The 57,671-nt window shown below is 59.8% G+C and carries 48 protein-coding genes, 2 tRNA genes and 1 riboswitch (1 of these 51 only partly in view); of the genes, 24 read left to right on the plus strand and 26 right to left on the minus strand.

What is annotated here, in order from left to right; all coding sequences use genetic code 11:
• Positions 1-1,590: the 5' portion of a TonB-dependent receptor plug domain-containing protein gene (locus HKD28_RS04980; RefSeq protein ID WP_235993301.1), read on the minus strand. It extends 369 nt beyond the left edge of the window; 1,590 of the gene's 1,959 nt are visible here — the first part of the coding sequence; the start codon lies at positions 1,588-1,590; its stop codon lies beyond the left edge, outside the window.
• Positions 1,591-1,697: 107 nt separating this feature from the next.
• A riboswitch (cobalamin riboswitch) is annotated at positions 1,698-1,904 on the minus strand.
• A 158-nt stretch (positions 1,905-2,062) separates the two neighbouring features.
• Here HKD28_RS04980 and HKD28_RS04985 point away from each other — a divergent pair.
• The 6 genes from HKD28_RS04985 (at position 2,063) to HKD28_RS05010 (ending at position 12,032) form a co-directional block, all read left to right on the plus strand.
• Positions 2,063-2,830: a sulfotransferase family protein gene (locus tag HKD28_RS04985; RefSeq protein ID WP_235993302.1), complete on the plus strand. Its 768-nt coding sequence runs from the start codon at positions 2,063-2,065 to the stop codon at positions 2,828-2,830.
• A 225-nt stretch (positions 2,831-3,055) separates the two neighbouring features.
• Complete coding sequence (locus tag HKD28_RS04990; RefSeq protein WP_194267339.1) at positions 3,056-5,572, plus strand: TonB-dependent receptor; 2,517 nt, start codon at positions 3,056-3,058, stop codon at positions 5,570-5,572.
• Between the two features lie 202 nt (positions 5,573-5,774).
• Complete coding sequence (locus tag HKD28_RS04995; RefSeq protein WP_207728851.1) at positions 5,775-6,245, plus strand: DUF892 family protein; 471 nt, start codon at positions 5,775-5,777, stop codon at positions 6,243-6,245.
• Positions 6,246-6,294: 49 nt separating this feature from the next.
• Positions 6,295-7,545 carry a metallophosphoesterase family protein gene (locus tag HKD28_RS05000; protein ID WP_194267345.1) on the plus strand — a complete coding sequence of 417 codons (1,251 nt, stop codon included), beginning with the start codon at positions 6,295-6,297 and terminating at the stop codon, positions 7,543-7,545.
• Entirely contained in the window at positions 7,545-10,955 is a 3,411-nt protein-coding gene (locus HKD28_RS05005) for an AAA family ATPase (RefSeq protein ID WP_194267347.1), read from the plus strand. Before HKD28_RS05000 ends, HKD28_RS05005 begins: the two co-directional genes overlap by 1 nt.
• 210 nt (positions 10,956-11,165) lie before the next feature.
• The gene (locus HKD28_RS05010) at positions 11,166-12,032 is read left to right on the plus strand and encodes a helix-turn-helix domain-containing protein (protein ID WP_194261006.1); all 867 of its coding nucleotides are present in this window, start codon (positions 11,166-11,168) and stop codon (positions 12,030-12,032) included.
• Here HKD28_RS05010 and rfaE1 read toward each other — a convergent pair.
• From rfaE1 to flgE, 5 genes are all read right to left on the minus strand, one after another.
• Positions 12,018-13,457 (minus strand): D-glycero-beta-D-manno-heptose-7-phosphate kinase, encoded by a 1,440-nt coding sequence (gene rfaE1, locus HKD28_RS05015; RefSeq protein ID WP_194267350.1) that lies wholly within the window; start codon positions 13,455-13,457, stop codon positions 12,018-12,020. The genes HKD28_RS05010 and rfaE1 overlap by 15 nt on opposite strands.
• A gap of 129 nt (positions 13,458-13,586) precedes the next feature.
• Positions 13,587-15,458: a molecular chaperone HtpG gene (gene htpG, locus HKD28_RS05020; RefSeq protein ID WP_194267353.1), complete on the minus strand. Its 1,872-nt coding sequence runs from the start codon at positions 15,456-15,458 to the stop codon at positions 13,587-13,589.
• A 78-nt stretch (positions 15,459-15,536) separates the two neighbouring features.
• On the minus strand, positions 15,537-16,598 hold the full coding sequence (locus tag HKD28_RS05025) for a flagellin (RefSeq protein ID WP_194267356.1): 1,062 nt from the start codon (positions 16,596-16,598) through the stop codon (positions 15,537-15,539).
• Between the two features lie 2 nt (positions 16,599-16,600).
• Positions 16,601-18,133: a flagellar hook-associated protein FlgK gene (gene flgK, locus HKD28_RS05030; protein ID WP_194267358.1), complete on the minus strand. Its 1,533-nt coding sequence runs from the start codon at positions 18,131-18,133 to the stop codon at positions 16,601-16,603.
• Between the two features lie 25 nt (positions 18,134-18,158).
• A complete protein-coding gene (gene flgE, locus HKD28_RS05035) occupies positions 18,159-19,466 on the minus strand; it encodes a flagellar hook protein FlgE (protein WP_235993303.1) in 1,308 nt (435 codons plus the stop codon).
• 246 nt (positions 19,467-19,712) lie between these two features.
• On the opposite strand from flgE, the gene HKD28_RS05040 reads away from it, so the two are divergent.
• Entirely contained in the window at positions 19,713-21,011 is a 1,299-nt protein-coding gene (locus tag HKD28_RS05040) for an MATE family efflux transporter (RefSeq protein ID WP_194267480.1), read from the plus strand.
• 67 nt (positions 21,012-21,078) lie between these two features.
• Here the strand turns inward: HKD28_RS05040 and HKD28_RS05045 are convergent, their stop codons facing one another.
• On the minus strand, positions 21,079-22,044 hold the full coding sequence (locus tag HKD28_RS05045) for a DMT family transporter (protein WP_235993305.1): 966 nt from the start codon (positions 22,042-22,044) through the stop codon (positions 21,079-21,081).
• Between the two features lie 419 nt (positions 22,045-22,463).
• On the opposite strand from HKD28_RS05045, the gene HKD28_RS05050 reads away from it, so the two are divergent.
• Positions 22,464-22,811, plus strand: coding sequence for a hypothetical protein (locus tag HKD28_RS05050; RefSeq protein WP_099286101.1), 348 nt, complete (start codon positions 22,464-22,466; stop codon positions 22,809-22,811).
• A gap of 9 nt (positions 22,812-22,820) precedes the next feature.
• On the opposite strand, the gene HKD28_RS05055 is transcribed toward HKD28_RS05050, so the two are convergent.
• Positions 22,821-24,752, minus strand: a complete 1,932-nt coding sequence (locus HKD28_RS05055; RefSeq protein ID WP_194267360.1) for a dipeptidyl-peptidase 5 — start codon at positions 24,750-24,752, stop codon at positions 22,821-22,823.
• Between the two features lie 150 nt (positions 24,753-24,902).
• Here HKD28_RS05055 and HKD28_RS05060 point away from each other — a divergent pair, with 150 nt between their 5' ends.
• Positions 24,903-25,502, plus strand: a complete 600-nt coding sequence (locus tag HKD28_RS05060) for a DedA family protein (protein ID WP_194267482.1) — start codon at positions 24,903-24,905, stop codon at positions 25,500-25,502.
• A gap of 24 nt (positions 25,503-25,526) precedes the next feature.
• Positions 25,527-26,498 (plus strand): SDR family oxidoreductase, encoded by a 972-nt coding sequence (locus HKD28_RS05065; RefSeq protein WP_194267362.1) that lies wholly within the window; start codon positions 25,527-25,529, stop codon positions 26,496-26,498.
• 102 nt (positions 26,499-26,600) lie between these two features.
• On the opposite strand, the gene hemJ is transcribed toward HKD28_RS05065, so the two are convergent.
• Genes hemJ through hemE form a run of 3 tightly spaced genes read right to left on the minus strand, consistent with a single transcriptional unit; the run spans position 26,601 to position 28,806 of the window.
• Positions 26,601-27,047 carry a protoporphyrinogen oxidase HemJ gene (gene hemJ / locus HKD28_RS05070; RefSeq protein ID WP_194260998.1) on the minus strand — a complete coding sequence of 149 codons (447 nt, stop codon included), beginning with the start codon at positions 27,045-27,047 and terminating at the stop codon, positions 26,601-26,603.
• Positions 27,044-27,748 carry an HAD family hydrolase gene (locus HKD28_RS05075; protein WP_194267363.1) on the minus strand — a complete coding sequence of 235 codons (705 nt, stop codon included), beginning with the start codon at positions 27,746-27,748 and terminating at the stop codon, positions 27,044-27,046. The genes hemJ and HKD28_RS05075 overlap by 4 nt, the downstream gene beginning before the upstream one ends.
• Positions 27,745-28,806 (minus strand): uroporphyrinogen decarboxylase, encoded by a 1,062-nt coding sequence (gene hemE, locus HKD28_RS05080; protein ID WP_194260996.1) that lies wholly within the window; start codon positions 28,804-28,806, stop codon positions 27,745-27,747. Before hemE ends, HKD28_RS05075 begins: the two co-directional genes overlap by 4 nt.
• Positions 28,807-29,159: 353 nt before the next feature.
• On the opposite strand from hemE, the gene HKD28_RS05085 reads away from it, so the two are divergent.
• From HKD28_RS05085 to galE, 5 genes are all read left to right on the plus strand, one after another.
• Positions 29,160-29,771: a Maf family protein gene (locus HKD28_RS05085; protein ID WP_194267364.1), complete on the plus strand. Its 612-nt coding sequence runs from the start codon at positions 29,160-29,162 to the stop codon at positions 29,769-29,771.
• 103 nt (positions 29,772-29,874) lie between these two features.
• Positions 29,875-29,950: transfer RNA gene (locus HKD28_RS05090), tRNA-Ala, on the plus strand.
• A gap of 57 nt (positions 29,951-30,007) precedes the next feature.
• Complete coding sequence (locus HKD28_RS05095; RefSeq protein WP_235993306.1) at positions 30,008-31,222, plus strand: AGE family epimerase/isomerase; 1,215 nt, start codon at positions 30,008-30,010, stop codon at positions 31,220-31,222.
• A gap of 111 nt (positions 31,223-31,333) precedes the next feature.
• A complete protein-coding gene (locus tag HKD28_RS05100) occupies positions 31,334-31,771 on the plus strand; it encodes a DUF2501 domain-containing protein (RefSeq protein WP_194267365.1) in 438 nt (145 codons plus the stop codon).
• A gap of 88 nt (positions 31,772-31,859) precedes the next feature.
• Positions 31,860-32,849: a UDP-glucose 4-epimerase GalE gene (gene galE, locus HKD28_RS05105; RefSeq protein WP_062032730.1), complete on the plus strand. Its 990-nt coding sequence runs from the start codon at positions 31,860-31,862 to the stop codon at positions 32,847-32,849.
• 9 nt (positions 32,850-32,858) lie between these two features.
• Here galE and HKD28_RS05110 read toward each other — a convergent pair whose 3' ends face one another.
• Positions 32,859-33,335 (minus strand): YbaK/EbsC family protein, encoded by a 477-nt coding sequence (locus tag HKD28_RS05110; protein ID WP_194267366.1) that lies wholly within the window; start codon positions 33,333-33,335, stop codon positions 32,859-32,861.
• 106 nt (positions 33,336-33,441) lie between these two features.
• Here HKD28_RS05110 and HKD28_RS05115 point away from each other — a divergent pair, with 106 nt between their 5' ends.
• From HKD28_RS05115 to HKD28_RS05130, 4 genes are all read left to right on the plus strand, one after another.
• Positions 33,442-33,849 carry a lytic transglycosylase domain-containing protein gene (locus HKD28_RS05115; RefSeq protein ID WP_194260992.1) on the plus strand — a complete coding sequence of 136 codons (408 nt, stop codon included), beginning with the start codon at positions 33,442-33,444 and terminating at the stop codon, positions 33,847-33,849.
• Between the two features lie 75 nt (positions 33,850-33,924).
• Positions 33,925-34,800 carry a metal ABC transporter solute-binding protein, Zn/Mn family gene (locus tag HKD28_RS05120; protein WP_235993307.1) on the plus strand — a complete coding sequence of 292 codons (876 nt, stop codon included), beginning with the start codon at positions 33,925-33,927 and terminating at the stop codon, positions 34,798-34,800.
• Positions 34,787-35,476 (plus strand): ATP-binding cassette domain-containing protein, encoded by a 690-nt coding sequence (locus tag HKD28_RS05125; protein WP_194267367.1) that lies wholly within the window; start codon positions 34,787-34,789, stop codon positions 35,474-35,476. The genes HKD28_RS05120 and HKD28_RS05125 overlap by 14 nt, the downstream gene beginning before the upstream one ends.
• Positions 35,463-36,269, plus strand: a complete 807-nt coding sequence (locus HKD28_RS05130; RefSeq protein WP_194267368.1) for a metal ABC transporter permease — start codon at positions 35,463-35,465, stop codon at positions 36,267-36,269. The genes HKD28_RS05125 and HKD28_RS05130 overlap by 14 nt, the downstream gene beginning before the upstream one ends.
• Here the strand turns inward: HKD28_RS05130 and HKD28_RS15895 are convergent.
• Positions 36,256-36,384 carry a hypothetical protein gene (locus HKD28_RS15895; protein ID WP_264815894.1) on the minus strand — a complete coding sequence of 43 codons (129 nt, stop codon included), beginning with the start codon at positions 36,382-36,384 and terminating at the stop codon, positions 36,256-36,258. The two genes, HKD28_RS05130 and HKD28_RS15895, sit on opposite strands and share 14 nt — an antisense overlap.
• Before the next feature lie 120 nt (positions 36,385-36,504).
• Between HKD28_RS15895 and HKD28_RS05135 the strand changes: the two genes are divergently transcribed.
• The 3 genes from HKD28_RS05135 (at position 36,505) to HKD28_RS05145 (ending at position 40,264) form a co-directional block, all read left to right on the plus strand.
• Positions 36,505-37,989, plus strand: a complete 1,485-nt coding sequence (locus HKD28_RS05135) for a sugar porter family MFS transporter (protein ID WP_194267369.1) — start codon at positions 36,505-36,507, stop codon at positions 37,987-37,989.
• A 35-nt stretch (positions 37,990-38,024) separates the two neighbouring features.
• Positions 38,025-38,483 (plus strand): HIT family protein, encoded by a 459-nt coding sequence (locus HKD28_RS05140; RefSeq protein WP_194267370.1) that lies wholly within the window; start codon positions 38,025-38,027, stop codon positions 38,481-38,483.
• A 173-nt stretch (positions 38,484-38,656) separates the two neighbouring features.
• Positions 38,657-40,264: a hypothetical protein gene (locus tag HKD28_RS05145; RefSeq protein ID WP_194267371.1), complete on the plus strand. Its 1,608-nt coding sequence runs from the start codon at positions 38,657-38,659 to the stop codon at positions 40,262-40,264.
• 102 nt (positions 40,265-40,366) lie between these two features.
• Here the strand turns inward: HKD28_RS05145 and HKD28_RS05150 are convergent, their stop codons facing one another.
• From HKD28_RS05150 to rfbB, 5 genes are all read right to left on the minus strand, one after another.
• Complete coding sequence (locus tag HKD28_RS05150; protein WP_194267372.1) at positions 40,367-41,317, minus strand: glycosyltransferase family 2 protein; 951 nt, start codon at positions 41,315-41,317, stop codon at positions 40,367-40,369.
• 108 nt (positions 41,318-41,425) lie between these two features.
• Complete coding sequence (gene rfbD, locus HKD28_RS05155) at positions 41,426-42,316, minus strand: dTDP-4-dehydrorhamnose reductase (protein WP_194267373.1); 891 nt, start codon at positions 42,314-42,316, stop codon at positions 41,426-41,428.
• An 8-nt stretch (positions 42,317-42,324) separates the two neighbouring features.
• Positions 42,325-42,888, minus strand: coding sequence for a dTDP-4-dehydrorhamnose 3,5-epimerase (rfbC, locus tag HKD28_RS05160; protein ID WP_194260985.1), 564 nt, complete (start codon positions 42,886-42,888; stop codon positions 42,325-42,327).
• An 81-nt stretch (positions 42,889-42,969) separates the two neighbouring features.
• The gene (gene rfbA / locus HKD28_RS05165) at positions 42,970-43,836 is read right to left on the minus strand and encodes a glucose-1-phosphate thymidylyltransferase RfbA (protein WP_194267485.1); all 867 of its coding nucleotides are present in this window, start codon (positions 43,834-43,836) and stop codon (positions 42,970-42,972) included.
• A gap of 20 nt (positions 43,837-43,856) precedes the next feature.
• Positions 43,857-44,912, minus strand: a complete 1,056-nt coding sequence (rfbB, locus tag HKD28_RS05170; RefSeq protein ID WP_194260984.1) for a dTDP-glucose 4,6-dehydratase — start codon at positions 44,910-44,912, stop codon at positions 43,857-43,859.
• Between the two features lie 197 nt (positions 44,913-45,109).
• On the opposite strand from rfbB, the gene HKD28_RS05175 reads away from it, so the two are divergent.
• Together HKD28_RS05175 and HKD28_RS05180 are read left to right on the plus strand one after the other, a co-directional pair.
• Positions 45,110-47,158: a hypothetical protein gene (locus HKD28_RS05175; protein WP_194267374.1), complete on the plus strand. Its 2,049-nt coding sequence runs from the start codon at positions 45,110-45,112 to the stop codon at positions 47,156-47,158.
• Positions 47,155-47,841 carry a histidine phosphatase family protein gene (locus HKD28_RS05180; RefSeq protein WP_194267375.1) on the plus strand — a complete coding sequence of 229 codons (687 nt, stop codon included), beginning with the start codon at positions 47,155-47,157 and terminating at the stop codon, positions 47,839-47,841. Before HKD28_RS05175 ends, HKD28_RS05180 begins: the two co-directional genes overlap by 4 nt.
• Positions 47,842-47,951: 110 nt before the next feature.
• Here HKD28_RS05180 and HKD28_RS05185 read toward each other — a convergent pair.
• From HKD28_RS05185 to HKD28_RS05220, 8 genes are all read right to left on the minus strand, one after another.
• Positions 47,952-48,027 (minus strand) — tRNA-Lys (locus tag HKD28_RS05185).
• 119 nt (positions 48,028-48,146) lie between these two features.
• Positions 48,147-49,022 (minus strand): ParB/RepB/Spo0J family partition protein, encoded by an 876-nt coding sequence (locus HKD28_RS05190; RefSeq protein ID WP_194267376.1) that lies wholly within the window; start codon positions 49,020-49,022, stop codon positions 48,147-48,149.
• A gap of 6 nt (positions 49,023-49,028) precedes the next feature.
• Complete coding sequence (locus tag HKD28_RS05195; RefSeq protein WP_194262997.1) at positions 49,029-49,832, minus strand: AAA family ATPase; 804 nt, start codon at positions 49,830-49,832, stop codon at positions 49,029-49,031.
• The gene (gene rsmG, locus HKD28_RS05200) at positions 49,822-50,403 is read right to left on the minus strand and encodes a 16S rRNA (guanine(527)-N(7))-methyltransferase RsmG (RefSeq protein WP_194267377.1); all 582 of its coding nucleotides are present in this window, start codon (positions 50,401-50,403) and stop codon (positions 49,822-49,824) included. The genes HKD28_RS05195 and rsmG overlap by 11 nt, the downstream gene beginning before the upstream one ends.
• Positions 50,400-52,256, minus strand: a complete 1,857-nt coding sequence (mnmG, locus tag HKD28_RS05205; protein WP_194267378.1) for a tRNA uridine-5-carboxymethylaminomethyl(34) synthesis enzyme MnmG — start codon at positions 52,254-52,256, stop codon at positions 50,400-50,402. The genes rsmG and mnmG overlap by 4 nt, the downstream gene beginning before the upstream one ends.
• Before the next feature lie 3 nt (positions 52,257-52,259).
• Complete coding sequence (gene mnmE, locus HKD28_RS05210; RefSeq protein ID WP_194267379.1) at positions 52,260-53,564, minus strand: tRNA uridine-5-carboxymethylaminomethyl(34) synthesis GTPase MnmE; 1,305 nt, start codon at positions 53,562-53,564, stop codon at positions 52,260-52,262.
• Between the two features lie 132 nt (positions 53,565-53,696).
• Positions 53,697-55,133, minus strand: coding sequence for a cytochrome c (locus HKD28_RS05215; RefSeq protein WP_194267380.1), 1,437 nt, complete (start codon positions 55,131-55,133; stop codon positions 53,697-53,699).
• A gap of 34 nt (positions 55,134-55,167) precedes the next feature.
• Entirely contained in the window at positions 55,168-57,441 is a 2,274-nt protein-coding gene (locus tag HKD28_RS05220) for a PQQ-dependent dehydrogenase, methanol/ethanol family (protein WP_194262992.1), read from the minus strand.
• Positions 57,442-57,671: the final 230 nt, after the last annotated feature.

The following is a 57,671-nucleotide window of genomic DNA, read 5'->3' on the forward strand; positions in this document are numbered from 1 at the left end:
GATGCGATAATCGACGAATGCCTCAACACCATGCGTCTGGGCGCGGGCCACGTTGACATAGGTGTAGTTGTAGCCCGACAGCGCCGTATTGATGAGATTACGGACATGGTTGCCGTAATAGTCGGCCCCGAAGGTCAGCTTGCCGTTCAGAAGACGCTCTTCAAACCCGGCGTCAAAGCCCAGAAGGCGCTCGGCCCGCAGGTTCGGGTTCGCGAGAAAATAATAGGCCGGGTAGCTGACGAAAAGCTGGTTCAGCGACGGACCGTGGAAGCCCGAGCCACCGCTGGCCTTCAGCGTCAGACCCGTTCCGGGGATTTTTACAGCCGGGGCCACACGCCATGTCACATAGTTGCCGTAACGCGAATTGTTGTCGTAGCGGATATTGGCCGAGCCGAAGAGAATATCGTGCCAGTGCCCCTCAAGCTGCCCCCAGGCGGCGTTCGTCGTGGTCTGAGCGTCGATCGGCGTCAGGATGCGCTCGCGGATATAATCATATCCGACGAGGAATGAGCCGTTATGGCCGAGATGCGTCAGGCCCTGCCAGTCCACTTTCAACCGGTCACCACGATTGGACGCGATGTCTGATTCCCCAGCCGTAATGTCATGGCGGCGATAGGTGACGTAACCGACGCCCAGCGTCTGCTCGAACACGCCCTTGAAGGACTTCAGATGGGCCGTTCCACGCAGGATGGCCTGTTTGAGATCGCTCTCATTCTGCTGGGCTGAGGGCAGCGTCGGGTAGGAACTGTAATCGTCGGCGACGTATTCGTAATCCGCCTGCGTCAGATGGGCCGTGAAGCCGAGGTCGAAATTGTCCGTCACGTCGTAGCCGAGGCGCACATTGGCGGTGCGGTTGTCGTTGCGGTTGGACGCAACGTCATGGCCGTGAACCTGCGCGCGAATGTCTTTCGGCACGGCCTGATAATCGCCAACATGGTTGTGCGAGACTTCGACCATATAATGAAAACGATGGAGCGAGCCCGAGAACCCGGCCGTCTGGTTCTTGGTGGAATAGCTGCCGCCTTCGAGCCGGACGAAACCATGCAGCGGCCCCTGCCCCTGCTTGGTCGTCATGTCTATGACACCACCCATCGCATCCGCACCGTACAGGCCGCTCTGCGGGCCGCGCAGGATTTCCACGCGGGCCAGCCCGTCCGTCAGGAACTGCGCCGTATCGAACGCCCCGGCCGGAGTGGACGGATCGTTGATGTCCATTCCGTCCAGCCGCACCTTCACTTCATTGGCGTTGGTGCCGCGCATGAAGATCGACCCCGTACCCCCAGGACCACCCGTGCGCACCATGTTCAGACCCGGCTCACGAGACAGAAGGTCCGCGAGGTCACGCCGCTGGAGAAGTTCAATGTCACGCTGGGTCACAACCGTAACCTGCGAGCCGACCTTGCTCAGATCCTGCGGGATGCGGTTTGCCGTGACCGTAACAGTCTCGGGGACGGACGATGAAACGGCTTTCGGAGCCGGAGATGCCTTGGGCTTCAGCGGCGAAACCGGCTCCTGTGCCGGAACGGACGCCAGCGCCGGAACAGCGACGAGCATGCTTGTCGCAAGAAGAAGGCGGGAAATACGGGGCATGGTGATGGTGGTGTCTCGTCGTTCTGCGTTGCCCTCAAGAAGGAGGCAGACCCGCCGTCGCGCGGTCTGACCCGGCGTTCCGATGCACCCCGCCCGGACCGTCCTTCGGACAACTCATGCTGACGGCAGGTCTCCTGGCTCATGCTCCGTCTTCAGGCCCCTTCCCGGCCTGCGCCAGTGGGTTCATGTCCTGAAATCGCGCCACCGGCCTTGTGAGGCAGCAGCCAGCATTTACAGTTGCGGGGGCAGCCGCAGCTTCACACTGCATTCCCTTTTCACCCGCGCAAACGGGCGCCGTCAGCTGTCATGAAGCGCCCTGCACAGGGCAAGTCAAATACAAAAGACCTTTTGTGACAGATTTGACACAGTAAAGTCCGCAACATGGCTTTCATTCCGTTACAATCTACCCTTTGCCTCCGTTTCCTGCCGCCGCCAGTGTCCGTTTCAACAGAGACAGGATCAGGACACGGTCATGACGCCCCCTTCTGCCGTTCGAATGAGTGACGAGACCCATACCCTTCTCGCTGACCCCGTCGATCGCGGCCCAGAAGGCTCCGGCCTTCCGCAACGGATGTTGTGTCAGTTGTTCGGGGTGCATCAGTATCCCGATGTTCATGCCCGTGCCGCCGATCTGAGGCTACGGCTGCCGCTTGGTCGAAAGCGCCTTCAGCGGCTTGAACGTATCCGGGAAGCCGGCGCGCTGTTCATCCATGTTCCCAAAAATGGCGGAACGTCAGTCTGTGACCTACTCTATGGTGGGATCATGCTGCATGAGACATGGCGTTATTATCATCATGTGGCGCCAGAACTCTGTCGGACGCTACCCAGTTTTGCGATCTGGCGCGATCCTGTGAAGCGTTTCGTCTCCGCATGGTCTTTTGCACGGCGCGGCGGGACGGCGCGCGTTCGGATCCATCCTTCCTTCAACCAGTTCTACCGCTCGCTCCACACGCTGGATGATGCCATCGATCATGTGGAATCCTGCTCCTCCGTTTATGACATGGACCACGTGTTCCGGCCCCAGAGCCTGTATGTCTGTGATCGGAATGGTCGGCTTGCGGTGGATCAGCTTGTTCCGATGGAGCGGATCTCGTCCCTGCCCGATCTGGTACCTGCCCTGCGCGGCAGGATCGTGCCCCATCTGAACAGCAACAGCCACGATACCGTCGCCACGCCTGCACAGGCAAAGAGGATTCGACAGATCTACAGCGCAGATGAAGACCTGCGCCCCACAGGGTAGGATTTTGAAACGATCTTTCCTCAGAAAAACGGGACATGTCTTCCAAATGTCACAATCGGCGGGGAGTTTCCTGCCATTTATCGCCGTTCCGAAGGTGAAATGTGACTAAATTGCCATACCCCCCTCATGTCATAGTGTATCATGGCACATCTGATTGAAATGAAGTGTGCACTCATGCTTTTTCTCGGCCGAAAGTTCACCTGACCGAGAAAGACCGAAAACACAATGCGCCTTGCTCGCCTGCTTTCGACTTCGGCCCTGTTTGCGTTTGGTACAGTGTCGGCATTTGCCGCACCCGCAGACAGCACGGCTCCTTCGACAAAGAAGAGCCCTACGAAAGTCGCAGCTGCCGCTCCGTCCATGATGGGCAACACGGCTCCAACAGACGAACATGAAGAACATGTCTCAGTCAGCGGTCACCATTCCTATTTCGATGGCGTAACACGCCGCGATGTTGGTGGTGGTCTGATGCAGAAACAGGACGCGGCGAAGTCCGTTTCAGCCATCTCGCGCGACTACATCGAAAAGCAGGCGCCGGGTCAGGACCCGATGCAGCTGATCGCACTGCTTCCGGGTGCAAACGTCACATCCTCCGATCCGGCAGGTCTGACGGGCAGCCATATGAGCGCCCGCGGTCTCGACCAGTCGCAGATGGGTTTCACGCTTGAAGGTTTCCCAATCAACGATATCGGGTCCTTCGCGGTTTACTCCCAGGAAATCGTGGACTCCGAAAACCTGCGCAAAATCAGCCTCGCACAGGGTTCTGCTGACCTCGACAGCCCCCATCTGAGCGCCACCGGCGGCGTGGTCGACATGTATATGATCGACCCGAAGATGAAGAAGGGTGGCGCGTTCGACGTGTCCTATGGCTCCTACGCCTATACGCGCGGCTTCCTGCGTCTCGACACAGGCAAGATCGGCCAGACCAACCTGCGTGCCTATTTCTCCGGTTCCTATGCGACCGAAGATGCCATCCATTCGATGGCCACGAACCGCAAGCTGCATGCCGAAGCCAAGATCGTGAACGACTGGGGTGACGGAAACCGCGTCTCGCTCGCCATCGTCGGCAACCGTTTGTACAACTACCTGACACCCAGCGTGAACAAGGCGTCCTGGGACGCTTATGGCTTCGGCGTCAAGGACAAGTATGTGGCCTCCTGCTACAGCGGCAGCACCTGTACCCGTCCGGATGGTACGACGTTCAAGAACACCAGCAACGCTACGATCAACAACACGGTCTATAACGGCGCTTACAAGGCTGGCGACGCCAACTATTACAAATTCCACCAGAACCCGTTCACCAACATCTACGCAAGTGCTCCCTCGACTTTCAAGCTGACGGATCACCTTGTCCTGACCGAGACGCCATATTTCTGGTACGGCAGCGGCAGCGGTGGTGGAGCCTACACGGTTCCCACGAGCTGGGGCGCAACGTCCATGAGCGGCACACTGGATGGCAAGCCCGTCGCCAAAGGCTCGCTGCTTTATGAACCGTCCATCACCACGACCTATCGTCCGGGTGCCGTCACGAAGCTGACGCTTACCACCGGCGTCAACCGCCTTATGGTCGGTTACTGGTTCGAATACGCCAAGCAGTCCCAGACGGCTCCCGCCACGGGTATCGGCGCCGATGGTACGCCTTGGGATATCTGGGGTGGCGGACCGAACTATGTATTCAATGACGGCACCACCTATCAGTATCGCGCCAGCCTGACGCAGACGCGAACGCACACCATGTTCATCGGTGACAGCCTGTCGCTGCTGAACAACAAGCTCACCATTGATGCCGGTCTGAAATATGCGATCGTCACCCGTGACGGTCACAACATGCTGCCCGACACTTCAACGGGTCCGTATATCGACAAGACGTATTACGAGCCTCTGCCGACAGCATCGATCCGCTATCAGATCAATCCGGAAATGCAGGTTTTCGTCTCGGGTTCGACGAACTTCCGTATCCCGACGAACTACTCCCTGTATGACGCTGGCGCCTATTACAAGAACGGCGGTTACGGCACGCAGGCCAACAAGAACCAGCAGCCGGAAATCTCCATCTCGGAAGAGGCCGGCTGGCGTTACACAGGCCCGACCGTCATGGCCTCGGTCACGTATTTCCACTACAACTTCACGAACCGCCTGATCTCCCAGCAGGAATGCCTCGACAACGCGTGCCTCAACTACGCAACCACCAACATCAACGCGGGTGGCCAGAGCACGAACGGTGTGGATGCGGAGATCGGGACGCGCCCGATCTTCTATCACCTCCGTCCCTATGCCTCGTTCGAGTATGTGGACGCACGCACAACCAGCAACCTGCTGTCCAGCTCGGGCAACAAGGTTGACTACATGCGGACCAGCGGCAAATTCGCTCCTGACACTCCCAAGTATCAGGTCGGCTTCAACCTGGACTATGACGACGGCAACCTGTTCGGCGCCTACAGGCTGAAATACGTTGCCAAGCAGTACTCCACATTCATGAATGACGAACATATCCCAGGCTACGTCAAGATGGACGTCACAGTGGGTTACCGCTTCAAGAACCTCGGCTTCCTCCAAGCCCCGAACATCAAGTTCAACCTGACAAACATCACCAACAACCACTATCTGGGTTTCCCGACAGGCACCCGCGTCAATGCCACGACAAAGACAGGTATCTTCGGAAACTCCATCAAGGGAACGGCCCCGACCTACATGATCGCGGCACCGTTCGCTGCAACCGGTTCCATCAGCGCCGGTTTCTGATCCTTCAGATCCTGCTGTCCCTGAATGCCCCATGCCGGTCTCCGGCATGGGGTTTTTCATGACCATGTAAGGTATTCCAAAACGGAGTGCTGCGCTCTTGCACTCCATTGGACAATATGGCCATTTAAGTTCATACTCGCGACACACCAGAGACACATAAGGATCCACGGTGGGCAGAACGAAAACGACGGACAGGTCAGCTTTGGATATCTATCTGGGCGCTCTTCGGGATCATCTGTCCATTGAATCCAAGGCCATCGAGACCGCACTTTCGGAGCTTCCGGTGTGTGAGCGGTATCCGGGGCTGTGCCAGCGGATGGAGCAGGATCTGGCGATGGGCCGGAGCCATGCGCGGGAGATCACGATCCTTCTGTCCCGACACGGGCACCCTGCCCCGGTTCCGCATGAGACGGTTTCGTCCATTCTCAGCACCGTTTCGGGGCTGTTGCATGGCGGCGAAGCGCGGGACGTTCTGAAGAACGTGCTGGCGGCGAGTGGATACCGGGCGCATCAGATTACGTCACTTCAGATGCTGATCGTGCTGGCGCGGCAGCTTGGTTTTACGCAGGATGCCTCGGCGTTGGAATGTCTGAAGGACGAAGAGACGGCTTCGGCCGAGGCGCTTGAGCGCCTGATGCCGGATATCGTGTCGCAGTATCTGGCCGCCGCCTGATCCCGGCGGGGCTGCTTGCAAGACATCGTGGAGGGCGTAAACTTCGCGGATGTCCTCTTTCCGCTTTCTCCATGCTGCTGACATTCACCTCGACAGCCCCCTAAGGGGGCTGAGCCGTTACGAGGGGCTTCCCGAAGCGGAAATCCGCGGGTCCACGCGGCGCGCTCTGGACCAGCTTGTCGAGACGGCACTGAACGAAAAAGTCGATTTCGTTATTCTGGCGGGGGACCTGTATGATGGGACTTGGCAGGATGTCGGGACCGGGCTCTACATGCTCAAGGCCCTGAGCCGACTGGTTCAGGCGGGCATCCGGGTCGTGACGCTTTCGGGCAATCATGATGCGCAGTCGGTCATTGCGCGGGAACTGCCGCTGCCGGACGGGATCGAGCATTTCTCCTATGAGGCCCCGCAGACATTTCATTGGCCGGAACTGGGCGTGGCGCTGCATGGACAGAGTTTTCGCGACCGTCATGTCCCGCATGATATGACGCGGGCCTATCCCGCGCCCATCGCGGGGTGTTTCAATATTGGTGTGCTGCATACGTCGCTGTCGGGGTATGGCGAGCACGAGACCTACGCGCCCTGCTCCGTCGAAACGCTATCGGCGAAGGGATATGATTACTGGGCGCTGGGGCATGTCCATGCGCGCGAAATCGTCTGCGAGCATCCGTGGATCGTGTTTCCGGGCGTGCTTCAGGGGCGTCACGCGCGCGAGACCGGGGCCTGTGGCTGTGCGCTGGTGAGCGTTGAGGACGGGATCGTCCGCTCGGTCGACTTCGTGAATTGTGATGTCGTGCGCTGGTGTCGGCTGGAGTTGGATGTCAGCGACATGCAAAGCATGGATGGCGTTCTGGGAGCCGCGCGGCGGGAGATGGAACGCGCCCTTTCCCAAGCGGAAGGACGCACGGTGATTGCGCGGATCGTCCTGATGGGACGCAGCATTCTGCATGACCGGTTATGTGCGTCGCAGAGTTGGGAAGACGATCTGCGGGGCATTGCAGTGTCGATGGCGCAGGAGTCCGCCGACGGGACGGCACAGATTGCTCTGGAGAAAATTCGCAACGAGACATCTGCGCCCCTTCGACAGAGCGACGTGGCAGAGACGCGGGAACTTGATTTGGCGCTGGACGGACTCATGCAGGACGCGGCGTTTCTGGCGTCCCTACCCGACGATTTCGAAGGATTTTTCTCTGCCCTGCCCTCCTGCGTGGAGCGCGACAGCCTGATGCCGGAGGGTCAGTTCCCGCTTGAACAGGCGCGGGCGGCGTTGAGGGCACGGTTGTTGGGGGAGACGGAATAATGCGGTTCGAACGCCTCGATCTTCTGCGCTATGGCGGATTTCAGGAGACCACGCTGAATTTTCCGAAAGGGCGGCGCGACCTGCACGTCATTTATGGCGCGAATGAAGCCGGAAAATCGACGACTCTCTGTGCAATCCGGGATTTCCTGTTCGGGTTTCCGCATCATATCGCCGGGGATTGGATGACGGCGGCGTCGCTGCTGCGGGTCGGGGCCAGTCTGGAGCAGGATGGAACGGTTTTTGAGGGCGTGCGACGCCGGGGGCGGACCCAGACACTGTTTGCGGCCGATGACAGGACGCCATTGGAGGATCTGCCACTGCGGACCTGGCTCGGGGGGCTGGATTCGAAGGGGTTTGAGGCGGCCTGGGCGCTGGATCATACGCGGCTGCGCGACGGCGGCGAGGAAATGCGCCGCCTAAAAGACGATGCCGGACTTCAGATTCTGGCGGCCGGACTGGGACTTGAGGGTGTTGGAAAACTGAGTGCGCGACTGCAGGAAGATGTCGGTTCGGAATGGAAATCCGGACGCGCGCGTTCGGCGCTGCAACAGGCCAGACTGAAGTTGACGGCATTGCAGAGCACCCTGCGGAGCGACGTCGTAACCGTCAAGAAACTATCTGTTGCGAATAAGGAACTTTCTGAATCAGAAATAGAAAAACAGTCTTGCGATAGAGCAGCACAAGAACTTGGTGTGCGTCGCAGAACCAATTCCCGGCTGAAAATGACATCCGTTCCTTTTCAGAAACTCATGCAAATCGAAACGGAAATAGGGTCTTTTCCAAGCTGGGTTTTAACGATTGAAGACTGTGCTCGGTTTGAAAATATTCTTGAATCGTTAGAGCGCGAAGCACATGACATCTCGATCGCGCGGCAGCGGTTCGAAGCGTTATGCGGGCAAATTCAGGCATTTGGCGACGGCTCCCCAGTCCTTGCAGAACAAGATGCCATCCAAACGCTTCTGAAGCGCAGTGATCTGATCGCGCGCCTTGAAACAAAGGTCGACGAGCGGAAAACACGACTAACGCGGGATGCGATCTCGCTCGAACAGTTCTGGGCACGGCATGGCTGTGAGGCCGGTACGCTGCCCAGTCGGGAAGAACTGGACGATCTGGAGCAGAGGCTTCAGGCGCGGGCGTTGCTGCGGACACAGGAACAGGATCTGCGAGCGCGGCTTCAGGAAACGGAGCAGGCGCTGAATATTCTGCATCCCGAATCCGTTTCGGAAACGAACGAAAAAATCCACCCTGGAAATCTGCGCCGGTTCCGGCTGGAGCTGGATGAGGCCCGCAGTCTGGGCGCAGTGGATGACCGGATTGACAGTCTTGCCGCCGAAATCTTGCGGCAGGAAGACACTACAACTGCGGCTTATGGGGCGCTGATGCCATGGCGCGCCAGCACGGCCGATCGCAAGGGAGAACTGACGGCGCTTGGATTGCCGGACGGGACGGTTCTGGAAGAAGAAACGCGGCTCTGGGCAATGCTGGACGAGCAACGGCGCGTTGCACGGGACGAGGCGCAGGCGGAGGAAACGGGAGGGGCGCGTCTGGCGCAGCAGTGTCGGCGTCTGGAAGAAGACGGTCAGGCCGTGTCGTGGGAGCAGCTTTCCGAGGCACGACAGGAACGCGATCGGTTCTGGCAGGGCATGGAGGATCAGTTTCACTCCGGCGACTGTCCCGCTCCTGCGACGCGGGAGGCGTTCGGGGTTATGATCCAGAAGGCGGACGGTCTGGCGGACCGGCGTCATGCGCATGCCGAGCAGTCGGCGCAACTGGCGACCTTGTTGCGGCAGCGTGAGGATGTTGCGCTTCGGGCGGAGGAAGCCCATCGGCGGGCGATGCGGGCGCAGGACGAACTGGACCGCCGTCAGACCGCGTGGAGCGCTTTGCTGGAAACATTCGGGGCGCCGGTGCTGCCGCCTGCGTCTTTACAGGTCTGGGTGGTTCGGCGGCAGGAGGCTCTGACCGCGGAAGAGGCGTTGCAGAGCGCAAAAATGCAGCTTCAGTCCGCGACGGACAGTCGGGCCGATATGAGCCGACGGCTGCAGGCTTTTGGTGCGGAATCTGCGTCCGAACGACTGGCGGTTCAGATTCGGCAGGCGACGTCCTTGCTGGAGCAAGGAGAGGACGCGGCGCGGCAGGCGGATGCGCGGAAAAAGGACCGTCTTCAGCGGGAGGAGTCTTTGCTTAAAGACCGGGCAGCCCTGTCCGGCGTGGAGCAGAAGCTGGCGCTTTGGGAGGAAGACTGGGTCCGGGCATGTGGAGACTGCCGCTATCCGGGGCGGCCGGAGCAGGCTGATCTGCGGGATGTGGCAGAGGCGCTGACAATCCGGACGCGGCTGGACAGCGAGCAGAAAGAGCAGGACTCCGAAGCGCGCGATATCGCAGCGTTCCGTATGGAACTGGGCGCGTTTCTTCAGCGCTACGGGCAGGGATCTGCAGCAGAGCTTGAACGGTTCCTGACGCTGGAGCAGGAGCGCGAGCGGGAACGGAAATCCGTTCTGCAGCAGCGTGCGGCTCTTGCAGACGAGATCGCGCAGTCCAATCTGCGGATTGTGGAACTGGAACAGGGGCTGGACCCTGCGCGCCGTCTTCTGGGTCTTGGGGCAGAGGACAACCTGCGTCATGCGTTATCCCGGGCACGGGAGCGGGCAGGGCTTTGCGACAGGCGCGACGAGTTGCGGGAGCAGATTCTTCAGGCCGGGAATGGCCGCTCCCTTGAGGCGCTTCTGGACGAAGCGCGTATGACGGACCCGGAGCAGCTTGAGCGGGACTTCGAGGAGATCGAAGCTGAAACAATCGCACTGGATGCCCGCAAATCAGTAGTGACAGAACGGCTGCTGCGGGCGCGGAGCGCGCTGGCGGAACTGGAAAATGCCCGTGGCGTGCGTGAGGTCGCGGAAGATATTCAGGAGACGGAAGCAGAAATTACCGAGCGGGCCAGCCGGTATGTTTCGCTCAGGCTTCAACAGTTGATGCTGTCACGGCTGGTGGAGCAGGGCCGTCAGCAGGCGCATGGACCTCTTCTGTCGCGGGCGGGGGCCCTGTTCTCACGTCTGACGCTTGGGCGGTACGAGGGGCTTGTGACGGAAGAGAGCGGGTCGGACGGTCTGGTTCTGGCGGGGCAGCGCATGGCGAGCACGACGCCTGTTCCGGTTCACGCCATGAGCGAGGGCACACGCGATCAGCTTTATCTGGCGCTGCGTCTGGCATCAGTTGAGCAAGCTCTGGAGCGGGGCATTCGTCTGCCATTTCTGGCGGATGATCTGTTCGTGACGTTCGATGAAGAGCGGACGGGAGCGGGAATGGAGATACTCGCGGAGCTTTCAGAGAAAACGCAAGTTTTGTTTTTTACCCACCATGGGTATATTATAAATAATTCGAAAGAAATTCCATATTCTATAGAAATATAATTCTTTTTATAAAAAAATATTTACTTTGTTTGAGGGCTACGCTTCAGACATCCAGAGCACGTCCTTTGTCGACACAGTATGAAATACGAGACAACTATTTCCATTCTGGCTGATTTTCCCTATATCCAGCCCGTTATGGTTGTTTCAATTGGCTTTACTACTGAAAATGGTGTTTAACGGAATCTCAACATTCTTCTCCAGAGCATGGTCGTGACTGACATTCCTCACGGCAGCCTGAATGCCCAGCGCATCATTCCGCTGGCGACGCTTGCGGCCTCTCCCCGCGGGATGGACCCGTCTGTCGTTCGTCTTCGCACGGCGCTGTCACCGGCAATTGCCACTCTTCTGGATCAGGGTCGGACGGTTCTGGTGCTGTCTCGGCAGTCCACGGGCAAGTTGTATCTGGACCCGCACCAGTTCTCCACACTCGCCAAACCGCCCGGCATTGAGCCCACAGCCGATGTCTTTCTGCTCAGTGTGGCGCGTCAGGCATTGTTGCGACATCTTCCCATGCTTTCGGGCCTGCCACCGCTGTCGTTTGATCTGGCGCGGGGGCCAGGGGCTTTTCTGCTGGCCGAGGCTTCCATGCTTGAATCTGGCGTTCTGGACGATGCCATCCCCCAGACGCGTCAGCGCCTTTTGCAACATGTCACGGATCTGATGATCACGACAATTCTGGATTGTCTGGATCTGGAAGTCAGCGTGGCGGGACGCCGGCGACATCGGCAGAGGCATATCCGGCGTCATATTGAATCACGGCTGCACGAGCATGATCTGACCCCGCAGAGTATTGCAGAGGCTTCCGGGATTTCGACACGGGCGCTTTACCAGCTTTTCGACGGGGAAGAAGGCGCGGTCGCGGGCTGGATTCTGAACCGTCGGCTGGAGCGCATTCACTCGGATCTGACGAATCCGGCCCATGATGCGCTCCCAATTGCTCAAATCGCTCTAAACCACGGCTTTCGCAATGCCGCACATTTCTCCCGTCGTTTCAGGCAGAAATTCGGTGCATCTCCCCGTGAAATCCGGCAGCGGGCGGCCATGAGGCCGGGGACACGGGCCTCAGGCCGGGGTTGACTGCATTCCTTTGACGAGGCGTGTGGTAGATTGGCCGTCCACGAGGTCCACCAGCACCACCTTGCCGCCATATCCCTTCACCACATCGGCACCAACGACCTGATCTTCCGTATAATCCGCCCCTTTGACGAGAATATCGGGCTTCAGGGTGCGGATGACGTCGAGGGGGGTGTCGTCGTCGAACAGCACGACGAGATCGACCGCACGCAGGGCGCCGATCACCCTGGCCCGGGCGTCTTCCTTCTGAATCGGACGGGTTGGCCCTTTGAGACGGCTGACGGAACTGTCGGTATTGAGGGCCACGATGAGGCGATCTCCTTCGCGGGCTGCCGCCTGAAGCAGGCTGACATGTCCCGGATGGACCAGATCGAAGCACCCGTTGGTAAACACGACTTTTGCACCATGCCGCTGCCAGCTTTCCACGATACGGGCGGCCTGTTTGACCGGAACAAGCGCGCCTGTTTCAGGCATTTCCTGAAGAAGTTCGCGGGAGAGTTCTTCGCGCGAGACGGTGGCGGTGCCGAATTTGCTGACAGACAGGGCGGCCGCGGCTGTCGCGATGACAACGGCAGTTTCCAGCGTCTGATCGGCAGACAGCACTGCGGCGACCGTGGCGACGACGGTATCTCCGGCGCCGGAAACATCGAACACTTCGGATTTGCGGCTGGCGACATGCAGGGGGGGCGCGTCACGCTGCCACAGCGTCATGCCGTCTTCCGAACGGGTGACGAGAACGTCGCCGCCGAACTGCCGGGAGAGGATTTCAGCAACCTTCAGGACATCGTCATCCGTCCGGACAGACAGTCCGCTCGCCTGTTCCGCTTCGCTCCGGTTGGGCGTCACGAGTGTGGCACCGGCATAGGCATCCAGCGTACGTCTTTTAGGGTCGACAATAACAGGAATACCTTTGGCACGTCCCGCTGCAATGATGACCTTCAGGACCTCATCCGTCAGAACGCCTTTGGCATAGTCCGAGCAGACGAGCACGTCCGAAAGCTCAATCGCGCGGAGGGCTTCTTCCATGAGGCGCTTTTGAAGTGTGTCGGAAAGGGGGGTCAGTTTTTCGACGTCGATACGCACAATCTGCTGGCGACCACTGACGACGCGGGTCTTGGTAATGGTGGTCCAGTCCGGGGCGGAGACGATCCCGTCCGTCTGGATGGTGGGCCAGAGGTTCAGGCTGTCTTTCAGTCGCTGGGCCGACTCATCTTCGCCGACGAGACCGACAAGATGCACCTGCGCCCCCAGAGCGGCGGCATTGACCGCAACATTTGCGGCGCCGCCCGGCACGCAGCGCAGGCCATCATGCAGGACGACGGGGACGGGGGCTTCAGGAGAAATACGGCTGACATCTCCTGAAATATACTGATCCAGCAGCAGATCGCCGATGATCGTTATGCGGCCAAAGCGGAAATCGTCGATCACGGTCTGCTACTCCTTCAATCATGCACCTGTTCCATATCTCACCGGAACTTAGCAAAAAGAAAAGGCGAGGAATAAAATCCCTCGCCTTTGATGGATAGGAACGAAACGAATGCTGCGTTCAGATCCGCTTTATCCGACAGCCGGCCCCGCCAGCAGCGTGGCGAGCGAACGGCCGAAACCGGTCGGGTCAGGCAGGGGTTCGCCTTCCTGCACACGCGCCAGATCCAGCAGGACGCTGGCATAGGCGGTAATGCTCTCGCCCTTTGCAACCCGCTCGGCCAGAGCCTTGATGAGCGGGTGCTTCGGGTTGATTTCAAGGATCGGCGGCATGGCGGGCATGGCCTGACCCGAGCGACGCATCAGGCGCTGCATCGACAGGTCCGGGCCGCCATCGGATGTGATGACGACGGCACTTCCCGTTAGACGCACCGTGCTGCGAACGTCCTTGACCTGCTCGCCAAGGGCGTCCTTGAGGGCCGGAACCAGCTTTTCGACATCCGCGGCTTCGGTCGTGTCGGCATCCGTGGATTCAAATTTTTCCAGATCGCCATGGGAATGGGCGACGGAACGCAGCGGCTTGTCCTGATAGGAGGACAGGCGCTCCGGCCAGAAGCCATCAACCGGATCGGACAGCAGCAGGACTTCAAGACCCCGGGCGCGGAAGCCTTCAAGCTGGGCAGAGGATTTCAGTGCGTCAAGATTGTCGCCGGTCAGGTAATAGATGGCGTCCTGACCATCCTTCATGCGCGCAATATAGTCGTCCAGCGTGACGAGATCGTCGCCCTGGGTGGAATGGAAACGGGCGAAACCGGCGATTTCCGTCCGGTGTTCGGCGTCTTCCCACAAGCCTTCCTTGATGACCGCGCCGAAGTTTTCCCAGAACGTGTTGAAACCGCCCTCGGCGTCCTTCGCACGGTTGCGAATCTCGGTCAGGACACGCTTGGTGACCGCTTTACGGATGCGGGCCAGAACCGGGGTGGCCTGAAGCATTTCACGCGAAACGTTGAGCGGCAGGTCTTCCGTATCGACCACGCCCTGCACGAAGCGCATCCAGTTCGGAACCAGTTCCGCTTCGTCGGTGATGAACATCCGGCGGACATGGAGATGGATCCGGCTTTCGCGGGACTGTTCCATGAAGTCGAACGGGCGGGCGCTGGGCAGGAACAGCAGCGCCGTAAATTCGGTCACGCCTTCCGCGCGCCAGTGCAGCGTCGCATAGGGTTCGTCAAAAGCGTGGGCAATGTGCCGATAGAATTCGGCATACTGTTCCGGCGTAATTTCAGATTTCGGCTTGCTCCACAGAGCCGTGCCTTCATTGGCGGCCTGATCTTCCGTAGTACCGTCTTCCTTGGTTTCACGCAGGGTGATGGGCCAGGAGATATGGTCCGCCCATTTGCGGATGATGGATTTCAGGCGCCAGCTGTCGAGGAACTCGTCGGCATCGTCTTTCATGTGCAAGACGATATCGGTGCCCGGCGTGGAGCGGGACGCGGGGCTCAGCGTGAAGGCGCCCTTGCCGTCCGAAGACCAGGTCCAGGCCTGATCGGAACCGGCCTTGCGGGAGGTAACCTCCACACGGTCCGCGACCATGAAGGCTGCGTAGAACCCGACGCCGAACTGACCGATCAGGTTCGGGCGGTCTTCAGGCTTTGCCGAATTCAGCTTTTCTCCGAAAGCGCGCGTGCCGGAGCGGGCGATCGTGCCAAGGTTCTGGGCCAGTTCGTCATGGGTCATGCCCACGCCGTCATCGGAGATTGTCAGCTCTTTCTGGCTTTTGTCCGGATTGATGCGAATGGACGCATTCTCGGGAAGCGCCACAGCACTGTCGGTCAGGGCTTCGAAACGGCGCTTGTCCGTCGCGTCCGCCGCATTGGCGACGAGTTCGCGCAGAAAGATTTCACGATCCGAGTAAAGGGCATGGACCACAAGGTCCAGCAGCCGTCCAACCTCTGCACTGAATTCATGCTTTTCGGCGGCCTGCTGGTTGTTCGTTTCACTCATTTCATCAATCTCCGTTCAGGAAAGTGATCTTGATATGCGATGTCACAAACGGTTTTTCAACCGGGATCAGAGGCCTGATCAGAGGTAAGAAGCCAGCGTCATGCCTTTCATATCTGCGATCAGGGAATAGGACGCCTGAAGCTGGTTGTTGGTATCCGTCACCTGCGTGGAAACCTGCGCAAGATCAGCGTCTTTCACCTGACCGAGCTGGGTCGTCAAAGCCGAGGACATCTGGGTCAGCATGGCGGTCTGGTTGGTCAGGCTATTCTGCTGAACCCCCAACAGGCCACTCATGGTGCCAAGGCCGCTCGTAACCGTGCTCATGGAACTCTGAAGGCCGGAAATCAGGCTGGCGTAGTCGGTGGTGCTGGTGGACGACGAGCCGAGGGAGGCGACCACCATCAGATTGCGCATGAGATCGCGGATCGGGGAAGTGGTGGACGTGGATGTCGCGCCCTGTGTGGCGACCATCCCGACGGACACTGTTTCAGACTGTCCGACGACGATGCGCGTGTTCTGCTGCTGTGCCTGATCGGGCGATGTGGACAGCGTGGCCGAGAAAGGCTGACCGACAGAAGTATTGGCGGCCAGATTTTCCGTTGTGCTGAGCACATCCGCTGCGTTGGTCGAGCCGAGCTGGCTGACTGTTTTGGCAATCTGGGTCGCGAGGTCCGACGTGCCCAGATCCGTGCTGACGGGGGCGGTCGTGTTCTGCTGCCCGGCGAAAACGTAGCTGTCGCCCTGCCGGGTGTTGAGCAGGTTGCTCAGAGAAGTCAGCGCCGACTGGGCGGCAGAGGCAGCCGTCGTGACGGTTGAGTAAGAGAGTGTGCTGCCGAGAGTGGAAAGCGAACTCGTCAGGTCCTGGGCGATGGTGGAAATCTGGGACAGAGCGCTTTGTGTTGTCGTCAGCGTCGTCTGGGCGTTCGTGACGTTGCTTTTCCAAGCGGAAACCTGCGTGATGGCGGGCTGAAGCGCGAGGGCCTGTGTCCGCGAAGACCCGAGATCGGCATAGCTGCTGGCGAGAACGCCGGTGCTGGCCTGAAGCTGAAGGGCGTCTTTCGCCTGAGACAGATTCTGGACGCCGAGCAGGAGCTGGCTGGAGATTCCGCCAAAGCCGAAGCTGGAGATGGTTCCGGTCATGATCAGGTTCCGATTGCGCTCAGCAGGGCGCTGAACATTGTCTGGACGGTCGAAACAACCTTGGCGTTGGCAGCGTAGGCGTTCTGGAGCGTGACGATATTCGCCATTTCCGTGTCGATGGAGACGGTGGACGTTCCGGACAGATTGGACGTCAGGCTGGTCTGCGTTGTCTGCGACAGGGCAAGGCCGCTGCTTGCATCGCTGGCCGTGGCGGCCTGATTGGCGGTCAGGGATGTCGCAAGGGAAATAATTTTCTGGTTGCCCGTGTATCCGGTGGACAGGGTTCCGGTCATTCCAAGATTGCTGCTGGGTGCGGCCGTCTGGGCGGTTCCGGAAGAGTCGGAAGTTGTGCCGAACGTGTAGCTCAGGACGTTTTGGATGGTCTGCGTGCCGGACGTCGTGCTGTCGAGCAGTTTGGATGGGTCGCTGGAATAGGTGCTGGACACGCTGATATCCTGCGAGAAGCCGACGCTGCCGGTGGGAATAAGGTCTGTCTGGGAGGTTCCCGGGACAACGCCGTTTGTGCCCGATGTCGTGAACAGGGACATGCCCTGAGCCTGAAAACGGGTGGCGACCGTCGAAGACAGGGAGTCCAGCTGCGCCTGCATGGTGGGGAGTGTTGAATCGCGCAGGGTGATGTTTGCGCCCAGCGTCCCGCCCGTCAGATGCGTGGTGACATCGCGGCCGTTCAGGGTGATGGCGGGAATGGTGTTGCTGGACGATGTGCCGGGATAGGTCGTGCTGACCGAAATCTGAGCGGACGACGTGGTGAGCGGCCATGTGGACGAGACGGTCGCGCCACTGGAGCTGCTGGTGTCACGCGTGGGCAGGGTGACGCCGTCGGCCGTGGCGATGGTCATGTCGCCGTTTGCGGACTCGGACCATGAGACGGAAAGCTCGGAGGACAGGGAGGACAGGGCCGTATAGCGCTGGTTTTCCAGCGCGGCCGTGTCCTGACCGGTGCTTTTGAGGTTCATGATCTTGGTGGACAGGGTGCCGATCGTGGTGAGGTCGGTATTGATGTCCGAGACCGAGGAAACGACGGCATCCTGCGCTGTCTGACGCTGGGTCTGATAGGCCGAAGCCAGCGTGTTGACGGACTGGGCGAAGGTGGATGCCGCGGAGACGACCGTACTCTGGGCCGAGGCGCTATCAGGCGTAGAAGTCAGGGACGTCAGGGCCGATTGGAGGTTACCCAGTTCATCTGAAAGCGTTCCACTGCTGCCGGATGTGGCGCTGGTGGAGCCCTGAAGCGCTGTGATGTTGGACAGGGAATTGCTGGTGGCCGTGTAGGCCGCCACGTCCGCGTTCTGGGCGTAAAGCGCCTTCTGGACCTGCTGGTTGGTCGCGAGTGTGGTGGCAGCAGTGCGGACACCGTTGCCTGTATTGCCAGCCACGCTCGACTGGACGTTGGCGCTTTCCTTGATGTAGCCGCTTGTCCCTGCATTGGAGACGTTGTTGGAGGCAACGGCCATGGCATTCTGAACGACATTCAGGCCGGAAGTTGCAATCGAGAGTGCGCTGTTCAGTCCCATGGAGCCGATGTCCCTTCAGTTATGCTTACTGGATCATCGCCAGGGTTGTCTGAAGAAGCTGGTCGGCCGTGGAGACGACTTTCGTGTTCGCGCCATAGGCCTGCTGGGCCACGATCAGCTTGCTGAGGTCGCCGGTCAGATCGGTTGTGGAGTCTTCGACCGAAGCCGTGCTCAGGGTGCCGGCGCCATTGGTATTGACGGCGTTGATCTGCGGGGTGCCGGACTGGGACGTAGCGGTATAGGCCTGTCCGTTCTGGGGAGACAGGTTGTTCGGACTGGCGAAGGTTGTCAGCGGGATCTTGGCGACGAGCTGGGAGTAGCCGTTGTCAAACGTTGCCATAACCGAGCCGTCCGTCTGCATGGAAATGCCGGAGAACGTGCCGGTGGTCACGCTGTCGGATACCGCCGTAACGCCGGTCGGGGTGGAGCCGTCCGTTGCGAGGCTGACGCCGCTCGTGCCGCCGATGGTTCCGAGGCTGACGGTCATGTCCTGGGGTGAGCCATCATATTCGAAGCTGGCGGTGGAGCCGGTGGCCTGGCTTTGTCCGTTGACGGAGGCAATCGCACCGGTGGAGGAATCGAATTTCACGGTCGCGCTGTTGGTCGCGTCACTGGCGTTGCTGACGGTCCAGGTGGTGGCGTCGACCTGCGTCCAGTTCAGGGAGACGGTCTGGGCGTTGCCTTTGCTGTCATAGGCCGTGGCCGACGTGGTGGCGCTGCCGCCGCTGGATGTCGCGGTGCTACCGATCTGCCCGGTCAGGGTCAGCTTCGTGCTTTCCGTCGGCTGGAATTTGACGGTAGAGGGCACCTGAATGGGGCTGAGGGCTGTGCTCAGGGTGCCTGTCGAGGCGTTGACATTGTAACCTTCGAGGTAATAGCCCGACGTGTTGACCAGATAGCCGTTCTTGTCCTGCGAGAAGTCACCATTGCGGGTGTAATACTGCTGTGTGCCGAGGACAGGGGTGCTGTCGTTGCTCTGGCCGGTGGCCTGCACGACGTTGAAGAAGCCGTTTCCGGAAATGGCGAGAGCCGTGCTGTTGGTCGAGGTCGTTACCATGCCCTGGTTGTCGTTGTGCTGGCGGGTGGTAGCGACGACGCTGTCGCTCAGCGCCTGGCCATCACTGGCCAGTTCGTTGTTGGTGACATAGTCCTCGAAGCTGGTGGTGCTGGCCTTGTAACCGGTGGTCTGGCTGTTGGCGATGTTGTTGGACAGGTCGCTGAAGGCGTGTGACTGCGAGTTCAGGCCGCTGACGGCAGTGTGAACTGCATTGATGATCGAGGACATGGCATACTCCCGGACATGGAACAGGCTGCGGGTCGTATGCCCGAGCATCGCTGCCGAAGATTCCACACCGGATATTAAAGAAGTCCTTACAAGCGCAAAAAGGGCGGATTCGCCTACTGTTACGAACAGAGACAGAGTAAAGACCGGGGCGAAAAAACACTCCCGACCTCTGGTTCTCCTTCCCTGAAACGGGCATGATACAGTGACATGCCAGAGCCAGATGACGACCCCAAAAAGCCCTGTATTCCTGACGACTCCCCGGTAAGACCGGCCAGATTCGTTCATGGCAGCATCATGCGTCATGTCGTGACGATGGCCGGGACCGGGGCGATCGGGCTGATGGCCGTGTTTGCCGTGGATCTGCTCAATTACGGTTATATTTCGCATCTGCATGACAAGACGCTCACGGCGGCGATCGCGTTTGCGACGGCGGTCAGCTACGTGCAGGTGTCGGTTTCCATCGGGATGACGATCGGGCTTGGGGCCTGCACGGGGCGGCTGATCGGGGCGTGTCAGCATGCCGAGGCGCGTCGGATGGCCTCGGCGTTTCTGGTGGTCATGGTGGCGATTGCGGCCGTTCTGGGCCTGTTGACGGCGACCTTTGCCATGCCTCTGCTGGGGCTTCTGGGCGCGCATGGCGAGGCGCAGGAACATGCCGCCACATTCCTGCACATCGTGTCGCCGGCGTTGCCGCTTGTGTGTCTGGGGATGGCGCTTTCATCGCTTTTGCGGGCGGTGGGGGATGCCAAGCGCTCGATGCGGGTGACGCTGACGGGGGCAGCTGTGTCCGCGTGTCTGGACCCGATCATGATTTTCGGGCTGCATCTAGGGCTTGAGGGCGCTGCGATCAGCACGGTTCTGGCGCGGCTGGCCATTACGGCAAGCGGATTTCTGAATCTTCGGGGCCATGCCATGCTGGAATGGCCACAGCGTTCCGCTTTCGGGCCGTCCACGCGGCTGATTGGCGGGATTGCGGTTCCGGCGATTGCGACCAATCTGGCGACCCCGACGGGCGCGCTGTTCGTGACGCATGCGATGGCGCGGTTCGGGCTTAATGCCGTTTCGGGACAGGCGACCATTGACCGGATCGTACCGGTAGCATTTTCGCTGGTTTTCGCACTGACGGGGTCGGTCGGGCCGATCATGGCGCAGAACCTCGGCGCGCGGCAAATCCATCGTGTTCAGGAGGCGCTTCTGGCGGCGCTAAAACTGACGGCGCTGTGTGTGGGCGTGACCTGGCTGGTTCTGGCGGGGGCGCACACTTATATCATCCAGCTTTTTGAGCTTCAGGGTGTGGGCGTGGACATCGTGCGGCTGTTCTGCTGCTGGCTGGTGCTGAGTTACATGTTCGTCGGATTGCTGTTTGTGGCCAATACGGCCTTCAACAATCTGGGGCACCCGTTCTATTCCACGGGTTTCAACTGGGGGCGGGCGACGCTGGGGACCATTCCGTTCGTCTGGATCGGGTCGGCTTATGGGCCGGTCGGGATACTGGTCGGGCAGTCGCTGGGCGTGGTGCTGTTTGGCAGTCTCGCGGTCGTGACGGCATTCCGGGTGATCCGGAAGCTGGAGCCGGGGATTATAGAGCCATAATCAGGCGTGCCGCCGCGTCTCTGAAAGTCAGCACTCTGACCGGAATGCGCAGCGGCGGAACGCGTGTTTAGCGAGTGGAGAGAGCGCTCTGTTTGGCGGCTTTGAGGTTTCCCTTGGCGACTTTACGTGCCTTGAGGCGTTCGAGACGCTCTTTCATCGCCATTTTCTCGTAGCGGATGCGCTGACGGATCCAGTTCAGCATACCTGATGCTGTCAGGACCGCGATGCCGACGAAAGTCCAGCGATCGAGCGGCTGTTTGAAGAGGAAGTAGCTCAGCGCGACACCCCAGGCCATCTGGCTGTATTGCGGCAGGGCGACGCGGTTTGCCGGTGCTCTGGCGGTTGCGAGCATCATGCAGAGCTGTCCGAGGGCGGCCAGGGAGCCGTAGCCGAACAGGTAGAACCAGATCTTTGTGCTGGAGGGCCATGTGGCGTGGGCGAGCATGAGGAGACCGTTGCCGACCAGCGCGCCCATCAGGCTGGACCCGAAGAGCGACAGGCGGATGGTTTCCTTGCTGGCGATCCGGTAGGCGATCACGCTGCCCGCATTGGCGCAGGCTGCCAGAAGCGCACAGAGATGGCCCAGATTGAGCGGGCGCACTCCCGGACGCAGCACGATCAGAACGCCCGCAAAGCCCAAAGCGACCGCAAGCCATGCCCAGAACGTCACTTTCTCCTTGAGCAGCCCGACGGAGAGGATCGTGACGAACAGCGGCATCAGGAAGGTGATCGACAGGGCCTCGGGCATCGAGAGCAGCATGAAAGCTTCGACGCTGGCAGCCGTGGCGACGAAGACGCAGACAGCCCGCAGCAGCCACATGCCGCGAAGCTTCGGGCGCACGATGTCGAGGTAGGACTCGTTTGATTTGCGGATGAAGGGAAGAACGAGGAACCCGAACACCCCGCCAAAAAACGCAACCTCGAAGGGATCGAGACTCCCGTCCAGCAGTTTGGAGAAAGCGTCGCTGATGGCGAATGCGGAGTATGCTCCGAAGGCCAGCGCCATTCCGGAGAAGAGGGTTTTGGTGTCCATAAGGCTCGCGGACTCTGACGGGAGAGAGAAGGAATCGTGCCGAAAAAATAACCCTGTGCCCTCTGAACGCATGACAGAGCGTTCGGGCCTGAAAAGGGCATCGGTAATTGCGGTCAGGCTTCTTAGAAGAAGTATTATGGAAATTCAAACCTGTTTTCGGGACTTCGAATATTTTCTTTGACAATTACGGTATAGATTGAATGATAACATAATTTTATTTATTAATAACAATTATATTGTTATTAACGCGGAACAGGGAGCAGGTCGAAGAAATCGACTCTGGTGTTCCTGTTCGTTATAGAGGCCGCACTCTTTCAATGTGATTTTCAGGGAAACGGTCTGTGCAGTGCGAATGGCGGAGGTCTTACGACAGGCTGGTTCCGATGCTGATTAAAGAACATTTCGGAGATCCGGGTGTGATGACCCGGCAGTTTCCCTACATGAAATCGACGTTCCTCTGGAAAGGGGATGATTTCATTCTCACGCCCGAAGCGCTCGCCAATCCGAAGAATAAGTATCATGGACTTGAGCGGCTGGCGCTGGAGCATCATGAGGCCGGGGACTGGCGGCTGGCCGGGGAATACTGGCTGATTGCGGCGGGCTGGCGCCGGAACATGATGGACCCGGCCGACGAGCGGCATGTGGAAGCGCTGCAGTTCGCGCTGCGTCATGTCGAATATGACAGGGCGCTGGCGGACTGGAAAAAGAAGAAGCTCGGCCGCAACGCCATGCCCTATCCCAGCCAGTTCGGGCTCTCCGACGACTAAAATCGGGATCTATGCACTAAAAACCTGCTGATAGAAGACGAGTTCCCGTTGCAGGGCGTCTTCTATGGTTTCGCGGGCGCGGAAGCCATGAGCTTCCTCCGGATAGACGTGCAGGGCGGAATGTTCGAGTTTTGTACGCATGGACTCCGCCTGTGACAGGGGGACGACCTTATCTGCACCGCCATGCAGGAACAGGACAGGAACGGTAATGCTATCGGCCTGCGTGATGGGGGAACGTTTCAGATACACGGCCTCATCTTCGGGATAGGGGCCGATCAGCCCGTCCAGATAGCGGGCTTCGAATTTGTGGGTTTCTTCGGCGAGAGCCCGCAGGTCCGTGACGCCGTAGAGGGAGGTTCCGGCGGCGAAGAGGTCCGACTGTGCGAGGGCGCCGAGGACCGTCAGGCCGCCGGCGCTGCTGCCGCGGATGACGCAGCGGGCGGGGTCGGCGAGGCCGCGATCGAGCACGGCCTGCACGCCGGCGAGGCAGTCTTCGATATCCGCGACACCCCATTGTCCGTCCAGTGCTTCGCGGTAAGCGCGGCCAAAGCCGGTTGAGCCTCGATAATTGACGTCGAGGACGGCGAAACCGCGCGACGTCCACCACTGCACCTTGAAAGCGAAGGACGGGTTGGCGCGGCCGGTCGGGCCGCCATGCGCCATGACGACGAGCGGGGGTTTTTCACCGTCCCGCAGGGCGCTGGTGCTGCTGGCGGGGGCGTAGAACAGGGCGTGGGCCAAGGCATGAGCTTCTGCGCCGTTTGCGGTTGGGAAGCTCAGCGGGGTGGGGGTTGCGATATCGGCTTTCGTGACGCCGTGCGGGAGGGTGACGCTGATTCGGAAGCGGTCGCAGGCTTCGCCGGGGCGGCCAAAGACGATGGCAGCGGGGGCATCGGCCGGGGCGTCGATCCACGCGAACTGTCCGTTTCCGAGAGGTTCGGGGACGTTGACGGGCGTGCCGAGCGCAAGTTCGGTCCAGCGGCCGTTGTCTTCCAGCAGGACATGGTTCAGGCCGTAGCGGATACCGAGGGCCAGCAGGCGGTTTCCGGGCAGGGGGGCCATGCTGCGCTGTCCGAACACCCAGTGCGGCAGGCCGATTTCGGCGTTGGCGCCGTCGAGGGAGTGGGAGTGCCAGCCTAGCTCGTCATGGTAAAAGCGGATGGGAGTCCAGCGGCCCGAGGCGTCGGACGTGGCGTAGAGCGTGCCGTCGGGGGACCAGCAGGGTTCGATGATGCTGCACGGTTCGGGTCCGGTCAGGTTGGTGACGGGGCCGAGTGTGTCGGTTGTGCGATCGAAGGGGGCGACGGAAAGGGTCGTGGCGGTCCAAGGCATGGCCGGGTCGTTCCAACTGAACCAGGCCAGAAAGTTTCCATCGGGTGAGGGCCGGGGGGCGGCGTAGAAATCCGCGCCTTCGGCCAGCACGGTTTCGCGTCCGCCGGCCTGCACATGGACCAGCGTTGCGAGCGGCACGCCATCGCCGTGGCTTTCGCGCACGCAGAACACGGCATCGGCAGTGGGATCGAACGTCAGGTCGGCGTAGCGGTGTTCGGGACTTTCACCCGCCACGGCCCATTGCGTGGCTGTCGTGCCGTCGCTGAACCAGACACCGCCGCGTTTGCGATCGCTGAAAACGACCTGCGGGGCGCTGTCTTTGGCATTGTCTTTTAGGCGCACGTCCCATGCGCCGCCGCCATATTCGTGCACACGGGTGCCGACCGAGTATTCCGCCGGGATCAGGTCGCGGAGGATTCCTTCAGGGTCGCGGGCCGTGATGACGGAGCGGCCCTGTTCGTCCGGGCGACTTTCAAGCCAAAAGATCCACTCCCCAGCAGTGCGCAGTTCGGAGAAGGACAGCGTGCGTCCGGCCACGAGTTCGGGTGTGGCCCAGGACGGCCAGTGTCCCGACAAGGCTGCGGAAGATGAGGGGGAAGGGGGCGTCATTTTTCATCCTGTCTCCGATGCCGTAGTATCGTAGCCGGTGGCACTCTCTTCCGCCACAGCTTGAACAGGACCAGGACACTGTTTCATCTCAGTCATTTTCTCGATCACATGCTGGTGCAGTATGGCTATGGCGTCGTCGGCATCACCGTCATGTTCGAGAGCATGGGACTTCCACTTCCGGCGGAGAGCGTCATTATCGCCGCTTCGCTTTATGCAGGCAGCACCCATCATCTTGAAATCCGCTGGATCGCGCTGTCAGCCGTGCTTGGCGCCATCATGGGCGACAATATCGGCTATCTGATCGGCCATCACTTCGGTTACGGCATTCTGAAAAAACACGGCCAGAAAGTTGGTCTGACCGAAGAGCGGCTGATGCTGGGGCGGTATCTTTTCCGTCGGCATGGTGGGATTGTCGTGTTTCTGGGGCGTTTCGTCGCGGTGCTGCGGGTGTTCGTGGCCTTGCTGGCGGGAGCGAACCGGATGCCCTGGCATTCGTTCCTGTTCTTCAATGCGCTCGGTGGCATCTGCTGGGCCGGTGGCTATGCCTTTGTGACCTATGAGCTTGGCAAGCAGATCGAGAAGATCACCGGGCCGGTCGGAGTCGCCATGGCGGTCGTGGGGGTCTGCTGTCTGATCGGGGGGCTCGTTTTTCTCAAGAAGAACGAGAAGCGCCTGACGGATGAGGCGCTCCGGCAGGCCGAGGAAGACGAAAAGCGCGAGGAATCGCGTATGGACAAAAAACCGAGCTGACACAGACTTGGAAGGACAGACGTCATGACACAGCCCTCCGCTCCCGCGTGGTCTACTGACTCTCTTGAACGTCTGGACGGAAAGACGGCGCTCATCACCGGATCGACCGGGGGGCTGGGGTTCGAGGTCGCCTGCGGGCTGGCGAAGCAGGGTGCTGCGATCGTGCTGAGCGGTCGCAGTCATGACAAGGGACAGGCGGCGTTAGCACGGCTTCATGAACGGGTGCCGTTCGTCAAATCGCGGTTCGAGCTGCTGGATCTGGCGTCTCTGGCCGGGATCGAGGCGTTTGCGTCCGCGATGCACAGCCGGGGCGAGCCGATCCATCTTCTGGCGAACAATGCCGGGGTTATGGGGCCTGCGACGCGTCTGACGACAAAAGACGGGTTCGAGTTGCAGTTCGGGACTAACCATCTCGGGCATTTTGCTCTGACCGGACGGCTGCTGCCGTTGCTGGCGGCGGGGAATGCGACGGTCATGACGGTGGCGTCTCTGGCGGCGCTGAAGGGCGAAGTCCCGTTCGGCGATCTGAATGCGCGGCATTCTTACAATCCGATGGTGCGGTATCGTCAGAGCAAGCTGTCCAACCTGCTGTTTGCGCTCGAACTGAACCGCCGGGCTGCGAAAGCGCCCTGGCCCATCCATTCGCGTGCGGCGCATCCGGGCTGGGCGGCGAGTGATATTGTCGCGAATAACAGCAGTCTGGACCGGTCCGCCAACAAAGCCGCACGGTTCATGCGCAGTCTGGCGCGCAGTGTCGCCGGGCCGGTGTTTCACGCTATGGGGCAGACCGTCGAGGAGGGGGCGTGGCCGCTGCTCTATGCTCTTGCCAGCCCTCAGGCGCATGACGGCAGCTATTATGGTCCGCAGGGGCCGGGAGAACGTCGTGGTGTGCCAGGGATTGCGGGGCTGCCCGCTCTGGCGCATGTACCCGAACTGGCCGCGCGTCTGTGGACCGTCTCGGAACAGATGACTGGCGTGAAATACGGCCTGATCTGAGACGAACAAAAGTTTTTGGGTGTCGCCTTTTTTCAAAAAGGTGACGGTCTTTTGAAGCTTTTTGGAAAAAGCTTCACCAAAAACTTTTATTCGGGATCTTTCTCAGGGGCGGACGATGATCATGATGACGATGACCATCATCAGGATGGTTGGGACTTCGTTGGCGATCCGGTAGAATTTTTCCGGGTGCTGGTTGCGGTCTTCAGCGAAACCGCGACGCCATGTGCCGCAGGCACCGTGGAATCCGGCGAGACCGAAGACGCAGATCAGCTTTGTCCACCACCATCCTGCGTTCCAGTCGATCAGTCCGGGAATGGAGGCAAGGGCGCCGCCTGCGAGGAATGTCACGATCATGGCGGGCGTCATAATCTGGCGCAGGAGTTTGCGCTCCATGACCTTGAACCGCTCGCTCTCGGCAGACCCCGGTACCACCTGACAGTGATAGACATACAGGCGTGGGAGATAGAACGTCCCGGCCATCCAGGCGATGAACGCCATGATGTGTAGGGACAGTATCCAGCTCTGATAGGTCGCGAGAAAGTCGGTCATGCGTGTGTCTGGCTTTCAAGCGTCCGGCGCAACAGCGGTACCAACTCGTCCAGATGGGCGATGCGGACCGAGCCTTCGACGGGCCAGAAGGGCGGTGCGGGCATGTCTTCCGGGCGAAGAAGCACACAGGCCATGCCCGCCTTCCAGGCAGCTTCTGCTCCAGTATCGCTGTCTTCGATCACGACACAGCTTTCTGGCAGGACGCCCTCTACTTTTGCCGCGTACAGATAGACGTCCGGGGCGGGCTTGGGGCAGCCCATATCGTTGGCGGAGTGGACGCGGTTTTCGGGAAAATACTGCGACATTCCGGTTTTTTCGAACTTGGCTTCCATCTCTCGGACGGAAGAATTCGATCCGACGCGAACCGGCAGTCCCAAAGACCGTACGCCTGCCAGCATTTCGGGCGCTCCGCCTACAGGTTCTGCGATTTTCTGCATCATCTGTACGAGATTTTCGCGCAGCATGACTGCCGTTTCTGCCGGAAGGGCATGACCAATTTCGTGTTCGAGTTCGGTTACGATCTGCGGCAGGGCCATGCCTGCGAAACGCTGATGCGCCTCTTCGTCGGAAATAGACAGGCCCTTGGATCGGGCGAATTCCGCCGTGGCCCGGCAGGACGGGCCTTCGCTGTCCACGAGCACGCCGTCACAGTCGAAGATGACCAGTTTCAGCTGGCCTGCTGGATCCAGAGCGGTTGTCATACGGACCGTACCGCCTCGACGAGGGCTGCCACGTTTTCAGGGGGCGTATGCTGCATGACGCCGTGTCCGAGGTTAAAAACATGGGGTTTTCCGCGCATGGCGTCGCGGATGGCCTGGGCTTCACGGATCATTGTCTCACCGCCGGAGAACAGGATCATCGGGTCCATGTTGCCCTGAAGGGTGAGGCCCGGAACGGCTTCGGACAGCAGTTCGGAAATCTGGGCCGGGTCGGCGACCGTGTCGAGCGCCAGCGTGTTGATGCCGGTTTTCTGCGCGTATTCGCGGACCATGATGCCGCCGAGGCGCGGAAAGCCGATCAGCGGGGTGTTGGGGTGACGGGCGCGGATGTACGCGACGATCTGGCGCGTCGGTTCGATCACGTAGCGGCGGAATGCTGAAGGGGGCAGGATTCCGGCCCAGGAATCGAACAGCATCACGGCTTCCGCACCGGCTTCGATCTGGCCGCAGAGCATCTCGGCGGTACTCGAAGTCAGGGTGTCGATCAGGCGATCGAACAGGGCCGGGTTGGTCTGCATCATGCGGCGGGTTTCAGCGAAATCCCGCGATCCACCGCCCTCGACCATGTAGCAGGCGACCGTAAACGGGCTGCCTGCGAAGCCCAGAAGGGTTGTGACGTCAGGAAGCTCTTTGGCGAGGCGGGACAAGGTCTCGCGCACGGGTGCGACGGCGTCCTGTACGCGCTTGGGATCGAGCCGGGCGAGATCAGCTTCGGAGCGGATGGCGCCGAGGACCGGGCCGCGGCCTTCGATGAAGTCCAGAGACTGACCCATGGCCCAAGGCAGGATCAGGATGTCGGAAAACAGGATCGCGCCGTCCATGCCGTAGCGGCGGATCGGCTGGATCGTCAGCTCGGTGGCCATGTCCGGAGTCATGCACCGGGTCAGGAAGTCGGCCTTGTCGCGCATGGCGCGGAATTCGGGGAGATAGCGGCCTGCCTGACGCATGAGCCAGACCGGAGGCGGCCAGACGGCTTCACCACGGAGAGCCCGCAAAAGCGGTTTTGATGAGGGTGAGGAAGATGCGTTTTCCGAAATCATGCCGCCCACTAATCATAAAAGAAAAAAGAAAGAAATGCTGGAGGTTAAGATGATCCCTGTGGATACCGGGGTACCCGGCTTTCTGAAAATGTACCCCGTCTTGTTCACACTGTGTACAACTCTGAAGGCCGCAGTCTGCAAGGGAGTCGTTGATTCTATCCCGAATTGCCCACAGAGAGGCTGTGTACAACCCCCAGTTCCGGCTGGTGTACCGTACAATCCACGGTACTCGGTACTCCTTTCGGGAGGGCAGGTACTATCCCCATGTACCCCAGTACTGACGCAATGCCTTCACAGGGTTTCTTGCAGTACTCGTCCTTCTTTCCGCAGTCGATAGTACGGAGTCGTACATCATGATGTCTTTCAGTACTTCCCTGATTCTTGCCAGCGGGTCGTCAGCCCGGCGTATGTTGCTCGAAAATGCAGGTCTGACGATGCAGGCCAGACCGGTCGATCTCGATGAGGAAGCGCTGCGGCGATCCTGCGAGGCGCAGGGACAGACGCTTTCGGAAACGGCGATCGCTCTGGCAGATGCAAAAGCCAATCTCGCGACACGGGATGTGGGCTTCGAGGATCTGACTGTGGCTGCGGACCAGATTCTCGATCTGGACGGGGTGGCCTTTGCCAAGCCGGGCTCTGTGGCGGAGGCAGGAGAGCATCTGCGTCGGCTGCGCGGGCGGACGCATGTTCTGCGCACGGCGGTGGTTCTCTATAAGGGGGGCGAGAAAATCTGGGAGCATCTGGCATCGCCGCGTTTGACGATGCGGAAGTTCTCGGAGGCGTTTCTTGAGGCCTATCTGGAGCGGGAAGGGGCTGCCATCTTGTCCTGTGTGGGCGCGTATCGGCTGGAAGGCACCGGAATACAGCTTTTTTCAGCTGTCGAAGGGGCACAGGATGCCGTTCTGGGGCTGCCGCTGCTTCCGTTATTGGAGGAACTGCGGAGGCTGAAGGCGATTTCTGCGTGAAAACTGCTGTCGAAATCTGTTTTTCAGGCTTGTCAGGGCGAAATCATGACGATATACCGCCCTCATCCGGCTCCGTCCCAAAGGGGCCGCAGATGAAACATGTGGGGCCATAGCTCAGTTGGGAGAGCGCCTGAATGGCATTCAGGAGGTCGTCGGTTCGATCCCGATTGGCTCCACCAGTTTCCTTCTCTCCTAAAAATATGAAATTTCCGGTCCGGCTCTGCTGTGGTTGATCTATGTCTGTTGACGCGGACGTTCAGCTCTCATACGGCAGTCAAATGCAGACCGGAACGCCTCACACCTCTTTGCCGACCCTCATGAATGCTGAGCAGCAGGCCCCTTGGGGCAGCTGGCTGACGCGGACGGTATTGCCGTTCTGGAGCGATGTGGGGTTTGATCGCACACGCGGTCTGTATCACGAGCGTCTGACATTTTCCGGAGAGTCTCTGGTTCTGGAAGCGTCGCGGCTCATGGTGCAGGCGCGGCAGATTTCGACATTCTGTCGGGCGGCGCTGGACGGGCTGCATGAGGCGTCCGGTCAGGCGCTGATGTGTCTGGAAAAGGTCGAGCGGCTTTATCGCCATCGGGATGGGCAGGCGGGGTGGATCTTTTCCGTTGCGCCGGACGGAACGCCGGTCGGGACGAAACGGGATCTGTATGCGCATGCCTTCATTCTGTTTGCCTATGGCTGGGCGTATCGCCTGAGTGGCAATCCGGATTTTCTGGCAGTGGCGCGGCAGACGGTGCTGGAACTGCATCAGATTTTCCGGGCGGAGCATGGCGGGTTTCTGGACGAGGTGCCGCTGACGGGAGCGGTCCGGCATCAGAATCCACATATGCATCTGCTTGAGGCGTTTCTGGTGCTGTTCGAGGTTTCGGGAGACAGCTTTTATCTGGACGAGGCGCGCTCTCTGGTGCGTCTGGCGCTGGGGAAATTTATCCAGCCCGGATCGGGGGCGCTTCTTGAAGATTTCATGACAGACTGGCGTCCGGCGGCTCCTGTGGGGAGCAACCGGGTAGAACCGGGGCATCTCTTTGAATGGGCTTGGCTGCTGGGAGAGTATCTGCGTCTTGAGCCGGGAACGCCGGATGCTGGGGCGATTGGCCGGGCGGCGGACGGGTTGTTCGCGTTCGGAATAGCGCATGGCGTGGCGCATGATGCAGGGCGCGCCGTCGTGCGCGATGCCATTACGGAAGGAGGGCAGACCGTTGAAAATGCAACGCGGATCTGGCCGCAGACCGAGCTTTGCCGCCTGCTGGTCTGTCGGAATGAGAGGCCGGATATTCTGCGGGGGCTGACGGAACATTTCTTTGGAACGTTTAGTCCCGATCAGAAGAGCGCTTTGTGGGTGGATCGCTTCGACGCCTTTGGAAACGTGACAGTCTCGGACGTTCCGGCCAGTTCGCTCTACCATATTTATGGTGCGGCGCGGGAGTTCTGCGGACGTTAGACGGGTGAACCCGCTGCCATCCTATGTTAGCGTCACTTTCGGTAAACATGTCGGCAGCGACGGTGACTTCTGACAGGTGCTGCCCTGAGCGTCTTCTGAAGGAGAAATAGGATGCGTTACTCGAACGGTCTCTTCGCGGGTCTTGTGGTCGCTGCTCTTGTTGCGTCCTCGGCACATGCCCAGTCCATTCCGGGTGTTGGCAGTGCGGGCAATGCCATGAGCGGCATGTCGGGCATGAGTGGCATGACCGGGGGCACCGGCATCATGGGCAGCATGCTGCCGAACGTGTCTTCCGCCAGCACGGGCAATGTTGCGGGTGTTCTGAGCTATTGTGTGCAGAACAACTATCTGAGTGGCAGCAGCGCCACTTCAGCCCTGAGCAGCCTGACGGGCAAGCAGGGCGTGACGTCCTCCAGCGATTATGCCGCCGGACAGCAGGGGCAGCTTCTGACGGGGGGTAGCAATCCGCTGTCGCTGTCGAGCCTCAAGGGGCAGATGAAGCAGAAGCTGTGCAGCATGATCCTCAGCCGCGCCCAGAATCTTCTCTGACCTGTTCTGGTCTTCTCTTACTTGAGCCGGCCCGTCATGGATCAGTCATGGCGGGCCGGGTATTTCTGGAAAAAGGACAACTGGATCAGTGAAGTATCTCGTTACGGGCGGGGCCGGGTTTGTCGGAAGTCATCTGGCACAGGCTTTGGTGGATGGCGGACATGAGGTTGTTGTTCTCGACAATCTGAGCACGGGCCATCGGGCCGCCGTGCCGCAGGGCGCGCAGTTTATTCATGTCGATCTGGCTGATGCGGAGGCGACGGACCGCGCGGTGGCTTCGGGGCAGTGGGATGCGGTTCTGCATTTCGCGGCGCTGTCGCTTGTGGGCGAAAGCATGAGCCAGCCTTTCCTTTATTTGCGCCGGAATTACATCACGGCTCTGAACCTGATCGAGGCCTGCACGCGGCATGGCGTAAAGCGCTTTGTGTTCTCTTCGACGGCGGCGCTGTTTGGTGGTGATGACCGTCCGCCGCTGATTTCGGCGGATGCGCCGGTTGACCCGGGGTCGCCTTATGGTGAGAGCAAATATCTGATCGAGCGGGCGCTGGTCTGGGCGGACCGGATCTGCGGCATGAAGAGCGCGTGCCTGCGTTATTTCAATGCGGCTGGTGCGGATGCACAGGGACGTCTGGGTGAGGATCACCGGCCGGAGACGCATCTCATTCCGTTGACGATCGACGCGGCGCTGGGACGTCGGGCCGGGCTGAAGCTGTTCGGGAATGACTATCCGACGCGCGATGGCACCTGTGTGCGCGACTATATCCATGTGACGGATCTGGCCGATGCGCATATCCGCGCCATGGGGCAGCTCGATGAGCGGTCCGTGACGTATAATCTGGGCAATGGTCTGGGCTTTACCAATCTGGAAGTCGTCCAGAGTGTCGAGCGTGTCAGCGGTCGGAAAGTGCCTTGGGAATGGGCGCCGCGCCGTGGGGGAGATCCGGCGGTTCTGGTGGCGGATTCTTCGCAGATCCGCAAGGAAACGGGCTGGGACCCGAAGTTCAGTCAGCTTGATGATATCGTCGAGACGGCCCTGCGCTGGCGTGTGGACCATCCGGACGGATATGGCGCCGCTTAAAGCGGCCCTTTAAAGCGGTTTGACCAGATCGGCCACGAGGCCACCAGTGGCGGTCAGGGCATCCTGCGGGGATAACGCGATCAGGAGGCCCTGGCTTCCGCCGTTGATGACGACGGGCGGACCGTCCATGCCGCATTGCTCAAAGGCTGTGGGGACGGCGCTGCGTTGTCCGAAGGGGCTCACGCCGCCGATGCGGTAGCCGGTGCGCTGTTCGGCGTCGGGGCGGGAGAGCATCTTGGCTTTCCGGCCTCCGAAGGCCTGTGCCACGCGGATAAAATCCAGTTCCCGGTCTGCGGGCAGCACCACGCAGGCGGGGCGTCCGTCAATCTGGACCATCAGGGTCTTGAGGACGTGATCCGGCGACAGGCCCAGCGCTGCTGCGGCGGCCACGCCGAGTTTCCCTGCTGAGGGGTCATAGTCATAGACATGGCGTTCATAGGAAATGCCGAGAGCGTCCAGTGTCAGGGTCGCGGATGTGTCCTGCACGTGTCCTCCTGTCCTTTGCGGTCATCACGAGGGGGTCAGGATGGCAGGCGGGCGCGTCCGATGCTAGGGTCCGGGGCATGATTCACCCTGTGGTCCTTTCATAATCATGGCTGGCGGTCTGCTGGCTTGCATGTTGGCTTCGGCTTTGCATTACCATCTGCCGCCGCGCATCCTGCCTGCAATCCAGCGGGTCGAGGGCGGGACGATGGGGCATGTCAGCACCAATACGGACGGTTCGGTGGATATTGGGCTCATGCAGATCAATTCGCGCTGGATTTTGCCGATTGCATCCATGACCCATCAGCCGGTGTCGCAGGTTGCGGCGCGTCTGGCGCTGGAGCCGTGTTTTAATATCGCGGCGGCGGCGATGATCCTGCGCAGGGCGCTGAATGAGGAGCATGGCAATCTGATGAAGGCGATCGGGGATTACCATTCCCGCACGCTGCCGCTCAATCTGGATTACCAGCGCAAGGTTGTGGCCGCGGCGGCGGCACTTTATCTGCGTCAGGGATAAGACGATCCGGTGAGGATGGTCAGGCGATAAATGTTACTTTATAACACCTGAGCCTTGACCCCTGCCCTGAGGACCATGATGCGTTTTTTTCCAGCTTTGTTGCTGGCTGCACTGATTTCAGGATCTGTAGCCGTCGCTCAGGCCGAGCCGTCGCAGGCCCCCGTGCGTGTGGTGTGCGTTGAAGCAGCCTGGTGCGATGTGGTGGCGCAGATCGGGGGGGCGGATGTGCAGACGCAGGCCCTTCTGGCGACACCGGGAATCGATCCGCATGATTTGACGCCCTCGCCCTCCATGGCACGCGCCATGGCAGGGGCGACCATCGCGGTCGTGAATGGGGCGACCTATGACGACTGGGCGCTTCCCTTTACGGCTTCCGTGCCGGAGCGGATCGTGGTGGCATCTCTGGCGGGGTGGCGGCCCGGCGATAATCCGCATCTCTTTCTCGATCCGGCGGCGGTGGGGAAAGTCGCACAGGTCTTTGCGGACAGGCTGTCGCATCAGCCGGGAATTTCCGCACCAGCCGTGGCGGAGAGGCTGGCGATATTCCGGAAGGAACTGGACGGCGTGACGGATCGTCTGGCGGCGATGAAGGCGCGTCATGAGGCCGTGCCTGTGGCGGCGGTGGAGCCGGTTGGGGAAACGTTGCTTCGGGATGCGGGGCTGGCTGTGCTGGATGAGAATTTTGCGCTTGCGATCATGAACCATGCGGAGCCGTCTCCGCGCGATGTGGCGCAGGTCGATATGTTGATTGACGGGCGTAAGGTGCGGATGCTGATGACCAATCCGGCGATTCATTCGCCGCAGATCGACCGGTTGGTGGATCGTGCGCAGGCTGTGGGCTTGCCGGTCGTGGCGATTGGGGAGACTTTGCCACCAGGCCAGTCCTGGCAGGGCTGGGTTCATGGCATTCTTCAGACGGTGGAGCAGGCGCTGGGTGATGGCGGAAAATAAGCGGGTCTGCTGTCAGCCGGAGCGCGGGCTGGTTCTGCGGGACGTGACGCTGACGGCAGGATCGACCTGTGTGTTGCGGGATGCGTCCCTGACGGTGCCGCTTTCGGGCATGACGCTTCTGTCCGGGCGGAACGGGGCGGGGAAGTCCACGCTTCTGCGGGCGATGCTGGGGCTGATCCCGCTTCAGGCGGGCGAAATTCTCACGCATGGTTTGCCGCCGACGCAGGCTCGGCAGCATATCGGTTACATGCCGCAGAGTGTGACTGATGCGGCGTTGCTGCTTCCGGCGGTCAGTCATGTTCGGGCGGCGGTGGACGGTGTGCGTTGGGGACTCCCGTTGCGTCTGCGGGCTCGGCGGGAGGAATCAGACCGGCTTCTGGCGCTGACGGGGGCTTCGGCGTTTGCGCATCGTCCGCTGGGGCTGCTGTCCGGCGGGGAGCGGCAGCGGGTCGGGCTGGCGCAGGCTCTGGCGGGCAGTCCGGATCTGCTGCTGTTGGATGAGCCGCTGGCGGCGCTCGATCAGGCGGGGCAGGAGCGGACGGTGCGTCTGTTGCGGGATCTGACGGAGCGTCTGGGGATCGGGATTGTTCTGACGTCTCATGAAACCGAGGTTCTGTCCGGGGTTGTGACGCGGGTTGTGCAGCTTGCGGACGGGGGGCTGCATGTTCGAGTTTGATTTCATGCGCCATGCCTTTGTGGGCGCGGCGGTTGTTTCTGTTCTGGCGGGAACGGTGGGCTGGTTCCTGATGCTGCGGCGTCAGGCGTTTGCGGCCCATGCGCTGTCGCATATCGGATTTAGTGGGGCAGCCGGGGCGGTTTGGCTTGGCTTTCCGCCGCTTTCGGGGATGGTGGCGTTCAGTCTGATGGCGGGGTTCGTCATCGGGGCTGAGCGCGAAGGGGAGCGCGGTGTTCCCGCCCAGCGCGACAGCACGATCGGGCTTGTGCTCGCGGCCAGTCTGGGGCTTGGGGCGTGGTTCCTGCACATGAGCAACCGGGGCTCCAGCCTTGCGACTACGCTGCTGTTCGGTGACGTTCTGGGCATTGACGTGCCGACGCTGGAGGCGTTGTGCGGGGTGGCCGTGCTGTGTCTGGGGCTGCTGGCGTTTCTGGGGCGCAGGCTGCTGTTTGCCAGTCTGGCGCCGGAAGTGGCGCGGGCGCGGGGTGTTCCGGCGCGGCTGGTGTCTGTGGTGTTCATGGCCGTGGCGGCGCTGGCCTGTGCGGCCTGTGCGGAAGTGGCCGGGGCGCTTCTGGCGTTCAGCCTGATGATTGGCCCTGCCGCGACGACGCTGAAGCTGGGGCTGGGACCGCTCGCCGGGATTGCTGTTTCGGTCGGACTGGCGCTGGGGTTGTCGTGGGGTGGACTGATGCTGTCCTGGGTGACGGATGCGCCGGTTCCGTTCTGGATCGGGCTTGGGGCTGCCCTGTCCTATGCGCTGGCCGACCTGTGGCGGCGGTTCAGAAGTCCGTAGCGCTCGTCAGCTTGAAATGCACCAGAGCGATGAATGCAACCAACATCACATGCATGATGATCAGCGCTTTCGTGCCAATAACGGGAACATCGTTGGTTGTATCGGGTGTCTGCATGACGTGTATCCTGAAGGGGTTATGAGGCGACAGTCAATCCTGAATGTATTTTGAGTGTATTTTTCGGCTGTTTTCTGCCGAACCTGAAAAACCAATCGTTTCGTGATATGTTATCCCCCTATGGAAAACGATACGAAAACAGTCCGAACCGGACGGGAGCATATTGATCCCGCGTCCATCGAAGTTTCTCCCAATGCCAAGCTGATGCTGATTCTGGCGGCTGTGGTCGCTGCGATCTGCGGCGGTTTGTATGGCTATGACACCGGCATCATCTCGGGCACGCTGCCTCTGATCGGGGATGATTTCCATCTGAATGCCACCATGAAGGAATGGGTGGCTTCTGCGATCCTTCTGGGGGCGATTTTCGGGGCCTTTGGTGCAGGAAGTCTGTCGGAGAAGTTCGGACGGCGGAACACCACCTGTCTGGTCAGTGGCGTGTTCGTGGCGGGAGCGACGGCCTGCTCGCTGGCGCCGGATGTCTGGAGCCTGATTGCGGCACGGTTTGTGCTGGGGCTGGCGGTTGGCGGTTCGACGCAGGTCGTGCCGATGTATATTTCCGAACTGGCGCCGCAAGAACGTCGCGGCACGCTGGTGACGCTGTTCAATGTGGCGATTGGTCTGGGCATTCTGATCGCCAACATCATTGGCTTTACCCAGCGTGTGGCCTGGGGCTGGCGCCCCATGGTGGGTATTGCGGCCATTCCGGCGGCGATCGTGTTTGTTTCCATGTTCTTCATGCCCAAAAGCCCGCGCTGGGCAGCTGAAAATGAAGGCATGAAGAGTGCCATCATCCAGCTTGGGCGCATCCGCACGACCAAGCGGGCCATCCGCCGGGAAGTCCAGACCATCCGCGAGAACGCGGAAGGGATCGAGCCGCAGAACCGGGGTTGGCGCGGTCTGTTCCAGCCGTGGGTTCGTCCTGCGCTTGTAGCGGCGCTTGGTGTTGCGTTCTTTACGCAGTGCGGCGGGCTGGAGATGATGATCTACTATACTCCGACCTTCCTGAATGATGCGGGTTTCGGCACGTCTTCCGCCCTTCTGGCGTCATTGGGTGTTGCGGTGATTTACTGCATCATGACGTTTCTGGGCTGCATGTTCGTGGATCGGATCGGGCGTCGTCGTCTGATGCTCATTATGGGGCCGGGGGCTGCGCTGTCGCTCGTTGGGCTTGGCGTGATGTTCCTGAGCCATCCGGCTCCGGGCAGCACGGGGGCCTATCTGATCGTTGTGTTCCTGCTACTGTTCATGATGTTCAATTCCGGCGGGATTCAGGTGTGTGGCTGGCTGCTGGGGGCGGAAATGTTCCCGCTGTCGATGCGTGGACAGGCGACATCGCTTCATGCCGCGACGCTGTGGGGGGCTGATCTTCTGGTGACCAGCACGGCGCTGAGCATGGCGGAAGCCATCGGGCTGAGCTGGACGATGTGGTTCTATGCGTTCGTCAATATTGCTTCCGTAGTCTTCGTGTTCTTCTTCGTGCCGGAGACAGCGGGTGCGTCTCTGGAAGACATTGAAGAAGCGCTGGTTGAAAAGCGCTTCCGCCCCACGCGTGGGAATACACGGATCGTGCAGAGCGAAGACGAGGACGTCGAAGCCGCTGCATGATACGCTTTCCCCTTCACGCAGAAGGGGAACCGACCATGACGGATGTTATCGCACAGAGGGTTGCTGCCGCACGACGTGGCAGCAACTCTTCTGTTATCGGGCGGATGAAATCGGGCTGGCTGATGATCGGAGAGACGCAGCCTCTGCCGGGATATTGTCAACTCTTGGCCGACCCGGTTGTGCCGACGATCAATGACCTGCACGGCGAGGCACGGGCACAGTATCTGGCCGACATGGCGGCGGTCGGGGATGCGCTGCTGGCGGTCACTGGCGCGGTGAGGATCAATTATGAGACGTGGTGCAATCTGGCGCCGTCCCTGCATACCCATATCGTGCCGCGCTATGCGTCCGAAGATCCCGAAAAAGCTACGCGCCCGGCGGGGACGGTCTATGATTACGACGCCGCGCGTCCGTCCAGCCTGGAGCAAGATGGTGCGTTCATGGAGGCCATGCGCCGGTTTTTATTTCTGGCTCAGGATGTAATAAACCTATGATCGTATCCGCTGAAAACACGTAAAGTTTTCTTTGTTGAGATAGTGAATCCAGGGGTTATTTTCTTGTTTTCTCAAGAAATGGTTATCTTTTCCAAGGCGATTGTTGGAGTAGATTTGCATACAGGTTTGATCTATTTAATAAAAACCACGCCGATTTTTTGAAGAAAGTTATTATGGCATATTATATAAAATCAGCAGAAGATGAATTCGTTATTAGATGCAACGAAGAATTTTCAAAAAATAAAAATCCAAAAAATCCGTTGCGTAAAATAATAATGCTTAAATTTAAGAAATTTCCGGCTTTAGGAATTATTTTTTCTCTGGAAAATTTTGATCCTGATATTGGAATTGAAAGTTTTACTAAATGTTTTAAGAAAATTATTTCCATAGATGAAGCGTATTTAAGAGAAAGTATTGGAATAAATTTTTTAGAAACAGGAACTTATCTAAGATGTATACCGTCCAGTGAGACTGTTGATGATTTGGGGTTTCATTATTTAGGATGGGAAGAATTGAATGAATTATATTTTGATGAAAATAAATCTGATGAAAATATTAAATTAGTTTGTGAAGAAATTATAAAAGCATCTCACTTAGATGGAGATATTATTTTAAATTCAAATTTGGGTTGGGCAAGCTTTGTAAAGGATTTGTATATAATAAAGAATTTTATCAATTTAAACTTAGATATTGATCCAGTTATTATAAAAAAATACAAGGTAAAGAATGAAAATTATCTAAACATTATAAAGAAGAATATAGGGAATTCAATAAAAGAAGCTGTTTTTTTCTTAAAAAATCAAAAATCAGATAGTTTTGACATTGTTCCTGATCTTGGTATTGGAATTCTCTCCGCTTCTTTAAGAAATTATATTGAAAGAGACAGAAATTCTCAAGTATTTGAGACAACTCCTATTGAAATCCCAGTGGGATTTATGTCCGCACATAAAGATGCGGTGATGGGGAGAAAGGGTCATGCTTTTTTGACCGGTGGTTCAAATAATTTGATTGAACAATATGATAATAAAAATGAAAAGGATCTGACGTCAGAAGCATGGTACTCCCTATTAAAAATAAGAAATAAAAAATTAAGTAGTTTGAATTCAAAATTTATTCAAATAATAATACCAGAAAAAATATCTGTTTACCCTGATTTATTTCCGTTTGAAATTAGAACTCCAACAAATAATTTGTTTGAATTAGAAAAAAAACTTCATGAAGATGATTTTTACACGTCTATTTTGAGTGTCTTTTCTAGAAAAGACTTAAAAAATAAGGAAAATTTATATAAAAAGCTTGATACGCACCTTCAGCCAAGAGGAAGTTATGAGATATTCTCACACATATTGGGATTAATTTTTAATTTTATTTCTGAAGAAAAAGAATTTAATAAAGAAATGATTTTAAAAGGGGATTTGAGTGATCGAATTTTAGGTAATTTCATTTACGATAAATTCTATGAGACTGAAAATGATGAATTTATGTCTGACAGGATTAATGTGGAAACTTTCCATGGCGTTCCTGGAAAGCATACAGGGCAATATTCAGTCTGGAACAATCCATCAGCGCCCGTAAAAAAGAAAGTAATTGCTTTTGGAAATTCTTTTTTTGGAAACTGTCTTGACCAGGGATGTCTTGGGTGGTGGTTTTCCAACTATTTAGAAAATTTTTATTGCGTCTGGTCATCAAATATTGATTTTGATCTTGTGGAAAAAGAGAAGCCCGATCTGGTTATCTGTCAGACGGCTGAAAGATTTATGAATATAGTCCCACAATATTAAAGTTAATCAAGATTTTATCTGGGAATATTACGGTCATTCCAGCCTCTCTCGGCTGAGAGCGTAGAAAATCTTATTGTCGTGTTGGTTGAGTTTCAATCATTCCTAGTCTGCAAATAGATACCAGAGCCGGAAGACAACATTCTCGGAAAATCTCTGGCGTTTGAGGTTCTGGTATCTGAACAGCAGGCTCAGGCGCGCAGGGAATGTTTGTGCCGCCGCGAGGTCCTGCAGAAGACGCAGGGCTGGGGGAGACAGGTTTTCTGGCTGGCTCAGCAGATGTGTCACGTTAGTGTGGAAGATCGTCATGAAGGCCTTGGGGCCGCGCCGGCAGGCTGCCACGGCACGTCTGATGAAGGAGCCGGTTGCACCGACCGTATTCTGGGCGTGCTGCCGGTAGTAGCTGACGCAACGGTTGTCGAAAATGATCTCGCCGCCTGCGGCGGCTGTCAGGAGATAGGCCCACCAGTCATGTAGGATCGACGGCGGCGGAGGGTTGTTTCGCAGCAGCCTGTGTGCTGCGGCGTTCAGCAGAACCGTATGCCCTGTTGCGATGTTCTGTGTCAGGGCGGCCGGGAAGTCGGGTTTGCGTCGCAGGGTCGGGGATTTCTGGAGAATGGTGAGATTGGCATTCGTCAGATATTGCCGGGCACAATACAGGAGTGGTGTTCCGTTCGGGTGTCGGCGGGCCGCGCCTTCGATTTCTTTCACGGCCCATTCGAGTTTCTGGTGTTCCCAGATGTCGTCCTGATCGGCGAAGGCGACATAAGGTGTGTCTGCCACGATGTCGAGCAGATGGGCATAGGACCCGGCGACACCAAGGCGCTCATGCCGGTTTGCGATCTCGACGCATCGTCCCTGTCCGGGGCCTTCTGCAAAAGCGCGCATCTGGTTTTTGGAGCCGTCAGTGGAGGCATCGTCGCGCCAGTACAGGGTCCAGTCCGTATGAGTCTGGGCCAGGATGCTGGCGAGTTGCGCGTCCAGATAAGCGGCACCGTTATATAATGACAGGAGGATGGCGACGTGGCGGGAAGGTTCGGCCCTTTTCTGTGTCATGTTTCGGCACCCGGGCTTAAGGCCGAAAGATGGAGAAAGGGAATCATTCGAACGCAACGCCAGAGAGAGACAGGCAGTTGCCCCCTGCCTGGAGAGGGCAATAGTCGGTCAGGCTTCAGAAAACAGCTTGTGAACGATACGCGTCACGCTGTCGCGCCAGTCTGGCATCTTTACGCCGAAAACGCGATGGAGCTTGTTATTGTCCATCCGGGAGTCCTGCGGACGCTTGGCTGGGGTAGGCCATTCTTCGGTGCGGATGGCGTTGACCTGCGGCATGGTCTGGCCATGTTTCGCAGCTTCTTCCAGAGCAGCGACGGCAAGGCCGTACCATGTGGTTTCGCCGGAGCCGCTGGCATGGAAAATGCCCCTGTACTGCGGTTTCCAGCCGTCCCGCTCGATCAGGGCGATGATGGCGAGAATGGCTTCGGCCAGATCGTCTGAACTGGTCGGATTGCCGCTCTGGTCTCCCACGACCTTGAGCACGGGGTTTTTGGCGCCTGCATTGATCATGGTGCGGACGAAATTTTTACCATGGGCCGAATAGACCCATGACGTGCGCAGGATGATGCTTTTGATGTTCGCGGTCAGGACGGCCTGTTCGCCTTCGGCTTTGGTGCTGCCGTAGACGGTCTCGGGAGAGGTAGCGTCGTCTTCGGTATAAGGCGCGCCCTTGTCGCCGGAGAAAACATAGTCCGTCGAGACGTGGATGAACGGAATGTCTGCCTGTGCACAGGCAGCAGCGAGTGCCGCCGGGCCGGAATTATTGGCGCGGGCAGCGCCCTCTTTTTCCGTTTCGGCCAGATCGACAGCCGTCCAGGCGGCAGCGTTCACGACGACGGAAGGTTTGTATTTTTCAACTGCGGCGGGGATCGTTTCCGGGTGGTCGAAATCAAATTCCGGCCGTCCGATACGGATGACGCGGTCATTGCCGAGCGTCTGAAGGGATGTGGCAAGCTGACCGTTGCCGCCCGTGACGAGAATGGGACCTGTACCTGACATGGTCATGCTCACTTTTCGTACTGGAACCAGCCTTTGGATTCCGAGAAATGCGGTGCGACCAGATCCTTGTCGGACAGGACGGCATCAGCTTCGGAAACGGGCCAGTCGATCTTCAGTTCCGGGCAGTTCCAGATGACCGCGCGTTCTGATGCCTTGCTGTAGAGCGCGGTGCATTTGTACTGGACTTCGGTATTTTCCTCGAGTGTCACGAAACCGTGCAGGAAGCCAGGCGGCACCCAGAGCTGGGACCAGTTTTCTGCGGACAGTTCAGCGGCTGCCCATTGGCCGTAGGTTGGCGATCCTGTGCGGACATCGACGGCGACGTCCCAGATGGCGCCGCGTGTGACGCGCACCAGTTTACCCTGCGCATAGGGGGCCAACTGGCAGTGCAGGCCGCGGACGACGCCTTTCTGGCGCGACAGGCTCTGATTGTCCTGAACGAAGGGCAGGGTGATGCCGGCGTCGTTCATGCGATCAACATTATAGGTCTCGGAGAAGAAGCCGCGATTGTCACCAAAACGGGGAGGCGTAACGAGAATGACCTCTGGAATGGAAAGACGTTCGACCTTCATGCTGAAATCCTGCCGTGAAAATTTCTTATAAAAAATGGTTCCGGTTGCGTATTTCAGCAGACCGGAACCCTGAAAACAAAATCAGCTGTCAGCCAGTTCCAGAAGCAGGCGGCCGAGTTCGGTCTTGCCCATGTTCTTCGCATGCTCGCGAAGCTGGTCGGCATTGATGAATTTGTTGCGGAAGGCGACTTCGGCGGGAGAGCCGACCAGCATGCCCTGACGGGACTGGATGGTCTGCACGAAGGTTCCGGCCTGCATCAGGCTGTCGGGCATACCGGCGTCGAGCCAGGCACAGCCGCGGCCCAGACGGTCCACCTGAAGGGTGCCTTCTTCGAGATACATGCTGTTGAGGTCGGTGATTTCCAGTTCGCCCCGGGGGCTGGGCTTCACTTTTTTGGCGAAGTCCACGACGCGGTGATCGTAGAAATACAGCCCCGTGATGGCCCAGTTGGAGTCCGGATTGGTCGGCTTTTCCTCGACCTTGAGGGCGAGGCCGCTCTCGTCGAAGGAGACCACGCCGTAGCGCTCCGGATCGCGGACCTGATAGGCGAAGACGGTGGCACCTTCGGGGCGGTTGGAGGCTGCGCGCAGCAGGACGCCGAGATGTTCGGAGAAAATCAGGTTATCGCCCAGCGCCAGCGCGCAGGGTGCACCCTGAATCCAGTCTTCGGCGATCAGGAAGGCCTGTGCCAGACCGTCCGGGGAGGGCTGGACGCGATATTCGAAAGTCACGCCGAACTGCGAGCCGTCCCCTAGAAGACGCTGGAACTGGGGCATGTCATGGGGCGTCGTGATGATCATGATGTCCCGGATTCCCGCCAGCATCAGCGTGGAAAGGGGATAGTAGATCATCGGTTTGTCATAGACCGGCAGCAGCTGCTTGGAGGCTGCCATCGTCATCGGATACAGGCGTGTGCCCGAACCGCCGGCGAGGATGATGCCCTTCATGGGCTTGGTCTCGATGGTGCTCACTTGCTGGCTCCCAGTCTCTGGCCTGTGTAGCGCTTGGAGCGGATACCTTCCCACCAGGCGCGGTTGTCGAGATACCACTGGACCGTCTTGCGGATGCCGCTTTCGAAATCGTGCGTCGCTTTCCAGTCGAGTTCCTTCTCGGCGTGGGACGGGTCGATTTCGTAGCGGAAATCATGGCCGGGGCGGTCGGTGACGAAGCGGATCAGGCGTTCGCGCGGGCCAGCCGGGTCCGGCTGAAGCTCATCGAGGATGGCGCAGATCTTCTTGACGACTTCAAGATTCGTGCGGGGCTGGCGGGCGCCGATGGCATAGGTTTCGCCCGGTTTGCCGGTTTCGACCGCCTTGACCAGAGCTTCGGCGTGGTCTTCGACGAACAGCCAGTCACGGACGTTTTCGCCTTTGCCGTAAACCGGAAGGTCGCGGCCTTCGATCGCATTGATCGTGACCAGCGGGATTAGCTTTTCCGGGAAATGCCAGATGCCGTAGTTGTTGGTGGTGTTGGTGACGAAGGTCGGCAGGCCGTAGGTATGAAACCAGGCACGGACCAGATGGTCGGACGACGCCTTGGAGGCCGAATACGGGCTGCGGGGATCGTAGGGGGTTGTTTCGGTAAACGGCGGATCGTTCGGCTCCAGATGGCCGAAGACTTCGTCCGTGGAAATATGATGAAAGCGGAAGGCCTTCTTTTCAGCGTCTCCCAGCGTGTTCCAGTATTTGCGGGCCGCTTCGAGGAGGGAGTAGGTGCCGACGACGTTCGTCTGGATAAAAATGCCGGGGCCGTCGATTGAGCGGTCCACATGGCTTTCCGCCGCGAGATGCATGACGGCGTCGGGGCGATATTCCTCGAACAGGCGCTGCATTTCCACACCGTTCACGATGTTCGCACGCGCATGGGAGTAGCGGGGGTCGCCTGCGACTTCGCTGATGGTGTCTTCCGAGGCTGCATAAGTCATGCAGTCAACATTCAGGACCGAGTGGTCCGTGTTCCGGATCAGATGGCGTATAACGGCCGATCCTATGAAGCCGCAACCGCCTGTCAGCAAAATCCGCATTTGAACCTCTTGGTTAAAATCAGGGTCTGGACCCCTGCAGAGTCATTTGATCTTACAGTGTTGTTGGAACAGCGCAAATAACGCTGCGGGAGCTTCTGTAAAATCATGAAGATGATTTTCACGGACTGTTTTCGCCTCTCGCGCTGGCCGGGCTGATGGGCTAATCCCACAGTCGTGCGGAGGCAGGAGAGGCAGGCATGCTGGCTGATACTTTGACACGCTCTTTGACGGATGTTCTGGAGCGGCCCGATCTGCGGGTGATTGCGGATGGGCTGGTGCCGATTCTGGATGTGTCACTGCCGCTTCCGTTCCGGATCGAGGGAGAGCTGGTGCCGGGGCAGGCTTTCTGCCTGCATACGGCGACGCTCAAGCTCGGCGGACTATGTCTTGAGGCCCCGCGCCTTGCGCCGACTTTTCTGCGGCATGCCATTGAACTTATGCGGTTGCTGGAGCCGGGCGCCAATCCGTTTCTGGCCAGCTTTGCCGCGGCGCGTGTGGCGGCGTTGTTTCATGCGTTGGATACTGGTGATGTTGCGCCGCTTCCGGCCTGGTTGGCCGTGTTTGCGGGCGACGTGCCTGACGCTCCGGCCTTGTTGCAGAGTTGGGAGACGCTGAGTGCGTTTCTGCCGGATCTGCCGCCTTTCACACAATCTGAAGCCGAGCGTCTGCAAGGGGTTCTGACCCGGTTGTGGCCCGTTCTGGCACCCGCCGAGAGCCTGATGAGCGGGGGCGGGGATTCCCGGCTGGCCGTTGATCCGCATACCGGGCTCAACCGGTATTCCAGCTCCCATCGTCCTCGGCCCTGGGCGATCACTTTTGGGTCATCGACGGCGTCTTCGCTGTCCGAACGCGGTTTTGGAGGGGCTGAATCCGCTCGACGCACCATGATGAGTGCTCTGCTTGCCAAGCAGGACCCGGATCTGGTTCAGGAAGGTGTCGTGCGCCGGGCCCGTGCGGCGATCGGGGCTCATTATGGTCTGCCGGAAGATGCGGTTCTGCTGTCGGCATCCGGGACGGACTGTGAACTGGCGGTTCTGGCGCTTGTGGCGGCGGGAACGCAGCGTCCGGTGACGTCCATTCTTCTGGCCCCGGATGAAACGGGCAGCGGGGTGCCGCTGGCGGCTTGCGGTCGGCATTTTGCGACGGACAGTGCCTGTTCCACGCTGGTGGGCAAAGGCGAGGTGATCGAAGGGTTTTCTCCGGAGACGCGGCTGATTGGTGTTGATATTCGTGCGGCTGATGGCACGGCGCGGCCTGTTGCGGAGATCAATGCGCAATGTGCGGCTCTTGTGCGACGCGAAGCGGCTGAAGGGCGTCATGTGCTGCTGCATCGGCTGGATCAGTCCAAGACCGGGCTTGCGGCACCGGACATGGATCTTGTCTGGGAATTGTGTACCGAGCTGGGCGATAAGCTCAGCGTCGTTATCGATGTCTGTCAGGCGCGACTGAGTCCGTCGCGGGTGGCGGGCTGGGTGGAGCGGGGAATCATCGTCATGGTGACCGGCTCCAAGTTCTTTACGGGCCCACCTTTCTGTGGGGCCATTCTTCTCCCTCCTGAAATTCGCAACCGTTTACCGTCCCTGTCGCTTCCGAAGGGATTGCGGGCCTATGGCAACCGCGATGAGTGGCCGGAAGGCGCGGATGCGTCGGCGCTCAATAACGGTCACAATATCGGGCTGGCCCTGCGCTGGTATGCGGCGCTGGCCGAAATGGACGCGCTTTTTGCGCTACCCGATCCGGTCATTCGCAGTCGTCTGACGCGGTTCATGACGGAGGCCGTTGCCATGGTGCGGGCCCGTCCTGTCCTGACTATGCTGCCCATGGGGACGCCTTTTGATGACGGGCGCTGGGATGCGGTTCCGACCATCCTGTCGTTTCTGGTGGAGGACCCTCATGCACCCGGCCAGCCTCTTGCGCTGGAAGATGCGCGACGGCTGCATCGCTGGCTGAATGCAGATCTGTCGCCCTGGGTGGCGGAAGGGGAGGGCAGTCTGCTCTGTGTTCTGGGGCAGCCCGTTCCAGTGCCGCATCCGATGCTGGATGGACCGGCGGGCGCGCTGCGTCTGTGTGCGGGGGCGCGGCTGGTTTCGGGTGAGCCGTCGCATGAAGGGCTGGACGAGGAGCGCCGCTTACAGCGCGAATGCATGGATGCGCGCCGGGTGCTCGGAAAACTGGAACTGATCCTGAAACACTGGGATGTTCTGCTGGACGCGAACCCCGTCCCCCGTTACGCCCCATTAGCATGACCCAGACAGATAAAGCGGTCCCGCACGGGCATTTTCTCGATACGCCGGAACTGCCGAAGGGCGTGACCCGGTTCTGGATGATTCGCCACGCGGTCGTGGAAGCCAGTGCGCGCAAGACGATGTATGGGGCGCTCGATGTGCCGCTGTGCCGAGAAGCGATGGCAAGCCAGCAGGGCGGCTATGCCACGCTGGCGCGACGTCTGCCGACTGAGGCATTGTGGTACAGTTCGCCGCTCCAGCGCGCGCGCGACACGGCGGGCGAAATCCGTAAGGCGGGGGCGTTTTCGCAGGATGTGACGATTGACGGCCGTTTCATCGAACAGTCGATCGGGGAATGGCATGGAACTCCGCATACGGAGTTCATGTCCCTGCTGCGACTGCCACCCAATCCGTTCTGGTCCATTTCTGCCTGTGAATTGCCGCCGGGCGGGGAGAGCATGCTGGATGTCTGTGCACGTGTTGCGCATGGTCTGGAGGATCTGGCGAATGCGCATGAAGGCGAGGACATGGTTGTCGTCAGTCATGGCGGGGCTATCCGTGCAGCTTTGGCACATGCTCTGGGCGTGCATCCCGATACGGCGCTGCGGTTTTCGATCCAGAATCTGTCCATTACCATTCTGGAGCGTATCGACTGCCTGTGGCGTGTCGTGACGGTTAACGAACTGCCAGATTTCCGGGGCTAAACTTGCGCGGCAGTCTCTGGATTTCAGGGGCTGCCGAAAAGCACGAAAAGAGCCTTGGCGGGCTTTGGAAATTCAATATGAAATTTCTGGAAAATAACCGGAGACGGGCATGGTGGGCACACAAGGGCTCGAACCTTGGACCCGCTGATTAAGAGTCAGCTGCTCTACCAACTGAGCTATGTGCCCATGGCCCGTCTACCGGTGGAGCGGCTTATAGCGGGATTCGGTGGGAAGCTGCAAGAGGTTTTTCTTCTTTTCTTCGCGGCTGGTCTGAAAAAGAAGAAAAACCTTGTTTTTCCAGTGTGTTATTTCCGGTTGAGGAGGCGCATGACGCTTTCGAACTGCTCCAGAGACGTATAGTCGATCTTCAGGGAGCCGCCTTTTTTGCCGTTATAGGAAATATGGACTTTCAGGCCGAGGCGGGAGGAGAGGTCATTTTCGATCTGGAGGATTTCCGCGTCCCGCGCTTTTTTGGCCGGGGTCGTGGTTTCTTTGCCGCTGGTGAGCGCTTCTGTCTGGCGGACGTTCAGGCCGCGGGCGATAACGAGTTTGGCGGCAGCGACCGGATCGGGATGGGTCAGCAGGGCGCGGGCGTGACCGGCTGTAAGGTCGCCGTTGCGGACATGCGCGCGGACTTCCGGCGGCAGGTTCAGCAGGCGCATGGTGTTGGTGATGTGCGGGCGGGATTTGCCAACGGCACCGGCCAGTTCTTCCTGTGTCAGGGTGTAGTCGGTGACGAGGCGTTGCAGACCTTCGGCTTCTTCAATCGGATTGAGATCCGCGCGCTGGAGATTCTCGACCAGAGCGGCCGCCATCGCGTCCGTGTCGTCCAGTTCGCGGATATGGACGGGGATGCTGTGCAGGCCTGCGAGCTGTGAGGCGCGCCAGCGGCGTTCACCGGCGATGATCTGGTAATGGCCTGCTTTTTCCGGATCGGGGCGGACGAGCAGGGGTTGCAGGACGCCGCGTGAGCGGATGGAATCGGCCAGTTCGGACAGGCGCTCGGGGTTCATGTCCTGTCGCGGCTGGAAGGGGCTTGGGGCCAGAACATCCACCGGCAGGGACGAATGCTGCTGCGGCTGGGCGTTTGCGCGTGTGGCGCGGGCCAGTTGCGGCGCCTGATCGCCCAGAAGGGCTGCGAGGCCGCGACCAAGACGTGGGGAACTGTCCTTTTTGGCCATCGCCTGTTACGCCTTTGTTTTGTTCTTGTTGCGTTTGATCAGCTCGTCCGCCAGTGCCAGATAGGCGATGGCGCCTGTTGAGCGGGCGTCGTAATCCAGCACCGGGCTACCGTGGCTCTGGGCTTCGGAAATGCGGATGTTGCGCGGGATGATCGTCTCGAACACCTGATCGCCGAAGAAGCCGCGCGCATCCTGCGCCACGAGTTCGGACAGGTTGTTGCGCCGGTCGTACATCGTCAGGATGATGCCTTCGAGATGCAGGTCTGCGTTGAAGGCGCGGCGGACGCGGTCGATGGTGCGGACGAGCTGGCTGATGCCTTCGAGCGCAAAGAACTCGCATTGCAGCGGCACGATCACGCTGTCGGACGCGACCAGCGCGTTGAGAGTCAGCAGGCCGAGGCTTGGCGGACAGTCGATCAGGATCGTGTCGTAATCGCCTTCAAGCGCATGCAGGGCGTCGCGCAGACGGTATTCGCGGCGCTCGTCTCCGATCATTTCAAGCTCTGCGCCAGCCAGTTCGTTGTTGGCCGTGATGATCGAGAGATTCTCGAACGCGGTCGGCTGGGGCAGGGTGTGGGGTTCGGCTTCGACCATCAGTGCGGCATAGGTGCCGGTGTTGCGCTGGTCGTAGTCGATGCCCAAGCCGGTTGATGCGTTGCCCTGCGGGTCCAGATCCACGAGCAGGACGCGCTGTCCCTGACGGGCCAGACCTGCTGCCAGATTGATGGTGGTGGTGGTCTTGCCGACGCCTCCCTTCTGGTTGGTGACGGCAATGATCCGGGTGGTGGGGGATTCGGTTTTAGACGACACGCTTGAAATCACTGACCTTGATGATGGCTCCGCCGGGGTCGGTGCGGCTGGGAACAATGGTGTGGCTCATGTGCCAGTCGGCGCTGGCCTCGGTCAACTCGGCCTGCGCCTTTTGACCTTTCAGAAACAGGCAGAACCCGTCGTCCTTCAGCCATGGCCGTGCCCAGTCGAGGAGCCTGTTGAGGGGGGCCAGCGCCCGGGCCGTGATGATGTCGGCCGGAGGGGGGCTGGCGGCTTCGATACGTTTGGCGATGACCGTGACCTTTGCGTCGCAGATGCGTCCGGCTTCCCGCAGGAAGGCACATTTGCGCTGGTCCGATTCGATCAGGGTGACCGGGTTGCCTGTGGCGATGGCCAGAATGATGCCCGGAAAACCGCCGCCCGAACCCAGATCGGTGATGGTGGCACCTTCGGGGATTAGCTCCGCAAGCTGGAGGCTGTCCTCGATATGGCGGGGCCAGAGCTGGGCGATGTCCCGCGGGCTGACGAGATTGATTTTCGCGTTCCACTGCACGAGCAGGTCGGCGAAGCGCTCCAGCCTTTCGTGTGTTTCACGTGAAACGGTGGTCATGACAGGGTCCTTACATGGGCCAGCAGGGCGACCAGCGCGGCAGGTGTGACCCCGCGCACGCGCTGTGCTGCGGCGAAACTGGTCGGGCGGGCCTGGGAAAAACGCTCGCGCATTTCGCTGCTCAGGCCGCCGATGGCAGTGTAATCCAGATCGGCCGGAAGGGCGATGGCACTTTCCGATGAGAGCTGTCGAATTTCACGATCCTGCCGGTGAAGATAGCCGCCATAGCGGGCTTCGGTCTCGACATGACGGCGCACACGCAGAGGAAGTTCGGCGAACCATGGGGCCAGCGCGTTCAGGATCGTGTGGTCGCCGTTACTGGCAAGGACGTCCAGAACCGTGCGCCGACGACCATCCAGAGAGACTTCGAAACCGACATCGCGGAGGGCCTGCGGCAGGAAGGTTGTTCCGGCTGCGCGGGCCATGGCGGCGTCGAGTTCGGCTTTCTGGGCGGTGAAAGCGGCTTCGCGTTCGGACAGGACGCAGCCTGCGGCGATTCCTTTGGGCGTCAGGCGTAGGTCGGCATTATCCGCGCGCAGGGTGAGACGATACTCGGCGCGGGATGTGAACATGCGATAGGGTTCGCTGATGCCGTGCAGCGTCAGGTCGTCGATCATGACGCCGAGATAGGCGTCACTGCGATCCAGCGTGAGGGCCTCGTTTCCAGCCGTGGCGCGGGCGGCGTTCAAGCCTGCGAGGAGGCCTTGTGCGCCGGCTTCTTCGTAGCCGGTCGTGCCGTTGATCTGTCCGGCCAGATACAGGCCCGGCAGGCGACGCAGTTGCAGGGACGGCAGAAGCTCTCGCGGGTCCACGTAATCATATTCGACGGCATAGCCTGCCGTGACGATGCGGGCGTTTTCCAGACCGGGCATGGTGGCGATCATGGCGGCCTGCACGTCGGCGGGCAGGCTGGTGCTGATGCCGTTGGGATAGACCAGATCGCCGCCCGGATTGCCGGGCAGGGCTTCGGGTTCGAGAAAGACCTGATGCGAGCTGCGATCGGCGAAGCGGACGACCTTGTCCTCGATGGACGGGCAGTAGCGCGGGCCGCGTCCGGCGATCGCGCCGCCATACATGGCCGAACGGTGCAGGTTCTCGGTGATGATCCTGTGGGTCTCGGCGGTGGTCTGGGTGATGCGGCAGACGACCTGCGGGTTGGTGATGGCCGTCGTCATGGGGCTGAAGGCCTCGGGCTCGGCATCGCCCGGATCGGCCGGGAGGTTTTCCCAGTCGATGCTGTCTTTGGCTAGACGTGGCGGTGTGCCGGTCTTGAGGCGGCCCATCTGGAGGCCGAGCGCATAAAGCCGTTCGCCCAGACGCTTGGCCGGAGCCTCGCCGATGCGTCCGGCCTCCGTTTGGGTGTGGCCGACATGGATGACGCCGCGCAGGAAGGTTCCGGCGGTCAGGACAACTGCGCCGCAACGGAACTCGCGACCGTCTTCGCAGATGACGCCGGTGATGCGGCCGTTCTCTTCGATCAGGTCTCCGACTGCGCCTTCACGGATCGTCAGATTGGGGGTGGCGGCGAGCAGATCCTGAATGGCGGCGCGATAGAGCGAACGGTCGGCCTGTGCGCGGGGGCCGTGAACGGCCGGCCCTTTGGAGCGGTTGAGCAGTTTGAAGTGGATGCCTGCGCGGTCTGCGGCTTTGCCCATCAGGCCGTCGAGCGCGTCGATTTCGCGCACAAGATGGCCTTTGCCGATCCCGCCGATGGCGGGGTTGCAGGACATAGCGCCGATCGTTTCCAGCCGATGGGTGAGCAGCAGGGTGCGCGCGCCGAAACGGGCCGATGCCGCTGCGGCTTCACATCCGGCATGACCGCCGCCGATCACGATGACGTCGAAATCGCTCACAACCTACTTCCCGATACAGAACTGCCCGAAAATCGCATCGAGCAGGGATTCAACATCAACACGTCCGGTCAGACGCCCCAGAGCCAGCATGGACAGCCGGAGTTCTTCGCCCCGCAGTTCCGGCCATGTCGCGGTCCGGGCGTGGTCCAGATGGGTTGCGGCCTCCTGGATTCCGGCACGGTGTCTGGCGCGGGTCAGAGGAGGCGCGGCTAAACCGGCCATGAGTTCGGACAACCGTTCGGACAGAACCTGACGCAGCGCATCAAGCCCTTCGCCGGACTGCGTGCTGATCCCTAACATGCCGGGCGGGGCTGGTGCGATGTCGATTTTCGTCCGGATGGGGATTTCCTGTCCGGAGAGGGTCTCAAGGCTCTCATCCGGGCCGATCAGATGCAGTACGACATCCGCCTGTTTCACGTGAAACAATGCGCGGCGGATGCCTTCGGCTTCGATTTCGTCTTCCGTCTCCCGCAGGCCCGCCGTGTCGATCAGACGAAGGCGGACACCGTCCAGAATCCAGTCGAGTGCGATGGCATCGCGGGTCGTGCCTGCACGATGGGTGACGATTGCCGCATCTGTTCCGGATAACGCATTGAGAAGGCTGGACTTTCCGACGTTCGGCGAGCCTGCGATCACGACGGTCAGGCCCTGACGCAGGAGTTCGCCGCGATTGTCCTGAAGATGGGCGGACATTTCGGTGTGGAGTTTTGAGAGTTCCTCGATCAGTCCGTCTTCCACGTCCTGAGGGAGGTCTTCGTCCGGGAAGTCAATCAGGGCTTCCTGATGGGCGAGGACGAGGCGAAGGCGCTGAGCCCAGTCGTCGTACAGGCGGCTCAGGGCGCCATCGGCCTGACGCAGGGCCTGTTTGCGCTGGCTTTCAGTTTCAGAATCCACGAGGTCGGCGATGGCTTCGGCCTGAAGCAGGTCCAGCCGTCCTTTCTGGACGGCGCGCCGGGTGAACTCGCCCGGTTCGGCAGGGCGGGCGCCCAGATCGGTCAGGGCGTCGGCGACGCGGGCGATGATGGCAGGACCGGCGTGGAGGTGCAGCTCGAAGCCGTCTTCGCCGGTGTAGGAGTTTGGGCCGGGGAGCCAGAGAGCGACGGCATGGTCGAGCACCTCTGCGTTATGGCGCAGGGTTCGCAGGCTGGCGCGGCGTGGTTCGGGGAGATGCCCGTTGCATAGCGCGCGCAGGATCGTATCGCTGCCGGGGCCGCTGGCGCGCATGATCGCGATGGCGGCGCGGGAGGGGCCGGTTGCCAGTGCGAAAATGACCTGCGGGGTGTGGTCCGGGAGGGAGGAGCGCGTCATGGGGTTCTATGTAGTGCAGGAGGCCCCGTGGTGAAAATGGTTAGCTTGCAATGATGGGCGTGCGAGCATGAAAAAAGGGCGGATCGTTTCCGATCCGCCCTTTTGTTCAGACTGTCAGGGAGTGGGGAACGCTTACTGTGCGTTGTCCACGCCCGTGTGGGTCTGCGGAGAGAAGGTCCAGCCTTCGCCGTAAGGCTGCGGCATATAGGCCATCCAGCCCCTGCTGGAGACGTTCCAGCCAGCCGTGGAGACCGGTGCTCCCGTCGTACGCAGCTTCTGCATATCGGCAGCGGATACGGTTCCCGGTGCCTTGTTGCCCCAGCCCTTGCGCATGAAGTTCACGACATCGGCCATCTGCTGGTCGGTGAGGTGGTTCTTGAAGCCGGGCATGGCGATGGCGGACGGTGCCGTGTTGGTCGGGGGCAGGATGCCGCCGAAGGCCACGACATTGGCGAGCGACGTCGGATCATCCGTCAGGACAACCGGGTTGCCAGCCAGCGGCGGGAACATGCGGTTGACGCCCGTACCGTCGTTCATGTGGCAGAGGGCGCAGTTGTGCAGATAGACTTCCGCACCGGCGTTGCCCTGAGCACCCTTGTCCAGCAGGGCGGTCGTCTGACCGTCATCCTGGCCGAGGTTATTGCCCTCCGGAACGGCCGGCATGCTCTTCAGGTACTTGGCCGTGGCGCGCAGGTCGTCGTCTGTCCAATGCTGCGTGCTGTAGGCCACCACGTCGGCCATGCCACCGAAGACGGCGGAGTGGTCGATACGGCCGCTCTTGAGGAAGGTGACGATGTCATCTTCAGACCAGCGACCCAGGCCTGTGTCGCTGTTGCTGCGCAGGCTCGGGGCGATCCAGTTGTCGATCGGTGCACCGCCGGACAGATAGACGTTGCCGCCGCTCGTTCCATAAGCCTTGAGCTGCATTGCGAAGCCGCGGGGTGTATGACATTCGCCGCAATGGCCCGGACCGTCGACGAGGTATTCGCCGCGTGCGACTTCCGGATCACTGATGCTCTTGTCTTCGCCCGGCGTCATGCTCGGAACGAACATGGCGCGCCACACTGCCAGCGGCCAGCGCATGGAGAGCGGCCAGCTGATGTCCGGTGCCTTGTTGGCAAGGGCGACCGGCTTCACGCCATGCATGAAGTAGGCATACATCGAGCGGATGTCGTCGTCCGACAGACGCGCGAATTCAGGATAGGGCATTGCCGGGTAAAGCGTTGCACCATCCTTGCGGATGCCCTTGCGGATGGCCTTCGTGAAGTCCTCAAGGGTGTAGCTGCCGATCCCGTGTTCCGGGTCCGGCGTGATGTTGGTCGAATAGATCGTGCCGATCGGGCTCTTGATTTCCAGACCGCCCGCATAGGGCTGTCCGTGCAGAGCCGTATGGCAGGCGATGCAGTCTGACAGGCGGGCGACATATTCGCCACGCTTGATCAGGGCTTCATCAGCGTCCTGGGCATGGGCGGCGCCGAACGACACCGCCATGAGGCCGATTGCGGCCGCGAATTTCCATCCCTGTTTCATCTCAGATACCAGCCTGTCGCGAATTGATGCATTGAGCATGTCACGTGCCTCCTTTTACCGTAACGGTCGCCCGTTACGGATGGTCCGCCGTTGCAGGCTCAACCGGACCCTGGGGTACGTTGAGGAACTGGTCGTTGGGGACGCCCTGCTTGTTGTCGCGGGCTTTCACTTCGTCCTCATAGGACTCGTTGGACCGCTTCACGAGATAGTTGCGGATGTCTTCAATCTCGGCCGCAGACATGGACGTGTCGAAGCGATCCATGCCGTAGGCGGTCAGAGCGCCCTTGGCGACGAGCTTGTAGAATTTCTCCTGTCCGCGGATCGCACCGGACCAGCGCAGGTCAGGCAGAACGCCACCCGAGATGCCGTTGTCGCCATGGCAGGCGGCGCAATACGTCTGGAACTGGAAATAGCCGTTCTTCGTACGGGCTTCATCCCACTTCTCAGGCGGCTTGACCGGCAGGAAGCCGAGTTCGTTCTTCGGCGGCAGTGCGTCCTTGCCGTCCAGCGCGAAAGCAATCACGCGGGAGTGGTTGACGGTCCAGCCGGATGTCCGGGCCACGCCACCGAGGAAGAACGGATAGATGCCGCCCCAGCCCACTTCCACCGCGACATACTGCTTGCCGTTGGCGGTATAGGTGATGGGAGGCGCGATGATGGCGCTCTGTGCCGGGAAGCTGAAGAGATCCTTGCCGTTCGTAGCGTCGTATGCATGGAAATCGCCGGTTGCGAGGCCCTGGAAGAGGAGACCGCCGCCCGTTGCGAGCAGACCGCCGTTCCACGGACCCTTGTGGTCAACCCGGAAGGCTGCCTGCTGCTTTTCCGGATCCCAGGCCAGAATCCAGCCCTTCAGATCCTTCAGGAACTGTGCCTTGTCGGCCTTGTGCTGCGGATCGGCGTCGTCGAACAGGCCGATCTTGTTCATGTCCAGTCCAAGATTCCAGCTGTCATGGTGGGCCTTGAAGCCACCCTTTTGCGGATCATAAAGGAATGGAACCTGCTGGGCGGGGATGTAGACCAGCTTCGTCTGCGGGCTGTAGGCCATGGAGGCGAAGTTATGGCCGCCCAGATCGCCCGGAATGCCGTACCAGGCCTTGCCCGTCAGCGTCCACAGAGCGTCAGGCACATAGTTCGGACGGCCCGTGACGGGGTCCAGACCATTGGCCCAGTTTTCGTAGGTGTAGGGCTTGCCCGAGATGAATTTTCCGGTCTTCGCATCGATGATGTAGAAGAAGCCGTTCTTCGGGGCATGGACGATCACATGGCGCATTTCGCCGTTGACCGGCATGTCGAGCGTCATGATCTGCTGGACCGAGGTGTAATCCCACTGGTCCATCGGCGTTTCCTGGAAATGCCAGACGTACTTGCCGGTATCCGGGTTGATCGCGACGATGCTGCCGAGGAAGAGGTTGTCGCCCTTGCCTTCGGAGCGGAACTTGTAATTCCAGGGCGAGCCGTTGCCGACGCCGAGATAGACGAGGTCTGTCACGGGGTCATAAACCAGCGAATCCCAGACGGTACCGCCGCCGCCCTGCTGCTTCCAGGCTCCGCCTTTGCCCCAGGTCGGATAGGCCTTGGACATCAGGATGTCGTCGGAGGCTGCGCCGTCGGGCTTGTTGTCGGGGTTCGGAACCGTGAAGAAGCGCCAGTCCATCTTGCCGGTTTCGGCGTCATAGGCCGTCACGAAGCCACGGGCACCGAATTCGGCGCCGCCGTTGCCGATGATGACGCGGCCCTTGGCGATGCGCGGTGCGCCGTCAACCGTATAGGAGCGCTGGTGGCCGAGTTGGGCTTCCTTGGGGATCGTGTAGACGCTCCAGACCAGCTTGCCGGTCTTGGCGTCGAGAGCGATCAGACGTCCGTCGAACGTGCCGAAATAGACTTTGCCGTTCCAGTAGGCAGCACCGCGGTTGACGGAGTCACAGCAGCCGCGATCGGCGATGTTGCCCGGAACCTTGGGATCGTAGGCCCACAGGAGCTTGCCGGTCGCTGCATCCAGCGCCTTCATCTTGCTCCAGTTGGTCGTGGCGTACATGACGCCGTTCACGACCAGAGGCGTGCCTTCCTGACCGCGGTTCGTATCCAGATCGTAGTGCCAGGCGAGCTTCAGCTGGCCGACATTGTCCTTGTTGATCTGGTCGAGCGGGCTGAAGCGCTGCTCGGAATAGGAGCGCCCGTAGGACATCCAGTTTCCGACATTGCCACCGTTATCGGCACTTGTAATTGCTGCGCCCGTATCTTCCTGCGCAAAAGCGACGGGAACAGCAGCTGAGAGTGCCAGTACGGCTGCGCAGCTGAGAAGGCGCTTTTTCGTAACCTTGATCGGCGTCAGTAGACCAGAAGTCATGATCCAACTGTCCTTTTTGTAAAGACTGTTTCCGCTGTGATATTCTGGACCTATGCAGTCTTGAAAGGGGCAGGGGAAAATCCTGTCCTCTCAATCCAACGATCAGTACCAGACACCGCCAGCATGAGAACTTACTGACCCTATTTTATTGTTTAAGACAAACACGGCTTCTGACGTTTCCGTGAGGGATGGGGCAGGATGATCCTGAAACGGGCTATGATGTGGCTCAG

This window comes from Gluconobacter cadivus (assembly GCF_015244745.1).
Classification (GTDB): Bacteria; Pseudomonadota; Alphaproteobacteria; order Acetobacterales; family Acetobacteraceae; genus Gluconobacter; species Gluconobacter cadivus.

What these genes read in the sequence shown, in the direction of transcription:
- HKD28_RS05190 (WP_194267376.1), bottom strand. Translation starts at nt 49,022, where the DNA reads ATGGCCAAAAAGGACAGTTCCCCACGTCTTGGTCGCGGCCTCGCAGCC.
- HKD28_RS05005 (WP_194267347.1), top strand. Translation starts at nt 7,545, where the DNA reads ATGCGGTTCGAACGCCTCGATCTTCTGCGCTATGGCGGATTTCAGGAG.
- HKD28_RS04985 (WP_235993302.1), top strand. Translation starts at nt 2,063, where the DNA reads ATGACGCCCCCTTCTGCCGTTCGAATGAGTGACGAGACCCATACCCTT.
- hemE (WP_194260996.1), bottom strand. Translation starts at nt 28,806, where the DNA reads ATGATTTCGGAAAACGCATCTTCCTCACCCTCATCAAAACCGCTTTTG.
- HKD28_RS05115 (WP_194260992.1), top strand. Translation starts at nt 33,442, where the DNA reads ATGGCTGGCGGTCTGCTGGCTTGCATGTTGGCTTCGGCTTTGCATTAC.
- htpG (WP_194267353.1), bottom strand. Translation starts at nt 15,458, where the DNA reads ATGAGTGAAACGAACAACCAGCAGGCCGCCGAAAAGCATGAATTCAGT.
- flgK (WP_194267358.1), bottom strand. Translation starts at nt 18,133, where the DNA reads ATGGGACTGAACAGCGCACTCTCGATTGCAACTTCCGGCCTGAATGTC.
- HKD28_RS05040 (WP_194267480.1), top strand. Translation starts at nt 19,713, where the DNA reads ATGCGTCATGTCGTGACGATGGCCGGGACCGGGGCGATCGGGCTGATG.
- flgE (WP_235993303.1), bottom strand. Translation starts at nt 19,466, where the DNA reads ATGCTCGGGCATACGACCCGCAGCCTGTTCCATGTCCGGGAGTATGCC.
- HKD28_RS05050 (WP_099286101.1), top strand. Translation starts at nt 22,464, where the DNA reads ATGACCCGGCAGTTTCCCTACATGAAATCGACGTTCCTCTGGAAAGGG.
- HKD28_RS15895 (WP_264815894.1), bottom strand. Translation starts at nt 36,384, where the DNA reads ATGCAGACACCCGATACAACCAACGATGTTCCCGTTATTGGCACGAAA.
- HKD28_RS05000 (WP_194267345.1), top strand. Translation starts at nt 6,295, where the DNA reads ATGTCCTCTTTCCGCTTTCTCCATGCTGCTGACATTCACCTCGACAGC.
- HKD28_RS05180 (WP_194267375.1), top strand. Translation starts at nt 47,155, where the DNA reads ATGACCCAGACAGATAAAGCGGTCCCGCACGGGCATTTTCTCGATACG.
- rfbA (WP_194267485.1), bottom strand. Translation starts at nt 43,836, where the DNA reads ATGAAGGGCATCATCCTCGCCGGCGGTTCGGGCACACGCCTGTATCCG.
- HKD28_RS05150 (WP_194267372.1), bottom strand. Translation starts at nt 41,317, where the DNA reads ATGACACAGAAAAGGGCCGAACCTTCCCGCCACGTCGCCATCCTCCTG.
- HKD28_RS05120 (WP_235993307.1), top strand. Translation starts at nt 33,925, where the DNA reads ATGATGCGTTTTTTTCCAGCTTTGTTGCTGGCTGCACTGATTTCAGGA.
- HKD28_RS05135 (WP_194267369.1), top strand. Translation starts at nt 36,505, where the DNA reads ATGGAAAACGATACGAAAACAGTCCGAACCGGACGGGAGCATATTGAT.
- HKD28_RS05075 (WP_194267363.1), bottom strand. Translation starts at nt 27,748, where the DNA reads ATGACAACCGCTCTGGATCCAGCAGGCCAGCTGAAACTGGTCATCTTC.
- HKD28_RS05060 (WP_194267482.1), top strand. Translation starts at nt 24,903, where the DNA reads ATGTTCGAGAGCATGGGACTTCCACTTCCGGCGGAGAGCGTCATTATC.
- HKD28_RS05055 (WP_194267360.1), bottom strand. Translation starts at nt 24,752, where the DNA reads ATGACGCCCCCTTCCCCCTCATCTTCCGCAGCCTTGTCGGGACACTGG.
- HKD28_RS05220 (WP_194262992.1), bottom strand. Translation starts at nt 57,441, where the DNA reads ATGACTTCTGGTCTACTGACGCCGATCAAGGTTACGAAAAAGCGCCTT.
- HKD28_RS05045 (WP_235993305.1), bottom strand. Translation starts at nt 22,044, where the DNA reads ATGGACACCAAAACCCTCTTCTCCGGAATGGCGCTGGCCTTCGGAGCA.
- rsmG (WP_194267377.1), bottom strand. Translation starts at nt 50,403, where the DNA reads ATGACCACCGTTTCACGTGAAACACACGAAAGGCTGGAGCGCTTCGCC.
- HKD28_RS05025 (WP_194267356.1), bottom strand. Translation starts at nt 16,598, where the DNA reads ATGACCGGAACCATCTCCAGCTTCGGCTTTGGCGGAATCTCCAGCCAG.
- rfbD (WP_194267373.1), bottom strand. Translation starts at nt 42,316, where the DNA reads ATGTCAGGTACAGGTCCCATTCTCGTCACGGGCGGCAACGGTCAGCTT.
- HKD28_RS04990 (WP_194267339.1), top strand. Translation starts at nt 3,056, where the DNA reads ATGCGCCTTGCTCGCCTGCTTTCGACTTCGGCCCTGTTTGCGTTTGGT.
- HKD28_RS05100 (WP_194267365.1), top strand. Translation starts at nt 31,334, where the DNA reads ATGCGTTACTCGAACGGTCTCTTCGCGGGTCTTGTGGTCGCTGCTCTT.
- HKD28_RS05125 (WP_194267367.1), top strand. Translation starts at nt 34,787, where the DNA reads ATGGCGGAAAATAAGCGGGTCTGCTGTCAGCCGGAGCGCGGGCTGGTT.
- rfbB (WP_194260984.1), bottom strand. Translation starts at nt 44,912, where the DNA reads ATGCGGATTTTGCTGACAGGCGGTTGCGGCTTCATAGGATCGGCCGTT.
- HKD28_RS05095 (WP_235993306.1), top strand. Translation starts at nt 30,008, where the DNA reads ATGTCTGTTGACGCGGACGTTCAGCTCTCATACGGCAGTCAAATGCAG.
- HKD28_RS05130 (WP_194267368.1), top strand. Translation starts at nt 35,463, where the DNA reads ATGTTCGAGTTTGATTTCATGCGCCATGCCTTTGTGGGCGCGGCGGTT.
- HKD28_RS05085 (WP_194267364.1), top strand. Translation starts at nt 29,160, where the DNA reads ATGATGTCTTTCAGTACTTCCCTGATTCTTGCCAGCGGGTCGTCAGCC.
- hemJ (WP_194260998.1), bottom strand. Translation starts at nt 27,047, where the DNA reads ATGACCGACTTTCTCGCGACCTATCAGAGCTGGATACTGTCCCTACAC.
- mnmE (WP_194267379.1), bottom strand. Translation starts at nt 53,564, where the DNA reads ATGACGCGCTCCTCCCTCCCGGACCACACCCCGCAGGTCATTTTCGCA.
- HKD28_RS05140 (WP_194267370.1), top strand. Translation starts at nt 38,025, where the DNA reads ATGACGGATGTTATCGCACAGAGGGTTGCTGCCGCACGACGTGGCAGC.
- rfbC (WP_194260985.1), bottom strand. Translation starts at nt 42,888, where the DNA reads ATGAAGGTCGAACGTCTTTCCATTCCAGAGGTCATTCTCGTTACGCCT.
- HKD28_RS05145 (WP_194267371.1), top strand. Translation starts at nt 38,657, where the DNA reads ATGGCATATTATATAAAATCAGCAGAAGATGAATTCGTTATTAGATGC.
- HKD28_RS05215 (WP_194267380.1), bottom strand. Translation starts at nt 55,133, where the DNA reads ATGCTCAATGCATCAATTCGCGACAGGCTGGTATCTGAGATGAAACAG.
- HKD28_RS05175 (WP_194267374.1), top strand. Translation starts at nt 45,110, where the DNA reads ATGCTGGCTGATACTTTGACACGCTCTTTGACGGATGTTCTGGAGCGG.
- HKD28_RS05065 (WP_194267362.1), top strand. Translation starts at nt 25,527, where the DNA reads ATGACACAGCCCTCCGCTCCCGCGTGGTCTACTGACTCTCTTGAACGT.